At 37.5% G+C, this 57,296-nt stretch carries 63 protein-coding genes and 3 other annotated features (2 of these 66 cut by a window edge); of the genes, 46 read left to right on the top strand and 17 right to left on the bottom strand.

Annotation, left to right across the window (positions count from 1 at the left end):
• The 9 genes from lepB to LZP85_RS10900 form a co-directional block, all read left to right on the top strand.
• Positions 1-390: the 3' portion of a signal peptidase I gene (lepB, locus tag LZP85_RS10940; RefSeq protein ID WP_119544004.1), read on the top strand. It extends 165 nt beyond the left edge of the window; only the last 390 of its 555 coding nucleotides appear in the window; the start codon falls outside the window, past its left edge; its stop codon occupies positions 388-390.
• Between the two features lie 82 nt (positions 391-472).
• Positions 473-1,576 carry an oxidoreductase gene (locus LZP85_RS10935; RefSeq protein WP_119544005.1) on the top strand — a complete coding sequence of 368 codons (1,104 nt, stop codon included), beginning with the start codon at positions 473-475 and terminating at the stop codon, positions 1,574-1,576.
• Between the two features lie 243 nt (positions 1,577-1,819).
• Positions 1,820-2,722: a sulfite exporter TauE/SafE family protein gene (locus tag LZP85_RS10930; RefSeq protein WP_100348180.1), complete on the top strand. Its 903-nt coding sequence runs from the start codon at positions 1,820-1,822 to the stop codon at positions 2,720-2,722.
• Between the two features lie 357 nt (positions 2,723-3,079).
• Positions 3,080-4,297 (top strand): threonine synthase, encoded by a 1,218-nt coding sequence (locus LZP85_RS10925; protein WP_206782725.1) that lies wholly within the window; start codon positions 3,080-3,082, stop codon positions 4,295-4,297.
• 96 nt (positions 4,298-4,393) lie between these two features.
• Positions 4,394-4,861, top strand: a complete 468-nt coding sequence (locus LZP85_RS10920; protein ID WP_025911306.1) for a hypothetical protein — start codon at positions 4,394-4,396, stop codon at positions 4,859-4,861.
• A 587-nt stretch (positions 4,862-5,448) separates the two neighbouring features.
• Entirely contained in the window at positions 5,449-5,895 is a 447-nt protein-coding gene (locus LZP85_RS10915) for a hypothetical protein (RefSeq protein ID WP_035321291.1), read from the top strand.
• 12 nt (positions 5,896-5,907) lie between these two features.
• Entirely contained in the window at positions 5,908-6,204 is a 297-nt protein-coding gene (locus LZP85_RS10910) for a hypothetical protein (protein WP_025911357.1), read from the top strand.
• A 2-nt stretch (positions 6,205-6,206) separates the two neighbouring features.
• Positions 6,207-7,499 carry a glutathionylspermidine synthase family protein gene (locus LZP85_RS10905; RefSeq protein WP_119543897.1) on the top strand — a complete coding sequence of 431 codons (1,293 nt, stop codon included), beginning with the start codon at positions 6,207-6,209 and terminating at the stop codon, positions 7,497-7,499.
• Positions 7,492-7,908, top strand: a complete 417-nt coding sequence (locus LZP85_RS10900) for a DUF350 domain-containing protein (protein ID WP_206782740.1) — start codon at positions 7,492-7,494, stop codon at positions 7,906-7,908. Before LZP85_RS10905 ends, LZP85_RS10900 begins: the two co-directional genes overlap by 8 nt.
• Before the next feature lie 51 nt (positions 7,909-7,959).
• On the opposite strand, the gene LZP85_RS10895 is transcribed toward LZP85_RS10900, so the two are convergent.
• Positions 7,960-8,100: a hypothetical protein gene (locus tag LZP85_RS10895; RefSeq protein ID WP_167556126.1), complete on the bottom strand. Its 141-nt coding sequence runs from the start codon at positions 8,098-8,100 to the stop codon at positions 7,960-7,962.
• 178 nt (positions 8,101-8,278) lie between these two features.
• Between LZP85_RS10895 and LZP85_RS10890 the strand changes: the two genes are divergently transcribed.
• Positions 8,279-8,704, top strand: coding sequence for a DUF6843 domain-containing protein (locus tag LZP85_RS10890; protein WP_061786392.1), 426 nt, complete (start codon positions 8,279-8,281; stop codon positions 8,702-8,704).
• Positions 8,705-8,729: 25 nt separating this feature from the next.
• Here the strand turns inward: LZP85_RS10890 and LZP85_RS10885 are convergent, their stop codons facing one another.
• The gene (locus tag LZP85_RS10885; RefSeq protein ID WP_142925390.1) at positions 8,730-9,185 is read right to left on the bottom strand and encodes a hypothetical protein; all 456 of its coding nucleotides are present in this window, start codon (positions 9,183-9,185) and stop codon (positions 8,730-8,732) included.
• Positions 9,186-9,364: 179 nt separating this feature from the next.
• On the opposite strand from LZP85_RS10885, the gene LZP85_RS10880 reads away from it, so the two are divergent.
• Both LZP85_RS10880 and LZP85_RS10875 read left to right on the top strand, forming a co-directional pair.
• Positions 9,365-10,702, top strand: a complete 1,338-nt coding sequence (locus tag LZP85_RS10880; protein ID WP_025911316.1) for a sodium-dependent transporter — start codon at positions 9,365-9,367, stop codon at positions 10,700-10,702.
• Between the two features lie 306 nt (positions 10,703-11,008).
• Entirely contained in the window at positions 11,009-11,407 is a 399-nt protein-coding gene (locus LZP85_RS10875) for a hypothetical protein (protein ID WP_224840395.1), read from the top strand.
• Positions 11,408-11,467: 60 nt separating this feature from the next.
• Here the strand turns inward: LZP85_RS10875 and LZP85_RS10870 are convergent, their stop codons facing one another.
• Entirely contained in the window at positions 11,468-13,165 is a 1,698-nt protein-coding gene (locus tag LZP85_RS10870) for a catalase (protein WP_061786390.1), read from the bottom strand.
• 423 nt (positions 13,166-13,588) lie between these two features.
• On the opposite strand from LZP85_RS10870, the gene LZP85_RS10865 reads away from it, so the two are divergent.
• Together LZP85_RS10865 and LZP85_RS10860 are read left to right on the top strand one after the other, a co-directional pair.
• Positions 13,589-14,758 (top strand): C40 family peptidase, encoded by a 1,170-nt coding sequence (locus LZP85_RS10865; protein WP_061786389.1) that lies wholly within the window; start codon positions 13,589-13,591, stop codon positions 14,756-14,758.
• Positions 14,759-14,867: 109 nt separating this feature from the next.
• The gene (locus LZP85_RS10860) at positions 14,868-15,179 is read left to right on the top strand and encodes an MTH1187 family thiamine-binding protein (protein ID WP_025911324.1); all 312 of its coding nucleotides are present in this window, start codon (positions 14,868-14,870) and stop codon (positions 15,177-15,179) included.
• A gap of 590 nt (positions 15,180-15,769) precedes the next feature.
• Here LZP85_RS10860 and LZP85_RS10855 read toward each other — a convergent pair.
• On the bottom strand, positions 15,770-17,371 hold the full coding sequence (locus tag LZP85_RS10855) for a PucR family transcriptional regulator (protein ID WP_076512416.1): 1,602 nt from the start codon (positions 17,369-17,371) through the stop codon (positions 15,770-15,772).
• A gap of 190 nt (positions 17,372-17,561) precedes the next feature.
• Here LZP85_RS10855 and LZP85_RS10850 point away from each other — a divergent pair, with 190 nt between their 5' ends.
• From LZP85_RS10850 to LZP85_RS10800, 11 genes are all read left to right on the top strand, one after another.
• Positions 17,562-18,950, top strand: coding sequence for a YfcC family protein (locus tag LZP85_RS10850; RefSeq protein WP_061786226.1), 1,389 nt, complete (start codon positions 17,562-17,564; stop codon positions 18,948-18,950).
• A gap of 93 nt (positions 18,951-19,043) precedes the next feature.
• Positions 19,044-20,294 (top strand): allantoate deiminase, encoded by a 1,251-nt coding sequence (gene allC, locus LZP85_RS10845; RefSeq protein ID WP_226638933.1) that lies wholly within the window; start codon positions 19,044-19,046, stop codon positions 20,292-20,294.
• Positions 20,295-20,306: 12 nt separating this feature from the next.
• Positions 20,307-21,548 (top strand): pyridoxal-phosphate-dependent aminotransferase family protein, encoded by a 1,242-nt coding sequence (locus LZP85_RS10840; protein ID WP_119543397.1) that lies wholly within the window; start codon positions 20,307-20,309, stop codon positions 21,546-21,548.
• 28 nt (positions 21,549-21,576) lie between these two features.
• Positions 21,577-23,190: a gamma-glutamyltransferase family protein gene (locus tag LZP85_RS10835; RefSeq protein ID WP_119543396.1), complete on the top strand. Its 1,614-nt coding sequence runs from the start codon at positions 21,577-21,579 to the stop codon at positions 23,188-23,190.
• A gap of 33 nt (positions 23,191-23,223) precedes the next feature.
• Positions 23,224-23,802, top strand: coding sequence for a chromate transporter (locus LZP85_RS10830; protein ID WP_025911334.1), 579 nt, complete (start codon positions 23,224-23,226; stop codon positions 23,800-23,802).
• Complete coding sequence (locus LZP85_RS10825; RefSeq protein WP_119543395.1) at positions 23,799-24,329, top strand: chromate transporter; 531 nt, start codon at positions 23,799-23,801, stop codon at positions 24,327-24,329. Before LZP85_RS10830 ends, LZP85_RS10825 begins: the two co-directional genes overlap by 4 nt.
• A 266-nt stretch (positions 24,330-24,595) precedes the next feature.
• Positions 24,596-24,800: a binding site (T-box leader), on the top strand.
• Between the two features lie 69 nt (positions 24,801-24,869).
• Positions 24,870-25,074 (top strand) — a binding site (T-box leader).
• 92 nt (positions 25,075-25,166) lie between these two features.
• Positions 25,167-26,240, top strand: coding sequence for a bifunctional 3-deoxy-7-phosphoheptulonate synthase/chorismate mutase (locus tag LZP85_RS10820; RefSeq protein ID WP_025911338.1), 1,074 nt, complete (start codon positions 25,167-25,169; stop codon positions 26,238-26,240).
• Between the two features lie 6 nt (positions 26,241-26,246).
• Positions 26,247-26,451 (top strand) — a binding site (T-box leader).
• Positions 26,452-26,519: 68 nt separating this feature from the next.
• Complete coding sequence (gene aroC, locus LZP85_RS10815; protein ID WP_061786230.1) at positions 26,520-27,686, top strand: chorismate synthase; 1,167 nt, start codon at positions 26,520-26,522, stop codon at positions 27,684-27,686.
• A gap of 20 nt (positions 27,687-27,706) precedes the next feature.
• On the top strand, positions 27,707-28,564 hold the full coding sequence (locus LZP85_RS10810) for a prephenate dehydrogenase (RefSeq protein WP_119543394.1): 858 nt from the start codon (positions 27,707-27,709) through the stop codon (positions 28,562-28,564).
• Between the two features lie 22 nt (positions 28,565-28,586).
• On the top strand, positions 28,587-29,864 hold the full coding sequence (gene aroA / locus LZP85_RS10805) for a 3-phosphoshikimate 1-carboxyvinyltransferase (RefSeq protein WP_119543393.1): 1,278 nt from the start codon (positions 28,587-28,589) through the stop codon (positions 29,862-29,864).
• A gap of 118 nt (positions 29,865-29,982) precedes the next feature.
• Positions 29,983-30,219, top strand: a complete 237-nt coding sequence (locus tag LZP85_RS10800) for a hypothetical protein (protein WP_035321301.1) — start codon at positions 29,983-29,985, stop codon at positions 30,217-30,219.
• A gap of 12 nt (positions 30,220-30,231) precedes the next feature.
• On the opposite strand, the gene LZP85_RS10795 is transcribed toward LZP85_RS10800, so the two are convergent.
• From LZP85_RS10795 to LZP85_RS10785, 3 genes are all read right to left on the bottom strand, one after another.
• A complete protein-coding gene (locus LZP85_RS10795; RefSeq protein WP_206782739.1) occupies positions 30,232-31,740 on the bottom strand; it encodes an FAD-dependent oxidoreductase in 1,509 nt (502 codons plus the stop codon).
• Between the two features lie 245 nt (positions 31,741-31,985).
• Positions 31,986-32,285 carry a glycosyltransferase family protein gene (locus tag LZP85_RS10790; protein WP_206782722.1) on the bottom strand — a complete coding sequence of 100 codons (300 nt, stop codon included), beginning with the start codon at positions 32,283-32,285 and terminating at the stop codon, positions 31,986-31,988.
• Between the two features lie 35 nt (positions 32,286-32,320).
• On the bottom strand, positions 32,321-32,476 hold the full coding sequence (locus LZP85_RS10785; RefSeq protein WP_206782741.1) for a glycosyltransferase: 156 nt from the start codon (positions 32,474-32,476) through the stop codon (positions 32,321-32,323).
• On the opposite strand from LZP85_RS10785, the gene LZP85_RS10780 reads away from it, so the two are divergent.
• The 3 genes from LZP85_RS10780 (at position 32,418) to LZP85_RS10770 (ending at position 35,153) form a co-directional block, all read left to right on the top strand.
• Positions 32,418-32,657: a BclA C-terminal domain-containing protein gene (locus LZP85_RS10780; RefSeq protein ID WP_206782721.1), complete on the top strand. Its 240-nt coding sequence runs from the start codon at positions 32,418-32,420 to the stop codon at positions 32,655-32,657. The two genes, LZP85_RS10785 and LZP85_RS10780, sit on opposite strands and share 59 nt — an antisense overlap.
• Before the next feature lie 227 nt (positions 32,658-32,884).
• Positions 32,885-33,877: an extracellular catalytic domain type 1 short-chain-length polyhydroxyalkanoate depolymerase gene (locus LZP85_RS10775; protein WP_119543390.1), complete on the top strand. Its 993-nt coding sequence runs from the start codon at positions 32,885-32,887 to the stop codon at positions 33,875-33,877.
• 125 nt (positions 33,878-34,002) lie between these two features.
• Positions 34,003-35,153, top strand: a protein-coding gene (locus LZP85_RS10770; RefSeq protein ID WP_234561726.1) for an IS3 family transposase whose coding sequence is annotated in 2 segments (ribosomal slippage) — positions 34,003-34,276 and positions 34,276-35,153 — 1,152 coding nt in all. Because the reading frame shifts where the segments join, the coding sequence is not laid out codon by codon here.
• A 179-nt stretch (positions 35,154-35,332) separates the two neighbouring features.
• On the opposite strand, the gene LZP85_RS10765 is transcribed toward LZP85_RS10770, so the two are convergent.
• Entirely contained in the window at positions 35,333-35,437 is a 105-nt protein-coding gene (locus LZP85_RS10765) for a YjcZ family sporulation protein (RefSeq protein ID WP_076512409.1), read from the bottom strand.
• A gap of 282 nt (positions 35,438-35,719) precedes the next feature.
• Between LZP85_RS10765 and LZP85_RS10760 the strand changes: the two genes are divergently transcribed.
• From LZP85_RS10760 to LZP85_RS10735, 6 genes are all read left to right on the top strand, one after another.
• On the top strand, positions 35,720-36,136 hold the full coding sequence (locus LZP85_RS10760; RefSeq protein WP_206782720.1) for a CBS domain-containing protein: 417 nt from the start codon (positions 35,720-35,722) through the stop codon (positions 36,134-36,136).
• A 164-nt stretch (positions 36,137-36,300) separates the two neighbouring features.
• Positions 36,301-36,642 carry a hypothetical protein gene (locus LZP85_RS10755; protein ID WP_206782719.1) on the top strand — a complete coding sequence of 114 codons (342 nt, stop codon included), beginning with the start codon at positions 36,301-36,303 and terminating at the stop codon, positions 36,640-36,642.
• Between the two features lie 149 nt (positions 36,643-36,791).
• A complete protein-coding gene (locus LZP85_RS10750; RefSeq protein WP_025911351.1) occupies positions 36,792-37,106 on the top strand; it encodes a PadR family transcriptional regulator in 315 nt (104 codons plus the stop codon).
• Positions 37,103-38,287: a chromate efflux transporter gene (chrA, locus tag LZP85_RS10745; RefSeq protein ID WP_206782718.1), complete on the top strand. Its 1,185-nt coding sequence runs from the start codon at positions 37,103-37,105 to the stop codon at positions 38,285-38,287. The genes LZP85_RS10750 and chrA overlap by 4 nt, the downstream gene beginning before the upstream one ends.
• A gap of 78 nt (positions 38,288-38,365) precedes the next feature.
• The gene (locus LZP85_RS10740) at positions 38,366-38,524 is read left to right on the top strand and encodes a hypothetical protein (protein WP_234561724.1); all 159 of its coding nucleotides are present in this window, start codon (positions 38,366-38,368) and stop codon (positions 38,522-38,524) included.
• A gap of 97 nt (positions 38,525-38,621) precedes the next feature.
• Entirely contained in the window at positions 38,622-39,572 is a 951-nt protein-coding gene (locus LZP85_RS10735; RefSeq protein WP_206833760.1) for a sporulation protein, read from the top strand.
• 31 nt (positions 39,573-39,603) lie between these two features.
• Here the strand turns inward: LZP85_RS10735 and LZP85_RS10730 are convergent, their stop codons facing one another.
• Positions 39,604-40,947: a hemolysin family protein gene (locus LZP85_RS10730; protein ID WP_119543386.1), complete on the bottom strand. Its 1,344-nt coding sequence runs from the start codon at positions 40,945-40,947 to the stop codon at positions 39,604-39,606.
• A gap of 151 nt (positions 40,948-41,098) precedes the next feature.
• Between LZP85_RS10730 and LZP85_RS10725 the strand changes: the two genes are divergently transcribed.
• Positions 41,099-41,842 (top strand): YwqG family protein, encoded by a 744-nt coding sequence (locus LZP85_RS10725; RefSeq protein WP_061786372.1) that lies wholly within the window; start codon positions 41,099-41,101, stop codon positions 41,840-41,842.
• A 37-nt stretch (positions 41,843-41,879) separates the two neighbouring features.
• Here the strand turns inward: LZP85_RS10725 and LZP85_RS10720 are convergent, their stop codons facing one another.
• Positions 41,880-42,512 carry a spore coat protein gene (locus LZP85_RS10720; RefSeq protein WP_035321250.1) on the bottom strand — a complete coding sequence of 211 codons (633 nt, stop codon included), beginning with the start codon at positions 42,510-42,512 and terminating at the stop codon, positions 41,880-41,882.
• A gap of 176 nt (positions 42,513-42,688) precedes the next feature.
• On the opposite strand from LZP85_RS10720, the gene LZP85_RS10715 reads away from it, so the two are divergent.
• Positions 42,689-43,240, top strand: coding sequence for a hypothetical protein (locus tag LZP85_RS10715; protein WP_025911234.1), 552 nt, complete (start codon positions 42,689-42,691; stop codon positions 43,238-43,240).
• An 18-nt stretch (positions 43,241-43,258) separates the two neighbouring features.
• Here the strand turns inward: LZP85_RS10715 and LZP85_RS10710 are convergent, their stop codons facing one another.
• Entirely contained in the window at positions 43,259-43,705 is a 447-nt protein-coding gene (locus LZP85_RS10710; protein WP_061786371.1) for a Dps family protein, read from the bottom strand.
• A 172-nt stretch (positions 43,706-43,877) separates the two neighbouring features.
• Here LZP85_RS10710 and LZP85_RS10705 point away from each other — a divergent pair, with 172 nt between their 5' ends.
• From LZP85_RS10705 to LZP85_RS10680, 6 genes are all read left to right on the top strand, one after another.
• Complete coding sequence (locus tag LZP85_RS10705) at positions 43,878-44,156, top strand: Fe-S cluster assembly protein HesB (protein ID WP_119543384.1); 279 nt, start codon at positions 43,878-43,880, stop codon at positions 44,154-44,156.
• Between the two features lie 119 nt (positions 44,157-44,275).
• Positions 44,276-44,452 (top strand): hypothetical protein, encoded by a 177-nt coding sequence (locus tag LZP85_RS10700; protein ID WP_167556128.1) that lies wholly within the window; start codon positions 44,276-44,278, stop codon positions 44,450-44,452.
• 588 nt (positions 44,453-45,040) lie between these two features.
• Positions 45,041-45,265, top strand: coding sequence for a hypothetical protein (locus tag LZP85_RS10695; RefSeq protein ID WP_119543383.1), 225 nt, complete (start codon positions 45,041-45,043; stop codon positions 45,263-45,265).
• Positions 45,266-45,297: 32 nt separating this feature from the next.
• The gene (locus LZP85_RS10690) at positions 45,298-46,395 is read left to right on the top strand and encodes a GerAB/ArcD/ProY family transporter (RefSeq protein WP_234561723.1); all 1,098 of its coding nucleotides are present in this window, start codon (positions 45,298-45,300) and stop codon (positions 46,393-46,395) included.
• A 126-nt stretch (positions 46,396-46,521) separates the two neighbouring features.
• Complete coding sequence (locus tag LZP85_RS10685) at positions 46,522-47,067, top strand: copper resistance CopC family protein (RefSeq protein WP_025911242.1); 546 nt, start codon at positions 46,522-46,524, stop codon at positions 47,065-47,067.
• A 4-nt stretch (positions 47,068-47,071) separates the two neighbouring features.
• The gene (locus tag LZP85_RS10680; RefSeq protein ID WP_234561721.1) at positions 47,072-48,133 is read left to right on the top strand and encodes a copper resistance D family protein; all 1,062 of its coding nucleotides are present in this window, start codon (positions 47,072-47,074) and stop codon (positions 48,131-48,133) included.
• A 12-nt stretch (positions 48,134-48,145) separates the two neighbouring features.
• Here LZP85_RS10680 and LZP85_RS10675 read toward each other — a convergent pair whose 3' ends face one another.
• Complete coding sequence (locus tag LZP85_RS10675) at positions 48,146-48,343, bottom strand: spore germination protein (RefSeq protein ID WP_025911246.1); 198 nt, start codon at positions 48,341-48,343, stop codon at positions 48,146-48,148.
• A 159-nt stretch (positions 48,344-48,502) separates the two neighbouring features.
• Here LZP85_RS10675 and LZP85_RS10670 point away from each other — a divergent pair, with 159 nt between their 5' ends.
• Both LZP85_RS10670 and LZP85_RS10665 read left to right on the top strand, forming a co-directional pair.
• Positions 48,503-50,236 (top strand): ABC transporter ATP-binding protein, encoded by a 1,734-nt coding sequence (locus tag LZP85_RS10670; RefSeq protein WP_061786367.1) that lies wholly within the window; start codon positions 48,503-48,505, stop codon positions 50,234-50,236.
• Positions 50,237-50,381: 145 nt separating this feature from the next.
• On the top strand, positions 50,382-50,531 hold the full coding sequence (locus tag LZP85_RS10665; protein ID WP_153301153.1) for a hypothetical protein: 150 nt from the start codon (positions 50,382-50,384) through the stop codon (positions 50,529-50,531).
• Positions 50,532-50,606: 75 nt separating this feature from the next.
• On the opposite strand, the gene LZP85_RS10660 is transcribed toward LZP85_RS10665, so the two are convergent.
• Both LZP85_RS10660 and LZP85_RS10655 read right to left on the bottom strand, forming a co-directional pair.
• On the bottom strand, positions 50,607-51,272 hold the full coding sequence (locus tag LZP85_RS10660; protein WP_206782714.1) for a type 1 glutamine amidotransferase domain-containing protein: 666 nt from the start codon (positions 51,270-51,272) through the stop codon (positions 50,607-50,609).
• Positions 51,273-51,529: 257 nt separating this feature from the next.
• Positions 51,530-52,192, bottom strand: a complete 663-nt coding sequence (locus tag LZP85_RS10655; RefSeq protein ID WP_206782713.1) for a hypothetical protein — start codon at positions 52,190-52,192, stop codon at positions 51,530-51,532.
• 162 nt (positions 52,193-52,354) lie between these two features.
• Between LZP85_RS10655 and LZP85_RS10650 the strand changes: the two genes are divergently transcribed.
• The gene (locus LZP85_RS10650; RefSeq protein ID WP_035320781.1) at positions 52,355-52,744 is read left to right on the top strand and encodes a FixH family protein; all 390 of its coding nucleotides are present in this window, start codon (positions 52,355-52,357) and stop codon (positions 52,742-52,744) included.
• A 26-nt stretch (positions 52,745-52,770) separates the two neighbouring features.
• Here the strand turns inward: LZP85_RS10650 and LZP85_RS10645 are convergent, their stop codons facing one another.
• The 3 genes from LZP85_RS10645 to folE2 all read right to left on the bottom strand — a co-directional run bounded on the left by LZP85_RS10645 (position 52,771) and on the right by folE2 (position 56,085).
• Entirely contained in the window at positions 52,771-54,180 is a 1,410-nt protein-coding gene (locus tag LZP85_RS10645; RefSeq protein ID WP_061786635.1) for a sensor histidine kinase, read from the bottom strand.
• A complete protein-coding gene (locus LZP85_RS10640; RefSeq protein ID WP_174521204.1) occupies positions 54,177-54,857 on the bottom strand; it encodes a response regulator transcription factor in 681 nt (226 codons plus the stop codon). Before LZP85_RS10640 ends, LZP85_RS10645 begins: the two co-directional genes overlap by 4 nt.
• Positions 54,858-55,173: 316 nt before the next feature.
• Positions 55,174-56,085 carry a GTP cyclohydrolase FolE2 gene (gene folE2, locus LZP85_RS10635; RefSeq protein WP_226638931.1) on the bottom strand — a complete coding sequence of 304 codons (912 nt, stop codon included), beginning with the start codon at positions 56,083-56,085 and terminating at the stop codon, positions 55,174-55,176.
• 262 nt (positions 56,086-56,347) lie between these two features.
• Here folE2 and LZP85_RS10630 point away from each other — a divergent pair, with 262 nt between their 5' ends.
• Positions 56,348-57,296: the 5' portion of a polysaccharide biosynthesis protein gene (locus LZP85_RS10630; RefSeq protein WP_061786638.1), read on the top strand. It continues 383 nt past the right edge of the window; the window shows 949 of its 1,332 coding nt (coding positions 1-949); the start codon lies at positions 56,348-56,350; its stop codon lies off the right edge, out of view.

The following is a 57,296-nucleotide window of genomic DNA, read 5'->3' as shown; positions in this document are numbered from 1 at the left end:
AACAAATTGTCTTACGCTATCCATGATTTGCAACGTGGAGATATTATCATTGTTGATGGAAGTGGAGAAGCTAAGCATTATGTAAAACGAGTAGTTGGGTTACCTGGAGAGAAAATTGAAATGAAAGATGATGAATTATATATTAATGATAAGAAAGTAAAAGAACCGTATTTAGAGCGTAATTTACAAGCGGCTCGATACTTACAAATGCAGTTAACCGGAGATTTTGGCCCAATTAAGGTCCCTTCAGACTCAATATTTGTAATGGGTGATAATCGATTATATAGCAAAGATAGTCGAAATGGATTAGGGAATGTTAACATCAATGATGTAGTAGGAAAGGCAGAATTTGTTTTCTACCCCATTCAGGACGTAAGGAACGTTTACTAAATAACGTTCCTTTTTTATGTGATAAATCGTCATAAAGGATTGAAATAAAAGCCAAGCTAAAAGAAAAAAGGGTGTGAAACCTTTGAACGCCTCATATGAAAAATTATTTAAACATTTTAAATTTGTCCACGGAATGGAAATGAAAAATCGCCTTGTTATGGGGCCTTTATTTACGCAGAGTTCTCATGAAAATGGAGAGTTGTCTGATAAAGATATGGCTTTTTATCGAGAGCGAATCAAGGATGTTAGCATGGTGATAGTAGGCCCCGCTTATATAGAAGAAGGCGGAAAGACAATGGATGGTCAATTAGGGATTCATAGAGATTATGTAGCAAGAAAACTCCATGAATTTACAGCCATGGCAAAAAGAATGAAGGTTAAAACGATTTTGCGCATCTCTCATGGTGGAGCTTTGTCAGCTGAGTATTTAAAAGTTGGGGACGAAGCAGTTGCTCCTAGCAGGGTGGCGGTCCGTAGAAAAGGAAAAAAACCAAAAGAACTGAATGAACCTCAAATAGATCATACGTTACACGCATTTGCTCGTGCAACCGAGCGTGCTATTCAAGCTGGCTTTGATGGGGTTGAAATTGAAGGAGGAAGCGGGCATCTTTTACAGCAGTTTACTTCAAAGCAAGCAAATCATCGTAAAGATACTTTTGGAGGAACAGCTGAAAATCGCCTATCTTTTTCAATTCAAGTCATTCGCACGGTCTCCAAAGTTATTAAAAATACTACTAATAGACCCTTTTTACTTGGTTATGCGATGACTCCGGAGGAAAAGGGATATGGAGGCAATAAGGTAGATGATACCATGGTATGGATTGATCAGTTAATTGAAGAAAAAGTTGACTATGTTCATTTAGAAGTCAAATCTTTTCATGCTAAAACAACGCATCATAAAGAGGGTGAGGCTGAGGTTGTGCCAGCGATTATTAAACATGTAAATCAGCGCATTCCCATTATTAGCGGAGGAAATTTATTTACACCTTTACAAGTGGAGGAGGCAATTAGAGGAAAGTTATCAATGGTAACGATTCAACAAGCTTTAAATCTAGATCCTTACTGGGTGGAAAAAGTAAGAAGAAGCGAAGAGCCATTCTATGGAAAGGTTCCTGAATTAGAAGAAGTTGAAGCTTATCAAAAAGTAGATAGTAATGAGGTTGAAGATTTATTGGAGGAACTTTAAAAAAGAGAAATCATTATTTATGATTTTCAAAAAAACATAGTTGACTTCTAGGAATAGTTTGAATTAAAATGAAACCATCTCATAAAAGCTGAATATACTGTAGCTAGCAATGAGTGGGCTGATCGGAAAAACCGAAGGCTTCTAACAATAGGTTAGGAGTCTTTTTTTGTTACCCAAATACAAAAAGGACTTTAACTATAAAAGAAAACAATTTATCATCATGAAAGGGTAAGGAAATAAAAAATGAAAAAACTACTTACGTTTGCAATTATCGGATTTTTCGCTCAATTAATTGATGGATCGTTAGGAATGGCTTACGGAGTTACATCAACCACGCTATTACTCACCTTTGGAATTGCACCTGCTGTTGCATCTGCATCCGTTCATTTAGCGGAGGTCGTAACGACTGCTGCATCAGGAGCTTCCCATATTAGATTTGGAAATGTTGATAAGACAACCGTATTACGCTTAGTAATTCCAGGGTCAATTGGAGCGTTTGTTGGAGCGTGTTTTTTAAGTAACATACCAGGTGATATGGTAAAGCCTTATATCTCTACATTTTTACTGCTATTAGGGGTTTACGTTTTAATTCGGTTTTTATTTATTTTTAAAGTGAGTGAGGAAAGGGAAGCAAAGCCATTATCTGCAAAACAATCAATTCCTTTGGGGTTAATAGCGGGATTCGCTGATGCTACGGGGGGAGGAGGATGGGGACCAATTGCTACCCCAGTTTTATTAACAAAACGTGGATTGAGTGCTCGTAAAGTTATTGGTACAGTAGACACGAGTGAGTTTGCTATTGCGGTTTCAGCTACTTTAGGATTCTTAATTTCGCTTGGTTGGGAACAAGTGAACTGGATGTGGGTAGCTGCTTTAATGATTGGTGGAATTATTGCAGCGCCAATCGCAGCTTGGCTTGTACGAATTATTCCAGCACATTTATTAGGGGCGTTGGTAGGTGGCTTTATTATTTTGACTAATGCACGAACTCTTTTAATGTCTAGCTCTGTTTCTACTCCTATGCAAACAGCTATCTATGCGTTTATTTTAATTGTTTGGGCTGCTTCCATCACGTTAGCGTTAAGAAGAGGTCAAAAAGAAAAAAAAGAAGCAGGAAACCTTGCAAATAAAGTGGTAAATAATTAAAGAGTGAGGCTGGGACATAAGTAATTCAGCCAATGATAAACCTAAACGGTTGAGGGCTCCTCACTTTTAATCGTTCAGGTTTTTTGTTGATTGTGAAAACGATTTTGGAAACAGGGTGGAATGGAGCGTAAGACACTTAACTCCTGCGGGAAAGAGAGGGAAAACTGAGATCCCGCAGCGCAGCGAGGAAGCTCAGGTTCCTCCCCGCGGAAAGCAAGTGGCCGTAGCGCAATCGAACAAACGTATTCTGACAATGTAAAGAGATGAGAAAAGGAGTTGTTCTTCTTTTTGAAAATTTGTTTTGTTATGTCCCACCCTCATGTATATATTGCCTTATAAAAGAAAGGAGCTATTGATATGCCGTTTAGCTATGTAGAATCGTTATCTTGTCCAAAATGTCAAAAGAAATATGATGCATCGAAAGTGCAGCAGCTTTGCACATGCGGCTCACCACTTTTAGTTTCATATGATTTACAAAGAGTAAAAAATCGTGTAACCAAAGAAGAGATTGAAAAGCGTCCGCCAACCTTATGGCGCTATCACGAAGTTTTGCCGGTTCAGAATGAATGTAATGTTGTATCTTTAGGCGAAGGCATGACGCCTTTAATTGAAATGCAAAAGCTTGGCAGGCGTCTAGGAGTAGAAAAGCTACATATGAAGGATGAAGGACTTGTACCAACAGGTTCATTTAAAGCTAGAGGGGCAGCTGTTGGCGTCTCAAAAGCGAAAGAGCTTGGCATTAAAGAACTAGCAATGCCTACAAATGGAAATGCTGGAGCAGCGTGGTCGTTATACGCTACAAGAGCATCAATTAAGTCACATATCGTTATGCCGGTTGACGCACCGTTAATCACAAGAAAAGAGTGCGCAATTGCAGGAGCCAACCTTTATTTAGTTGACGGTTTAATTAGCGACGCAGGTAAAATTATTAGTCAGCTAGTAAATGAAGCGGGGGTTTATGATGTTTCAACGCTCAAAGAGCCGTATCGCATTGAAGGAAAGAAAACGATGGGGTATGAAATTGCCGAACAGTTGGAATGGAAGCTACCTGATGTTATTCTATACCCCACAGGTGGAGGCGTAGGTCTAATTGGTATCTACAAAGCCATTTGTGAAATGCAGGCTTTAGGTTGGGTAGAAGGGCAAATGCCAAAGCTCGTTGCGGTACAAGCATCAGGGTGTGCACCAATTGTATCAGCTTGGGAAAATGGTGAAAAAGAGTCGGTGTTTTGGGAGAATTCAACAACAAAAGCATTTGGAATTAACGTACCTAAAGCTATTGGAGACTTCTTAGTTTTAGACGCACTGTATCAGTCAAGGGGCTGTGCCGTTGCTGTAACGGATGAAGAAATTACAAAAGAACAGTCCTTGATAGCTGAACTAGAAGGGGCTTTCGTCTGTCCGGAAGGGGCAGCGACCTTTGCTGCGGTGAGACAACTAAAAGCGAGTGGGTGGCTAAAAGGAACGGAGCACATAGTTTGCTTAAATACAGGACAAGGAATTAAATACCCAGAGAGCGTAGAAGAACATGTAGAAGTTTTACAACCTAGTGATCGAATTTCATTTATCAGATAATGCTTAATTTAGTAGTGCTATGGTACAATAAGAATAAAAATGACCGAATGAAGATTATATAATCTGCATTGGAATATAAAGGTGTGAAAGAAGTTTGTGGTTTATTTTATTCTAGTTCTTGTAGCAGCAATCGAAATTATTGTTTTAGGAATTAATCGATCCGTATTTGCCAATATTCCATTGGTAGAATTTTATATTGTCCCGCTTATAGCTGTAATAGCAGCTGCTATTTTATTATCAAAGCGACCGAACCGAATGATGCGAGTAGCTCGACAAGGGTTCTTTACAGCAGCCATTATTGTGTTAGTATTTGTCCCAGTTATTTATACAAACAACCTTCCATTATATAGTTACGAAGAGGCAAAAGATATACTCGCCCAGCGAGAACAGCTTCTTCTATCTCAATTTATGGAAGGTGATAAAGTATATGAAGCAAATGGTCCTCAGAATTCTCAAAAGAGACAATATTTACTTACAGTTGCGCGTGGAGAGCAAGTGTTAAAGTATGCTTTTGACCCTTTTAGCGGAGGTTTTGAACTAATATCGAGAGGTAGCAAAGAGTAAAAGGGGCTGGGGCATAAGTGTTTCAGTCAATGATTTATCCGAAAGATTGAGAGTTAACTCTCAATCTTTCGGATTTTTTGTTGATTTGAAAAACAAGTTTTAAAAAAAGTGGAATGGAGCGTAAGACACTCGACTTCCCGCAGAAAGTGAGTGTCTGCAGCGCAATGGAACGAACTTGTTTTTACAACTTAACGATGTTAGAACAGTCATGATTCGTCTGTGAAAAGGAACCATGTAGTTACGTCCGAGTTTCTTTTTTGTAAGTTACATGTACTAGTTTGACAAAATTCTTAACGAGATTTTGTATAGATTGAGAGAGGGCTTCTTATCGCAATAGTAAGTTTTGTACTTTTTTCTATTACAGAATTTGTTATTATTAGGTAGGTGCTGTAGGTTATTAAGTTATTACATTATTAGTACAAGGCTCATATGAAATGATCATATTAAAATCAATGATATCTAGTCGATTCAGACAGCTGAATCGATTTTTTTGAGAAAATGTTGTTAAAAATTTGAAACTTTCATGTTTGCGTCGCGTATATAATGGTGTAATGTCACACAATCGTCACAAACGGAGGTGAAAAAAGATGGAGAGTTTGTTGGAATACCGTCTATTGAAATTAAATGAAACATATACTTCTATTTATCATTATGAGTCTATTGAACTAGAACAAGTGCTTGCTCGGAGGGAATGTGAATTTTTCGTAAAAGAAGGTGTTACCTATAAGCAGCGTTCGTCTGCTTTTGAAGATGATATTCATGTAATCTACGTTGATGAATATGAGCATGCTCCTAAAGAGGAGAAGGAAAGTGATAGCGAATATTTAACGCTTGAAATTCGAGAACTGAATTCGTATCGTAATCACCCGTTGCTTACAATCAAGTCCCTCTCCAATCACCTTGAAGTGCTCTCATATTTAGGCACTGTTTATAGTTATTTCAACGGTCGAGAATGGGAGCGGGACTCAGCAGAAATTGATGAAGACCGAAAAGTATATGTACTATATGTCACCGAAACAGGAGTTAAGTATTGAGGAGGAAGAAAGATGTCAAAAACAAAAAAAATGATGGCTGGCGTTTTAACCACTGTAATGGTTACTTCACTCGTTGGCTGCGGGTCGAATCGCCCTCCTGAACCGGATGATGACAGCTGTAGAGACTGGGATTGGGATGAAGATACTCAAACATATTATTGTGATAGCTCATCAAGTACAACTGGTGGAGGGCACTACTATCATAATGGAAAAACATATAGCTCTAAAAAATCCTTAACAAGTGACTCATCCTATAAATCTTATAAATCTGGAATTGGATCAGGGACTAAAGGTGGTTTTGGGGGATAAACATGACCGATATACGCAAACAATTCTATAAAAATATCGACTCGTTTTGGCATGATTTATACGATGAAGAGTACGCTTTATACGATATAAAAGTCGAAAAGGCAGAAAAAATTAAGCAGGTTAAAACCGCTGCAGATCGAGTGGGGCATGTATTTTTTAAAACAGCTCATCTTTTGCGAGCGCTTGACGACGAAACGTTGCAATCATTAGGATTTCCAAAAGAAGTTTTACCTTATATTCGGCTTCAGACCATGGAGGTAGAAACTGTGATTTCTCGAATTGATTTCATCGTTAACGAATCTGGTATCAAAGTGATGGAGTTAAATGCGGACACTCCTACCTTCATTAAAGAATTATTCCACGTGAATCGTCGTGTTTGCAAGCAGTTTGGTTTACATGATCCTAATCAAAAAGAAGAAGAACATTTATCTCGTGTATTAAAAGAAGCCATTTTCAAAGCTTATGAAAAGCTTGGGAAGACGACGTATCCGCATATTGTTTTTTCATCCCATGGTGACCATGAAGAAGACAAATGGACAACAACGTATTTAATGGAACAAGCCAATGTAAAAGCAAGGTATGAACCGTTAGATAAGCTTAGAATTGTAGATAAGCCAATATATGAACAAGGAGAGCTTGTTTTAGAGCCAGGACTATATGATACGACCGGGCAGAAAATTGACGTTCTTTATCGACAAACGTATCCCATTGAGCACTTAGTGAACGATAGAGATCCAGTTACAGATGAAGGCGTTGGTGAGATGCTTTTAAAGCTTGTCAAAGATAAACAACTCGCAATTATCAATCCGCCATCTGCTTTTTTATTGCAATCAAAAGCAATTCAAGTTGTGATTTGGGGCCTGTATGAGCAGAAGCATCCGTTTTTTACAAAAGAAGAGCATGAATGGATTTATACTTATTTCTTACCTACATATTTAGAAGAAGATGTTTTTATAAAAAGTCAAAAGCCTTATGTAAAAAAGCCTTCGTTTGGTCGAGAAGGTGATACGGTTGAAATATATGAAGGTTCAGGTAAAAAAGTGGCTGAGGACGCACAAAAAACGTATGAAGATGAAGTGCCTGTTTATCAACAATTCTTAGAACTTGACATAGCAGAAATTGTCACAGAGAAAGGAAAACAAACAGCCCATATTATGTATGGTTGCTTTTTACTAAATGGAAGGCCGAGTGCAGTTGGTATTCGAGCGGGAAATCAAATTACTGATAATGCATCTTATTATTTGCCAATTGGATTAAAAAATGAAAGTGAGGATGAAAAAAATGGCGTTGACTGAATGGATTGAATGGGGAAGTATTGGTAGCTTTCTAGCTCACGTAGTTGTAGGTTTATTTTTGTTATTTCTTGGAATTATCGTATTTGAATTAACAACAAAGTTTAATGACCGTGAACTTATTCGAAAAGGAAACCTTGCCGTTGCACTTAAGTTATGGGGAAAAGGAATTGGTCTTGCAATTGTTATTTACACGGTTTGGAGCAATAGCTTTAACTTAGTTGATGCAGCTGTTTGGGGCATAGTGGGAATTGTAACACAGGTGATTGCTTATTGGATTATTGAATACGTTATGACACCTAAAACAAACTTGGCAAAGAAAGTTGAAGAAGGTAATATTGCCGTTGGTTTTACGCTGTTTGCTGCTGCGATTGCTGTTGGCTTTATTGTTGCGGGAAGCTTAACTTATTAACGTTAGCTGAAATGTTAAAGAATGAACGATAGACAAAAGGCGATTCCTTGATTAAGGGGAATCGCTTTTTGGTACTTTGGATTGCTCAGCATCAAGAAGCTCTTTTGTATGAGCTCGATCGGCTTGAACAATTCGTTGCTGCATATAAAAAGGAATCACAAACAGCAAAATAAATAAAAACAAATAGCCCATGTGCTTTCCTCCACAATTAAAAGTCTTACTTTTATTATGTGAAAAAATAATAAAAATAATTCTCTGTAGAAATTATCATTCAGCATATATTTTTCTCGTGTTCGTTCGCATAGTTTTATATTCAAAACAAACACTAAATACAGCCTTTTATACTGAATAAATTAAAGAGGGTGAATGAATGAAAAAGAGATTTTTGTTGTTAAGCTTTACAATGATGCTATTAATAAGTTGCAGTCGTTCAAATGAAACAGCTAGGCCAAGCCTCTATTTAATTCCCGATGGATATAGAGGTTGGGTGGCGGTTGAATATGATAAAGATAACGGGCAACCTACGGAAATGGAAGGGGAATATACAGTTTTTCATATTGACCAAAACGGCAGAAGTCGAACAAAAACGTTACTGACGCATGAAGGATGGGCTACGAATAAATATTACTATGTAAGCGACGGTGGCGATAGAAAAGAGTTAAAACCAGGAAAAATGATTCATGGCGCAACGGAAGGGACAGAAAATACCAATCATACAATTGAGTTTTTCTTTGTAGGAAGCGCAGATGAATTTGACAAAGCAGGTGATTACAGAAGGGAATATAAATCAAACTAAAAAAGTAGTCAGCTATGAGTGCTGGCTACTTTTCGGAATGAAAAACACTAAATTTGAGCTGTTCAATTTTAGCTAGCGCTTCTTTTTGATCTTCGCTGCTTGTAACCCAGCTAGGAACGTAAACATGGAACAAATCGGGCTCGGGAATATGCCTTGGGTGGCCGACTTTAACATAGGATTCAATGTATTGTAAGTGTTCTAAATTATATGCCCATAGCAAATGATTTGGACAAGATGTTTTTAAATACAAAGGCAAGTTGAAAAAGGGATCGAATCCTTCTTTAAATTCAAAAGAAATTTCCATTTTATGTGAAGCACTATCATCATAACCGCAGTTTGAGCATTCACACTGATGTAACCCATTGATATGGCTAACTGAAGTTATACGAGCACAAAGTTGACAGCTTGGACATTGAACTAAAATAAAATCATGAAACTTATATAAGCATTCTTTTTTGTTTTCTTGTTGATTTGTCATCATTTGTACCTCAAATTGTAAAGCTTTTAGAAAAAGTAAAGAGTATTTTTACTTTAAACGTTTACTCTCTGTATTATTCATACCATAGCTTTTACAGGAAAACAATAAAAAACCTTTTCGGAACCAAAGTTGTGTGATATAGTATGACAAATCAGAAAAAATATAGAGAATGGTGAGATGAGATGAGTCAACAGGAACAATGGACATCAAAAATTGGCTTTATTTTAGCTTCGGCTGGTTCCGCTATCGGAATTGGAGCTATTTGGAAGCTTCCTTATGTAGCAGGTACAAGTGGGGGAGGAGCGTTCTTTCTTCTATTTATTCTGTTTACAGCTATTATCGGTCTTCCTTTACTACTAGCAGAGTTCGTATTAGGACGTAATACGCAAAAAGAAGCAATTCGTGCTTATGACGCTGTAGCGCCCAAATCCATCTGGAAAGGAATTGGCTACCTAGGCGTAATTACGTGCTTTATTTTGTTATCATTTTATAGTGTAGTTGGCGGCTGGATTTTACAATACTTATTTGCCAGCGTGACAGGTGGACTCAGTGGAGTGAAAGACTATAGTACATTGTTTGGTAACACAATTGCTAATCCAACAAGCGCTGTAATTGCACAGTTTGTATTTTTACTCCTGACAATTATCGTAGTATCTCGAGGGATTCAAAACGGAATTGAAAAAGCAAACAATATTTTAATGCCTGCATTATTTGTACTTTTTATTGCTATTATTATTCGATCTTTAACATTAGATGGCGCAATGGAAGGCGTCAAGTTTTTTCTTTATCCAGATTTTACAAACTTAACGTCTGAAGCTATTTTATTTGCGATGGGTCAGGCATTCTTTTCATTAAGTGTGGGTGTTTCCGTAATGGTAACGTATAGCTCATATTTAACGAAGCAACAGAACTTGCCGAAATCTGCAGTGTCTATTGCTGGTTTAAACATTGTCATATCTCTATTAGCTGGCCTTGCAATTTTTCCAGCAGTTTTTTCAATGGGAGGAGAGCCTGCAGAAGGACCTGGGCTGTTATTTGTAGTTTTACCTACAATTTTTGAACAACTTCCTTTTGGACTAGTATTCCAAACATTGTTTTTAGCGCTATTTTTATTTGCAACATTGACATCTGCTTTTTCTATGCTTGAGATTATTGTGGCGTCATTAGCAAAAGGGAAATCTGGTAAACGTATTAAGTTGTCATGGATATCTGGAGTATTAATTTTTATTGTTGGTATTCCTTCAGCACTATCGTTTGGACCGCTAGCAGACGTAATGATTTTTGGTAAGTCAATTTTTGATGCTGCTGATTTTTTAGTAAGTAATATTTTAATGCCGTTAGGTTGTTTGCTCTTAGCTTTATTTGTACCATGGAAAATGAAAAAAGCTGTCTTAATTGAAGAGTTTCAACAAGGTTCTAACAATGTGAAAAAGTGGTTTGCGCTTTGGTTACTAGTCATTCGCTATGTAGCTCCCGTATTAATCATCATTGTATTTGTAAATATGTTAGGCTTTCTTTGATAAGTCGCGAGAGAACGCTGTTTTGACGGCGTTCTTTTTGCTATGAGTAAAAGGGGGGACACGCAGGTGGTTAATTTCTTATATGAGATGTTTGTTGGTGTCGGAGTATTTGTTTTGCTGTTTGTTTTATTAATAATTGCTAGAGTTGCGGGGAGTAGAAAGAAGTAGATGGTAACAAATTCTATTTGAATTTCAAAAAAAATAGTACACGTTATTAAAAAATGTGGTAGTATAATATCCTATGAGCATAATTAGACAATGTTCGCATGTGTTGTGATGAAGCGTTTTTTAGAAAGAGGGATCGTCTTGAGTGAGGAAGTTCTGGTCAAGATTCTATCTCAAGCGTATGAACAAAATAAGACGTTACCAATTGTCTCATTAGCGTCTTTCTTTGACGAAAATAGTTTGCATTTTCGAGTGAAAGCTACGCTGCCAATCGGTCTTACGTATCGTACGCTTATGTCAATTCAGAATAAAACGTGTGTCCAAGATGTGTTAGTGGAAGTACTACAAGTCGATCATGTTAACAATGATGGACCAGTTTCTGAATGTGTTTATATTTTAACAAATGGCACAGCGAAAGAGGTTGAACAGTGGGTTGAACCACTACAGCCGACAATGGTGTGCGAAGGATATTTATATGGCGAACCGTACAATGCGCCACAGCTAAAACATGACTACCGCGTGTTTGCTGTAAAATGGTAATCCCGTTTCGAACAAAAACAGCCCCCCTGCTAGTAGGGGGCTGTTTTTGTTGAAATATGTTTAATAAGGGTGGGCATCGTGTCCTTTTTGTTCAGCTTCTTGTACAGCATCAGAAGCCTTATTACTTCCTAAAGGAGAACCCCCTTCAATTGGGAAGTGCCCAAATGATGGGGTGATTTCGGATCCAGCTTCCATATCATAAGTGCCATCATCATTCATCGTAAAGCCAATGCCAGCTGCCACTTGTCGACCATAATCTTCGTCGCACTTTGTTAAAAGCTCGATCATACGCTGTTGGATCTGTTGGTGACAAGGCTTAAGCCCGTCCACAAGGTTTTGAATCAAATCTTTACGCTCCCATTCTTCTAGTAAACGATAGCGCTCACCAGCTTGCTTGAAATCATTTGTACGTTCAATTTTTTCTTTTTTAAGATGGCCTTCTACTTTGGGTTGATGAGGCTTAGGTCTATCTGTTGCTTCTTTAAGGCCACCTAAAAGCGAAGGTTCATAGTTAACATGAGGGTTTTGGGTCGGTGCCTCATCCACATGGTAAGCCATTTGGCCATCTCGTTGATTTGTTGCTACATGCTTTTTTGGTGCATTGATCGGCAGCTGCAAGTAATTTGCACCAACGCGATGACGCTGAGTATCTGAGTAAGAAAACGTTCTACCTTGAAGCATTTTGTCATCAGAGAAGTCAAGACCATCTACTAACACGCCAGTTCCAAACGATATTTGCTCGGTTTCAGCAAATACATTATTCGGGTTTTTATTAAGGACCATTTTCCCAACTGGTAGAAACGGAAATTGATCTTCAGGCCAAATCTTTGTATCATCTAAAGGGTCAAAATCCAGTTCAGGGTGTTCGCCATCCTCCATAATTTGCATGCAAAGCTCCCATTCTGGATAATCTCCTTTTTCAATTGCCTCATATAAATCTTGCGTAGCGTGACTAATGTTCTTTGCCTGAATAGCTTCAGCTTCGCTCTGAGTAAGATTTTTAATACCTTGTTTTGGCTCCCAGTGGTATTTAACTAAAAAAGCATCCCCATTTTTATTTACCCACTTATATGTATTAACTCCTGAGCCCTGCATTTGACGGTAGTTAGCTGGAATCCCCCATGGAGAAAATAAAAAGGTAATCATGTGCATTGATTCAGGCGTTTGGCAAATGAAATCGAAAATTCGTTCCGTATCTTGTCTGTTTGTAACAGGATCTGGTTTAAATGAGTGGATAAGGTCAGGGAATTTAATTGCATCCCGAATAAAAAAGATTTTTAAGTTATTTCCCACCAAGTCCCAATTTCCATCCTCTGTGTAAAATTTAACTGCAAATCCTCGAGGGTCACGCATCGTTTCTGGAGAATCTTTTCCATGAGTAACAGTGGAAAAACGTACAAACACAGGAGTTTGCTTACCTGCTCCTGAAAAAACTTTTGCACGCGTATAATTCTCTACAGGTTCGTCACCTAGTTTTCCATATGTTTCAAAGTATCCGTGAGCACCGGTTCCTCTAGCGTGAACTACGCGTTCTGGTATACGTTCCCTATCGAAATGGGCAAGTTTTTCAATTAGTTGATAGTTCTCTAAAGTAGCAGGGCCGCGATTTCCAATTGTGCGACTGTTTTGGTTATCACGAATGGGGTGTCCTTGACGAGTTGTTAATGTTTGTTCATCTTCACCTTCAGTAAATCGCTTATCTTCAGAATCACCGGCGCCATTTACGTTCGTACCGTGAATTCCGTCTTTGTTAGACATTTACGTATTCCTCCAATCAGCTTAAGTTATTACAGTAAACTATTTTTTCCATGTTTTATCATTTTATGCATCTATTTCATTTGAAAAGGTGCATAAACGAAAAAAACACAAAAAAGTTTCAGCTTTTGGTAAAAATACGACGAACTATACAAAAAAATAATTGAAATATAAACATAATGTTAACGGTGATTTTAGAACCAATCTTACCCTCCGAAAAGGAATTTAAATGTAAAATAAAGTTAATTAAATAATCTTATATACTTATAAAGTACTGAAAATGTCATTCTGTAGGCATAGAAATGGAAGAAAAATGTCGGTTCTTGTAACAAAAATGTAATATTGGTGATGTTATTTTGTAATACAGTGTTGTTACAATGTAAACGTCTTAGATTAGTAGATTATGACAATGGAGGAACCTTTTCTATGAAAAAGTTAATATATTCTTTAGCATTATGTGGATCTTTAACAGTAGTACCAACAATTAGTGAAGCGGCATTAGGTGATACAACTTTACGTCCAGGAATGAGTAATTCAGATGTAAAACAATTACAACAACAATTAAAAAACAAGGGTTATTTTACATACGGTACAACTACAAATTATTATGGAACAATTACAAAGAGCGCAGTTATGAACTTTCAGCGTGCGAACGGATTAGCTGCAGATGGAATTGCCGGTAAAAATACATTTAGTAAACTGTTAGGAAGTAGTTCTAATTCTTCTAGCACATCTAGCACTTTATTACGTGTTGGTTCTAGAGGTGCAAATGTTCAATCTCTACAACAGCAGCTGAAAAACAAAGGTTATTTCAAGGGAAATACTACTCAATATTTTGGGTCAATTACGAAAAATGCAGTTATGGCTTTTCAACGTGCGAATGGTCTGTCAGTAGATGGAATTGCAGGGCCAGCTACGCTTAATAAACTGAAAAATGGTGGAACTAGCGCTGGTTCAGGCTCTACTTCAACGGGTACATCATCTATATTACGTCCGGGCATGTCTGGTTCATCAGTAAGTAGCTTGCAACAAAAATTAAAAAATAAAGGTTATTTCTCTGCTAACGTAACGGGATACTACGGTTCAATTACAACAAGTGCAGTTCGCTCGTTCCAACGCGCAAACGGCTTGTCAGCAGATGGAATTGCAGGGCCAGCTACGATGAACAAATTAAATTCTAGCTCAAGTTCAAACAACACTACGTCTAAGCCAAGCGTTAGTACGCCATCAAGCTCTAGTGCTTCAAAAGTAACTTCATATGGGAAACGTTTCGTGGGAACACCATACGTATGGGGAGGGACTTCTCCAAGTGGATTTGACTGCAGTGGATTCTTAAACTATGTATATCGTAACGCTGCAGGAGTTAGCTTACCGCGTACAGTTGCGGGTATCTACAGCACAGGAACTCGTGTTAGCACACCGAGCCCAGGAGATATTGTATTCTTTGAAACATATCAGCCGGGTGCAAGTCATGCAGGAATTTACTTAGGTGGAGGTCAGTTCCTTCATGCATCATCATCTAAAGGTGTTATGATTAGCTCTATGAGTAACTCATACTGGCAGCCTCGTTATTTAGGTGCGAAACGTTATCTATAAGTTTTAAAAGGGGATAATATACTATCCTCTTTTTTGTCATTGAAACAAGACAAGTATGACTTTTGTTTCTTTTTGGTATGATAAACATGAAAAAGGAGGAAGAAGTAATATGGCGATTGTAGATTTAACGATTATACCGGTAGGGACTAAAACGCCCAGCGTTAGCCAATACGTAGCGGATATTCAGAAAGTGTTAGAGAAATACAAAGAGGAGGTAGAGTATCAGTTAACTCCCATGAATACGCTTATTGAAGGTGAGCTTGGTCTTTTGTTGAAAATTGTTCAAGAGCTACATGAAGTTCCGTTTGAAAATGGAATCGAGCGAGTGTGTACTAACTTGCGTATCGATGATCGACGAGATAAAAAGCATACAATGGCTGGTAAATTAAAGGCTGTTGAATTAAAAATGAATCAAAACTAGCAGCTACCATCAGCTGCTAGTTTTTTTTGTTACTTGTTTACCAAGAAGATGGTAACAAGGAGTATGTATGCATTTCATCATGGTACAGAAATTTTGTTAGTTGCGAGCCGTTAAACGTAAAGGAGTATGCTGGTTCTGTTTTTTCTCCTTTGGGAAATAAAATAGAGGTTTTAGTGCCGCTTGAAGTAGTTGGAAATGTAAAAAATCTAAGTTAGTTAAATTGGTATAATCTAGAAGGGAATCTTTTGAATAAATTAATAAAGACTGTGAAGAGTTTGGGACATAACAAAATGATTGCTTCTAAAAGACGAACACTAGCTGTTCCCATCTCTTTGATTTGTCTCAACAAGTTCATTCCATTGCGCTACGGCCACTCGCTTTCCGCGGGGAGGAACCTGAGCTTCCTCGCTGCGCTGCGGGATCTCCGTTTTCCCTCTCTTTCCCGCAGGAGTCGAGTGTCCTACGCTCCATTCCACCCTGTTTCCAACATTGTTTTCACAATCAACCAAAAAATCTGAACGATTAAAAGTTATGAACTCTCAATCGTTCAGGTATAGTAGAGGCTGAACTACTTATGTCTCAGTCTCTTTTTAAATAAAGTTAGAGTGTAAATGAGTGTGGATTTGAAACGCAATTCGTAGTCGAAGCGTTTCTTCCGGTGTATGAACCGACCTCCCTAATATTTCTTCACACTTTTCAATTCGATAAATAACGGTGTTTCTATGAATAAATAACTGTTTGGCTGTTTCTGATATTTGACAATTTAAGTTTAGGTAAGTAGATAACGTGTCTAATAAAATAGGTTGGTCTTTTCGATCGTAGTGAAGAAGTCCTTCCAGCGCTTTTTCGTGATATTCTTCCAAGTCTGCAGAGGGAATAAGTCTTAAAAGTTCTCGAAATTGTTTTGGTTGATAAAATTGAATAGGTGCTGCTTGGTCGGTCATTTGAATGTTTTCAAGTGCTTCGATGGCTTCTTTGTACGAATCTATCACGGTTAATAGCGTCTGGCTTTGGTTTCCTATTCCGAAGCATACGTTTTGTTTATAATGTCTTTTTACAACCTTTTGAATAAGGATGAGCTGGTTTGCGATAAACTGATGCTTATCGTAACTATCAGGGAAAAATAAAATGACGTAGCGATTATCCTGTGTGAATAATAAGCTTGGAATAGGCTGTTTTGACAATTCGTACTCGATGAGCTCATAAATCATTTCGCTATCTGTGTATGTATAATGCTGTAATGGGATTTTCCCAACAGCACAAATGTACTTTTTGTCAGGAGAAAGTCCAATCTGCTTTCCGTGATAAGTGGCTTCATCTATATTTTTGAAGTAATCATGAGTTAGTTGATGGAAATATTCATTTTTCTTTCGGCGCTCTGCTTCTTTTAAAGCATGTTGACGCATCATTTCAAAGGAAAGTACATTCGCTGCTTGTTCAATTGTTAATAAGGATGACTCGTTTGGCAACATGCTGCGATAAATAACTAAAAAGTTGCTCTTGTGTGTATGTGTAGGAATTAAAAATAAGCTGAGTTCTTGTTTTGTTTTTGTGATAGAAAACGTAGCATAGCTGGCTTTAAGGTGAAAATAATTATTTATCTGAACGGCGATCTTTTCTAAAGAAGCTGATGCTTTTTCTTCTTTTTTCTCTGTGTGAAACAATAAATTTCCGTGAAGGTCGAATAGCCCAACTGGAGCGTCGCATAACGTTTGAAGTGAATGTAATATTTTTTCAACACCGTTTCCTTGTAGAATATAGGAGGAAAAGAGTTGATGAGTCATCATCGCTTGTTGAAGATCGCTTGTTTTTTTATCTAAAATAAAGCTTAAAGATTCGTTGATAATGGAACCAAGTGCTTCGTCTGTTTGTAAGTCGATGATAGGAAAGTTTAGCTTCTCTGCGAGTTCGCAAATAGATGAAGGTACTTGTTCGAAGAATCGCTTCGTTTTTATTGCTAGACCTGCGCACTGTTTTTTTGCCATGCCCTCAACCAATTGTAATAGGTTCTCTTCTTTTTCTTTAAAGTGATAGCCGGTTGTGACGAGCAGCTCCCCTTCTTTTAGAAACGTTAAAATATCTGGAGCGTCCATCATGTTAATATTTTGGACGGTTCTTGTTAACCCATTTTTTCCGGCCACAACAGATGCGCTAGCATAAGGCCGACTGCTTAATAATGTTTGTAACTCCATGCTCCCACCCCTTGTTATAAAAAGTTACATTAAATATTGCTATATTCCTATTTTAAAACATAAATTGGTTAAAATAAATAAAAAATTCAGAAAAAAATGTATAAAAAGTAGATGAATCGAGATAAAATCTTTTGTAAGATATATTATATAACATAATATGTAATAAAATATAACAATACGGAGGGGTTGGATGTCGCAGCCAGTTTTAAAAGAACATTCATTAAAAGAAGTAAAGAAAAAAAGAGAATTTCCTCATATTTACTTCATGTTAGCCATTATCATTGGTGTAATGACTATCGCTACATATCTAGTTCCAGCAGGAGCGTATGATCGAGTTCAAGGAGAAGATGGGAGGGAAATGATTGACCCTACTTCGTATGCAGAATTGGAGTCAAGTCCTGTCAGTTTGCTAGGGATGCTAAAAGCTGTTCCCCAAGGCATGGTTGAAGCAGCTCCTGTGATTTTCTTTACATTTGTCATTGGAGGAGTATTTGTAACGCTTCGGTCAGCAGGTGTAATCGAACTTGGGGTTGGAAAAATAGCAAAAAGTTTTTCTCATAAGCCGAAGCTACTAATTCCGGTATTTATGTTTACTTTTGCACTAATAGCATGCTTTATTGGAACGCCTGAATTAGCAATTGTATATGTCCCAGTGATTATGCCACTTATGCTTTCGTTGGGGTATGACCGGGTTACAGCTGCAGCGATTGCGTTATGTGGGACCATTGCTGGTTTTACAGCAGCTCTTACAAATCCCTTTACAGTAGGAACAGCACAAATGGTTGCCGGACTTCCTTTGTATTCAGGAATGATATATCGAATGGTTTGTTTTCTTATTATTATTAGCATTGGAATGGCTTATGTAATGAGGTATGCGGAAAAGAATCGCACTAAGCCAAAGGAGGTTATAAAACCACATGCGTTAAAGAGTAGTGCTACAAATAGACAGAAGGTTGCTGGTATTGTAACGGGTTTATTTTTTATTGGGATGATTGCAGGAGTTATTTTGTATCGTTGGGATATGGTGACATTAGGAGGCTATTTTATTGCGATGGGAATTATTCCGGCTTTAATCGTAGGAATGAACTCTAAAGAAATTGCTGAATCATTCAATGAAGGATTTCGGGACGTTTTAGTTGGTGCGATGGTTTGTGGAATTGCGAGAGGTGTAGCTGTTGTAATGAACGAAGGTCAAATCATGGATACAATTGTATATGGAATTTCTACTGTTATTTCACACCTTCCCGAAAGTGTTACTGTAATAGGGATGCTAATTACGCAAAGCGTATTTAATTTCTTTGTACCAAGCGGAAGTGGGCAAGCTCTTATCATGATGCCGATTATGGCACCATTAGCAGACTTAGTAGGTATTACGAGACAAACAGCTATTCTAGCTTTTCAGTTTGGAGATGGTTTTTCTAATATTTTGTTCCCTACATCAGGATACTTTATGGCTACGCTAGCGATTGCTGGAGTAGGGTGGAACCGCTGGGTAAAGTTTATTCTTCCTCTTTTCCTGCTGTGGATGACCGCGGGGGCTATACTGTTAGTCGTGGCAAACCTAATCGGTTGGTCTTAGTTATATTATCCAAAAAAACACCTTTTTTTTGGAGGATTTGTCAATGAAAACAACTTTTAGATTTCGTAAAATGAAAAGAAAGAGGTGGAAAAGATGGTTGCTGAAATGAAGGGGAAATCCAAGCTCTGCTTACAGGTTGAAAAAGACCTTCAGTGGCTTTCTCAATTTGGAGCGGATACTAGAAAAGGTGTTACACGTTTACTATATTCAACAGAATGGTACGCTGCTCAAGAAGCATTAAAAGAGAAGATGACAGAAAATCAACTAACTGCTTACTATGATGATGTGGGGAATCTTTATGGAAGACTTGAGGGGATAGAACAGAATCAAAAAACCATTCTAGTCGGATCACATGTGGATACAGTTGTGTATGGAGGCAAATATGACGGAGCGTTTGGAATTATCGCAGGTCTTATAGCAGTAGAGCACTTACGAAAAACGTACGGAATGCCAAAGCGGTCGATTGAAGTAGTGTCTCTCTGTGAGGAAGAAGGAAGTCGATTTCCTTTAACTTATTGGGGGTCTGGTCACATTGTTGGATTATACAACTATGAAAATATGAGTCAAGAAATAAAAGATCGAGAAAATATTACGTTAAAGAAAGCAATGGAGCAATACCAATTTGGAAAAGGTCACTATAAAAAGCCGTTTAGACAAGATATTTCACATTTTATTGAGCTACATATTGAGCAAGGTGAGCAGCTTGAAAAAAAACAGCTTGATATCGGACTTGTATCAAGTATTGCAGGACAAAAAAGGTTTACAGTAACCGTGCAAGGAGAGAGCAATCATGCTGGAACAACACCGATGACTCACCGTAAAGACGCTTTAGCAGCAAGCTGTCGTTTCATTACGTCTCTCTTGGATATGAGCAAAAAATACGAAGAGAAGCTGTATATGACGGTAGGAAAGTTAGATGTTTCACCTAACGTACCAAATGTTATACCTGGAAAAGTCAGCTTTAGTATTGATATAAGACACGGTGAAGATGGTGTCTTGGATAAAGTTGAACATGAGATAAAAGTGATGCTACGAGAAATTGCTATAAATGCAGGTGTAACAACAGAAATTAATCGGTGGATGAATGGAAAACCAGTACAAATGGATAAAAATTTATCTGAAATTTCTAAAAATATTTCCAAGGAAAAGAACATTTCATATATGAGCATGGTGAGCGGGGCTGGTCACGATTCACAGGTGTTTGGACCAAAATTACCTACTTGCTTACTGTTTGTACCAAGTAAAAATGGAATTAGTCACTCACCTAAAGAATACACAAGCGCTGAGCAGCTTGAGAAAGGAATTCAGGTATTAATTGAGTTACTTTACAAATTAGCCTATTAGGAGGATGTTAAGATGCTAAATAAAAAAATACTAAATGCTCCACCGAGAACAATCATGACACCTGGACCTGTAGAAGCAGACCCTAGGGTGCTAAGAGTGCTTGGAACGCCAATTCTTGGTCAGTTCGACCCTGCATTTACAACGATTATGAATGAAACGATGGAGATGCTAAGAGAACTGTTTCAAACCAAAAATAAATGGGCATTCCCAATCGATGGAACTTCAAGAGCTGGGCTTGAAGCAGTGTTAGCAAGCATTATTGAACCAGGAGATACGGTATTTGTACCTATATTTGGACGGTTTGGTCACCTGTTAACAGAGATTTCTGAGCGATACGGAGCAGTTGTCCACAATATTGAATGTGAATGGGGAAGCGTGTTTGAACCAGAACAAGTTATTCGTGAGATCAAGAGAACCAATCCAAAAATAGTAGCTATGGTTCATGGTGAAACATCTACAGGTAGAGTTCAGTCCTTAAAAGAAATAGGGAAAGCTTGCCGAGAAAACGATGCTTTATTTATTGTTGATGCCGTCGCAACAATTGGGGGTATAGATGTTAAAGTGGATGATTGGTATATTGATGCACTTATTGCTGGAACACAAAAGTGTATATCTGTACCTTCAGGGATGGCACCAATTACTTATAATGAACGAGTGGAGCATCATATTACTCAACGAAAAAAAGTGGAGAAAGGAATTGCTACAGAAGCAGATAACAATGTTCGAACACGACCGAATATTATTAGTAATTATTTTGATTTAAGTCAATTACAAGATTACTGGAGTGATCGTCGCCTTAATCATCATACGGAAGCAACATCAATGTTATATGCTCTTCATGAAGGAGTTCGGATCTTACTTGAAGAAGGTTTAGATATACGGTTTGCTCGTCATCAATTACATGAAAAAGCACTTGTTGCAGGTATTAAAGCGATGGGGCTATCGCTGTTTGGAGATGAGATTTCAAAGCTAACACCCGTGACCTGCGTTATGATTCCAAATGGTATTAATGGAGAAGATGTTCGCAGTACATTATTAGATCAGTTTGGAATTGAAATAGCAAGCTCATTCGGACCTCTTCATGGTAAGATTTGGAGAATAGGTACAATGGGATATAGTTGTCGACAAGATAACGTTCTATATACACTTGCGGGTCTTGAAGCAATCTTGCTTAGAAAAGGAGCTTTAATCACTGCAGGGAAAGCCTTACAAGCTGCTTTAGATGTTTATGAGAGTGAATTGGTCAATGTGTAAAAATAGATCATTTTAAGGAGTGGGAGAAATGAATGAAAATTTTTTAACACATCCATACGCTTCACAAAGAATGTGTACATTTGGAAAAAATGGAATGGTTGCAACAAGTCAACCTTTAGCAGCGCAGGCAGGTTTAGATATGCTAAAAAAAGGAGGTAACGCAGTTGATGCGGCAATTGCAACAGCAGCGTGCTTAACAGTAGTCGAGCCGACGTCAAATGGAATTGGGGGAGATGCGTTTGCTCTTGTATGGATTAATGACGAATTACATGGGTTAAATGCTAGCGGTCATGCTCCTCAAACACTTTCGATGGAAGCCTTAAAAGAAAGAGGTATTACAGGTGAAATGCCTGAATATGGTTTAACTCCCGTAACGGTACCTGGTGCTCCTAGCGCTTGGGCTGCTCTGTCAAAACGATTTGGAAAGCTTCCTTTAACAGAAGTACTGCAACCTGCAATCACATATGCACAAGAAGGGTTCCCTATCTCTCCGATTTTAGGTTACAATTGGAATGTTGCATACGAGAAGTTTAAAGACGAATTAAAAGGGGAAGAGTTTGCTGGCTGGTTTGAAACATTTGGAGTAAATGGGAAATCGCCAAAAATTGGTGAAGTGTGGTCATCAAGTGATCATGCAGATACGCTTATTGAGATTGCGGAAACAGAAGCTGAATCATTTTATCGAGGAAGAATTGCTGAAAAAATTGATGCGTTTTCTAAAGCTCATGGAGGCTTTATTCGAAAAGAAGATTTGGCAGCTTTTCAACCTGAATGGGTTAAGCCAATTTCGGTGTCTTATAGAGGCTATGATGTTTGGGAGATTCCGCCTAACGGTCAAGGCTTAATTGCTCTTTTAGCACTAAATACCTTAAAAGGTTATGAGTTTAAAACTAAAGATTCAGTGGATACGTACCATAAGCAAATTGAAGCGATGAAACTAGCTTTTGCAGATGGAAAAAAATTTATTACTGATTCTAAGCATATGAAGGTGGCTATAGAAGATCTGTTACACGATGAATATGCTGATGCACGTCGAGCTTTAATCGGTGACGATGCAAGGCTACCAGAAGCTGGTCAACCACTTCACAGTGGAACCGTTTATTTAGCAACGGCTGATGATGAAGGGAATATGGTTTCTTTTATTCAAAGCAACTATAAAGGCTTTGGATCAGGAGTAGTTGTTCCAGGAACAGGCATTGCTCTTCAAAACCGCGGACACAATTTTTCACTCGATGAGAATCACGATAATCGACTAGAGCCAGGTAAAAGAACATATCATACTATTATCCCAGGCTTTTTAACAAAAGGTAATCAAGCGGTTGGACCATTTGGTGTAATGGGAGCGTTCATGCAGCCTCAAGGTCATGTTCAAGTCATTATGAATATGGTTGATTTTGATTTAAATCCTCAAGCGGCACTAGATGCACCAAGGTGGCAATGGATTAATGATAAAACAGTTCTTGTAGAAAAAGATATGCCAAGTTATATTGTGGAAGCGTTAGAGAGAAAAGGTCATGATGTTCAAGTGGCAACAAGTCGTCATTCGTTTGGTCGTGGACAAATTATTCGCAGAGATCCTCAAACAGGGGTATTGTTTGGAGGAACAGAGCCTCGAACAGATGGGGCTGTTCTAACGTATTAAGGAGAGATTACAACAAAGAAAGGAGCGTATAAAATGCAGCAATTACATATTTTTATCGCGTTTTTTCGCTCAGGTATGCTTGGTTACGGAGGTGGGCCGTCCGCTATACCACTTGTTAAAAAAGAGGTTGTTGATACATACAAGTGGATGGATAGCGATGAGTTTGGTGACGTATTAGCAATTGCTAATACGCTACCAGGTCCTATTGCAACAAAGCTAGCCGGATATATTGGGTATCGGGTTGGCGGAGTGATAGGGATGATTAACGCATTAATTGCGGCAGTAGCACCAACTGTCTTGCTTATGGTTCTCCTTTTGACAACACTTACGCAGTTTAAAGACCAGGCATGGGTAATCGGAATGACTAAAGCTGTTGTACCTGTAGTTGGGGTTATGTTAGCTGTTATGACGTGGGATTTCTTGAAAAAATCTACTGGTGGATTAGGTTGGACAAAAGCTATTTTACTGGCATTTGTAAGTTTGGTACTGATGGAGTTTATTCATATTCATCCAGCAATTATTATTATTTTACTAATGGTTGCAGCGTGGATTCCCGTTAAAAGAAAGCAAAAAGAAAAAGAAGTTCAGGAACAAAAGAGGGAAACTGTATGATTTATTGGCAATTGTTTATGGCTTTTTTTGTATCAAATATTTTAGGTTATGGAGGGGGACCAGCCTCAATTCCATTAATTCAAAAAGAAGTAGTTGACCGCTACGGGTGGTTATCGGTTAATGAGTTTAGTGAAATGTTGGCAATTGGTAATGCGCTACCGGGTCCAATCGCAACAAAAATGGCAGGTTTTATTGGCTATCAAGAAGCAGGTATCCTGGGGGCGTTTGTTTCATTACTAGCTACAATTGCTCCTTCTGTCATACTTCTAGTTGTCTTATTACGGATCTTATATAAGTATAAAGATTCACCAAACGTGAAGAAAATGACAAACTTTATTCGCCCTGTTATTGCTGTTCTACTTGGAGTTATGGCTTATGATTTTTTTGCAAGCTCTTATGTGGATTCAGGGGTATGGCAGACGTTATTTTTAATTATTACGAGCTTTGTACTGATGGAGAAATTACGTGTTCATCCAGCGATTGTTATTGTAGGTGCTCTTGCTTACGGTGCTATTTTTCTTGCTTAAAAAAGACCTCGAGTATGAGGCCTTTTTTTATGTGAAAATAATAAAAATCAGTATTATTTATAAAAAAAATGAAGTTAATTGAAAACGTTTTATATGCTTATAATTCAACGTTTTAAGGAAGTCTATGGAAAAAGTTTGTAAAAGATTATAAAAAAAAACCTAAAAAAGTATTGACGATTTAGGTAAAACCATTCATAATACAAATCAACATCACACAACATCATCTAAACGTTAAAACAAACGTTTAAACACACATACATAGTCAATATTGAGCGTTGATAGGAGCAATAGTAGAAAAGGTTTCCCTGTTTCAGAGAGCTGACGGTCGGTGCGAGTCAGAACAAAAACCCTTCGAAGTACATTCCTTGAGCATCTTTTCTGAGTAGGAAAAGACGGCATAGCCGTTATCGTAATGAAGAGGCAAGCAAATGCTTGCAACTAGGGTGGTACCGCGATTAATTCGTCCCTACTGACCTTACCTTAAGGGTGAGATCAGTAGGGACTTTTTGTATTTACCGCCCTATAGAAAATTAAATAATTAAACAAGCGATGAAAAGAGCATAGTAGCAACGTGTTTCCCTGTTTCAGAGAGCTGACGGTCGGTGCGAGTCAGAACACAAACTAGTTGTGAATTACATTCTTGGAGCTTACTTTTGCATAGCAAAAGCGGCATAGCCGTTATCGTAATGAAGAGGCAAGCATCTGCTTGCAATTAGGGTGGTACCGCGATCAATTCGTCCCTACTGACACAATCAGTAGGGACTTTTTGTATATTCCGCACTCAGCGGACATGTAAGATACTATAAAAAACATACAAAATCTAGGAGGATCTTAACAATGACAAAAACTTTAGAGCAATTACGTGGACAAATCGATCAATTAAATTTAGAAATTTTAGAATTATTAAATAAACGTGGTGAGATTGCAAAAGAAATTGGTGAACTAAAAGGTACACAAGGTGTAAAACGTTTTGATCCAGTTCGTGAGCGTGAATCATTAAATCACATTTTAGCAAACCATAACGGACCATTTGAAGCATCAACAGTTCAACATATTTTCAAAGAAATTTTCAAGGCAAGCTTAGAGCTTCAAGAAGATGATCATAGAAAAGCGCTTCTTGTATCTCGTAAAAAGAAATCTGACGATACAGTAGTCGATGTAAACGGAACGAAAGTTGGAGATGGAAACTTACAGTTCGTTATGGGACCATGTGCAGTAGAAAGCTACGAGCAAGTAAAACAAGTTGGCTTAGCTCTAAAAGAACAAGGCATTACGCTAATGCGTGGAGGAGCATTTAAGCCTCGTACATCACCATACGATTTCCAAGGTTTAGGTGTAGAAGGTTTGCAAATCTTACGTAAAGTTGGAGATGAGTTAGGTCTTCAAATTATCAGTGAAATTGTTTCACCACAAGATATTGAAACAGCATTAGAGTACGTAGATGTAATTCAAATTGGTGCACGTAACATGCAAAACTTTGAATTATTAAAAGCAGCAGGTTCAGTTGATAAACCGATCCTACTAAAACGCGGATTAGCTGCAACAATTGAAGAGTTCATTAACGCTGCTGAGTACATTATGTCTCGTGGAAATGGTAACATCATCCTTTGTGAGCGTGGTATCCGCACATACGAGCGTGCAACTCGTAACACATTAGATATCTCAGCAGTACCAATCTTAAAACAAGAAACGCATTTACCAGTTGTTGTAGATGTAACGCATTCAACTGGACGTAAAGACTTATTATTACCTTGTGCAAAAGCTGCAATTGCGATTGGTGCAGATGCAGTTATGGCTGAAGTTCATCCAGATCCAGCTGTGGCATTATCAGATTCAGCACAACAAATGAACATTCCTGAATTCCATGACTTCATGGCAGAATTAAAAGGTGCGGCAGTTAAGTTATCATAATTATATAGCGATGCAATGAGAGGACTCTAGTAGCAAGCATCTCCCTGTTATAGAGAGCTGATGGACGGTGTAAATCAGTACAAAGATGTGAGCAAAATACACTCCTTGAGCACTCTGTAAAGAGCGGTCGACTGATCGTTAAACAATGAAGGTGGTAAGTACGAATAGCTTGCAACTAGGGTGGTATCGCGAGAATAAGCTCGTCCCTATCTTAAAAGAGGGGCGAGCTTATTTTATTAGGTGAAAAGATTGAATTTTACAAATTGGAGGATGGAAACGATGAGATATTTAACAGCAGGAGAGTCACATGGTCCACAATTAACAGCAATTGTTGAAGGGGTACCAGCGGGGCTTGAATTAACGGCAGAACATATTAATGAAGATTTAGCTAGAAGACAAAAAGGTCATGGTCGTGGTCGTCGCATGCAAATTGAAACAGACCGTGTACAAATTGTAGGTGGAGTAAGACATGGGGCTACTTTAGGTTCACCAGTGGCACTCGTAGTAGAAAACAAAGATTTTACGCATTGGAGAAATATCATGGGAGCTGACCCTGTGGATGAAGATGCAGAAGTGAAGCGTCAAATTACAAAGCCAAGACCAGGTCATGCAGATTTAAACGGTGCAATTAAATACGGACATCGTGACATGAGAAACGTTTTAGAACGTTCATCTGCTCGTGAAACAACAGTTCGTGTTGCAACGGGAGCTGTTGCAAAGCAAATTTTAAAAGCTGTTGGTGTCAATATTGCATGTCATGTTCTAGAAATTGGCGGTGTCAAAGCAGAGCAGACATCATACCAATCCTTAGCGGAACTTCAAGAAAAAACGGAAGCATCTCCCGTGCGTTGCTTGGATGAAGAAGCTGGACAAAAGATGATGAAAGCAATTGATGAAGCCAAAGAAAACGGTGATAGCATTGGCGGTGTAGTAGAAGTAGTCGTAGAAGGGATGCCAACAGCGGTTGGAAGCTATGTACACTACGATCGCAAGCTAGATTCAAAGCTTGCAGCGGCGATTATGAGCATAAATGCTTTTAAGGGTGTAGAGATTGGTGTTGGATTCGAAGCAGCACGTAAGCCAGGAAGTGAAGTGCACGATGAAATTTTATGGAGTGAAGAGCAAGGTTACACGCGTAAAACAAACAATGCAGGCGGATTAGAAGGTGGTATGACTACTGGAATGCCAATCGTTGTGCGAGGCGTAATGAAGCCAATCCCAACGTTATATAAACCGCTTCAAAGCGTAGATATTGATACAAAAGAACCGTTTGCAGCTAGTATTGAACGCTCTGATAGCTGTGCAGTTCCAGCAGCAGCTGTTGTAGCTGAATCAGTTATTGCATGGGAATTAGCTTCGGCTATTGTTGAACAATTTGGTTCAGACCGCATTGATTTGCTGCAACAAAACATTAATGAGCATCGAAAGCATGCAGCGCAATTTTAACATATAAAGGAGAATGAAAGGTGAAAAAACGTGTATTACTGATTGGTGTTGGTCTTATCGGAGGTTCACTGGCACTTTCTATTAAAAAAAATGAAAACGTGCATATTGTGGGAGCAGATATTAATATAGAAGAAATGCGTGTGGCAATGGCACACTCAATCATTGACGAACAAGCAGATGATGTAAAAAAAGCAGCTGAAATGGCAGATTATATTATTTTAGCAACGCCGGTAGAAGAGACAGCTAATTGGATACACGTTCTTTCAAAGTGGACATTGCAACAAAATGTTGTTATAACAGATGTTGGAAGTACTAAAGCAGCAGTAATGGAAACGGCATTTTTGTTAAAAGAAAAAGGAGTAACGTTCATTGGCGGACACCCAATGGCTGGTTCTCACCAAAGTGGTGCAAGTAATGCACGAGCAGATCTATTTTATGAAGCTCGCTATATGTTAACCCCTTTTGAAGACGAAAATCCACAAAAGATAGATGCGCTTATGCATTTACTTGCGCCGACACAAGCTCACTTTGTCTTTATAGATGCGATTACACATGACCAAGTAACAGGGGTTATCAGTCATTTGCCTCATGTAATTGCCACCAGTCTTGTTCGTCAAGTGAAAGGATACTCAGCAAAGAATACGCTTATTACTGAGATGGCAGCAGGTGGCTTTCGAGACCTTACTCGGATCGCATCAAGTAGCCCGCATATGTGGAGAGATATTCTAAAACAAAATCGCTACACGCTGTTAGCACTTTTAGATGATTGGATGAAAGAAATGGAGCAAGTGAAGAACTTGCTCGAAAAGGGAGATAGTCATGAATTGTTTCATTACTTTTCAGATGCTAAACAATTCAGAGATTCCCTGCACGTATAAATTATTATAAAGGAGAATGAATATGACACTTCAAGGATTAAACGGGATAATTCAAGTTCCAGGTGATAAATCGATTTCGCACCGATCGGTAATGTTTGGATCAATTGCAGAAGGAACAACAACCATCTCAGGATTCCTACCAGGTGATGATTGCCTTAGCACTATTTCTTGCTTTCGTAAATTAGGCGTAGAAATTGAAGTTGTGAATGAAGAAACAGTTATTGTAAAAGGTCGTGGCATTCAAGGGCTACAAGAGCCGACTGAAGTATTGGACGTTGGAAATTCAGGAACAACAATTCGTTTAATAATGGGGATTTTATCAAATACGGCACATCATCATACGCTGATAGGAGATGAGTCTATTGCAAAGCGTCCCATGAAGCGAGTGACAGACCCTTTACGTAGCATGGGGGCTCAATTAGATGGACGTGCAGAAGGCAACTTTACTCCTCTTTCTTTAAGAGGTGGAAATGTAAAAGGAATTACATATAAATCTCCGGTAGCTAGTGCGCAGGTAAAGTCAGCGATTTTATTAGCTGGGCTACAAGCCGAAGGCGTTACAACGGTTATTGAGCCAGAAAAGTCGCGAGATCATACTGAGCGAATGCTAGAAGCTTTTGGTGTTCAAGTGAAAGAAGAGGGATTATCTGTTTCAATTGAAGGTGGACAAACGTTAACGGGTACACATATTGAAGTGCCCGGAGATATTTCATCGGCTGCGTTTTTCTTAGTAGCAGGGTCTATTATTTCAAACAGTCAAATTGAATTAAAAAAGGTTGGTATGAACCCAACTCGCACAGGGATTTTAGATGTATTACTTAATATGGGTGCATCTATTGAAGAAAAGAATTTAAAGACAGATGTAGCAGAACCTTTTGCAGATTTAGTTGTAAAGTCAGCACCTTTAAAAGGCACTGAAGTAGGAGGCGATCTCATTCCTCGTTTAATTGATGAAATTCCAATTATCGCGCTGGCTGCAACTCAGGCTCAAGGAACGACAGTTATTAAAGATGCAGCTGAATTAAAAGTAAAAGAAACAAATCGAATTGACACGGTCGTTAATGAGCTAAATAAAATGGGTGCTAATATTGAAGCAACAGAAGATGGAATGATTATTCATGGAGGAACGCCGCTTCATGGTGCAAGCGTAAATAGTCATGGAGATCACCGTATTGGCATGATGCTAGCAGTTGCTTCTTGTATTGCAGAAGGTGAAACAATCATTAAAAACCGCGAAGCTGTATCGGTATCATACCCATCATTCTTTGCTCATCTAGATAAACTTAAAGGAAGTAAATAACCGATTAAAAACTAGGTGAAAAGATTGGTGTTTCATATTTAACTTGAATATACCTAGGTTTTCTTTTAACTATCTTATATAATGGAAGAAAGTACGAAAGAGAATTTGGTGAATTACAATGTTTTTAATGTTTGTCTATATCGGAGGGATTTTATTCTTTCTAAAAGTTTTAAAGGATAGAGATTTTATTTGGCTATTGTTTTTGTTGCCATTTAGCTTTTTTGTTTTGTTTTATGAAACAAGCTATTTTAATCATATCCCAGTTTGGGGAAAGCTTGTTTTTTTTACCTCTTCCTTTTTAATGATGTACGCAATGATTTTAGTCTATAATCGATTCTTTCGAAAAGAAGCATAAAGAAAGCACACATTATTGTGTGCTTTCTTCGTCGTTTAGATTAATCGTTTTTAGCGGCGTTTTAGCTGGACCCTCTAAGACCGTACCATCATAAGAAAAGCGGGATCCATGACATGGACAGTCCCATGTGCTATCTCCAGCATTCCAGTTCACTTCACAGCCTAAATGTGTACAAGTAGTGTCAACACAATGGATTTTTCCACCTTCATCTTTGTAGGCTCCTGCTCGTTTACTGTTTACATAAATGATATTTCCTTCTCCTTTTTCTAGCTGTTCAACTGACTTTTTAGGCAAATCAAGCTTTCCACGAATAAAATGATCTGCGACATCTAAATTTTGACGTAAGAAGTAGCGGATACTTGGATCAGCATGAAAACGAGAAGGCTTATATACTTCTTCATACGGATTCTTCCGTTGCATAATAAGGTCTGTAATAAGCTGTGCGGCTACCGTTCCGTGCGTCATTCCCCATTTTTTAAATCCTGTTGCAATAAAGATGTTTTCTTTGCTTTCTTTCAATTTACCAATATAAGGGATCTTGTCAATGGTAATAAGATCTTGAGCTGACCATCGATAGGGATAGGAAAGAACGTTAAAGTTTTCTTCTGCAAATCGCTGTAACGATTGATAGTGATATTCTGTATTGATTCCTTGTCCTACTTTATGACCTTCACCACCAATTAACACTACTTCCTCCCCATTTAAAGTAGCTGAGCGCAGCGAGTGTGTTGGTTGGTCTGCTCCTAAGTACATACCTCCCGGAAATTTTTGTTTTGTTTTTGCCGCTAATATGTAAGAGCGCTTGGCGTACATTCGAGTATAAAAAAATCCTGCTCCATCATAAAAAGGAAAATGTGTACAAATCGCAACATGCTGACAGGATATTCGGTGGCCATCCCTCGTAATGACAGTAGGGGATGTACCTTCTTCAATATCATTTGCTACGGTATTTTCAAAAATCACTCCGCCCTTTTCCAAAAACTGTTTGGCAAGGTGAGTTAAATATTGGAGAGGATGAAATTGAGCTTGATTTTTCATAATAGCTGCAGCGCGAATATCAAACTGAAACGGAAGCGATGTTTTAAAATCGCATGGAATGTTAAGTTTTTCATACGCACGAAATTCTTTATGTATCCGATGATCAAATTCTAGTGTAGCACCATACAAGTAAGCGTCTTGCGTTGAGAATTGGCAATCAATGTTTTCTTTTTCGATTAGATCTTTCATAAAGTGTAGAGCTTTATCATTTGCTTCATAATAAAGCTTTGCTTGCTCAACGCCAATATGTCCAATTAGTTCATCATAAATAACGTCATGCTGAGCAGTAATTTTGGCTGTTGTATGACCAGTTGTCCCATTTAAAATTTCATTAGCTTCTAGAAGTGCCACGTTTAGCCCTTCGTTCTGCAACAAATAAGCCGTTGTAATTCCAGTAATCCCACCACCAACTACTACCACATCTACTTTGCGATTTTCCTGTAATGTACTGCCTTTTGGGAGTTTAACTTCTTCTCTCCACATCGGTTGTGCCTTTTTGGGAATATCCAACACTATCTCCACCTTTTTCGTTGTATATGCATAATGTTTCCAAATAAGGTCGTGAATATGTCTATAAATTCATTAAAGAGCTTAGCGTTGTCTTCTAAGCCCAGTCTATATCAAAGATTTTCGTTGCTTAAAATAGTGTTCATTATATAAAGTGCTAGCGTGTGTAGGGATTAAATCCGTACATTTTAGGTGATGAGCGTAAGCTTTTTCAAGATGATTTAGCCTTTTCCATGTGTGATTGCTACATTACTATTAATTATATTTCCATATATTTCTAAGTGCTCGTGTACGGCACCAATCCATTTAAACTGGCGAGCTCGTTTAAACAGCCTGTTGCGCTTTAAGCTATACGTTGGTTTATTGTTTTCATCAAATGTTAAATGATAATTCATCGTGACACTATCTACTGAATCATTGAGCGGATCTTTTAATTGTTGAAATTCAGTTTGATTCCTTTTTGTTAGATAATCATCCGCATCGATCCATAAGATATAGTCTTTTGTTGCTTTGGAAAACAAAAAATTGCGAGCGTATGAAAAATTATCTTTCCATTCTAGAAAAAAATATTAGACGTATATTTTTCAGCAATTTTGACTGTATCATCAACAGAACCCGTATCGATAATAATAATTTCATCAACTAGTTGATGAATGCTTAACAAACAGCAGTCTAATGCAGGCTTATTAGCGACAGCACGGATTGTAACCAATGGTGTAGCAGTCCCATCCATAGTTGTAGGAGGTTTGGTTAGTTTACCAAACTATAAGGGAGAAAGTATCGTCACTTTAGCAGCAGGCTCGACAATTTCACTACAGTTATTTGGTTTACTTGGTGCAGCCGTATTGACTACTGGAGCCGGTGTTACGTTAACCATTGTTTGTTTATCATAATAAAAATGATATTTGTCAAAAAACGTTCATAGAATAGAAGTATATGAACATTAATGTGTTCAAGACTAGCTAACGGGGTATAGAATAAGTACACTGACGACGTTCTTATTCGTTTAATTATAACTGGGCAAACGATTTGTTTGTCCTTTTATCATCTTCTAGTGACAATTTTCACATATAGGTGTAAACGGAAAAATGAAAACGTTGACAAAAAGAGGTGGAATGTTATGACAGGCTCACTACCTTTTGTTATTATGGCTTTGTTACTTCTCTCTTTAGATCAAGATCAGGAATTCGCAACACAATCTGGTGGTACGTTTAAAACATATACTTATCAAGGAAAGAAATTTAAAGTTTATTTGCCTAAAAATTATTATTTCTTGAAAACGTATCCTCTTATGGTTATGCTGCACGGTTGTACACAGAGCGCAGACGATTTCGCAAAAGGAACAAACATGAACACACTTGCAGATGAAAAAGGATTTATCGTTATCTATCCTCAGCAATCAAGTAATGCAAATTTAAAGAAGTGCTGGAACTGGTTTGAGCCTCTTCATCAACTGAGAGGTTTGGGAGAGCCTGCTATTATTGCTGGGATGGTTAAAAAAGTAAAGCGTATGCACTTTATTCAACACGACAAAGTGTTTATTGCAGGGCTATCTGCTGGCGGAGCAATGAGCATCGTTATGGGCGTTACGTATCCTGAATTATTTTCTGGAATCGGCGTGGCGGCTGGACTTGAGTATCAGGCAGCATTAAATGTATTTAATGCGTACGCAGCAATGGCGAATCAAGGTCCTCCACCTGTGAGACAAGGTAGAGTTGCACATCAGGTAATGGGTAAGCGAGCTAAGCCGATGCCGGTGATTGTGTTTCATGGAAATGCGGACTCTACGGTAAATGTTTTAAATGCAGATCAAGTCGTAGAACAGTGGATTACTACGAATAATTTAGCGTTTGATGGAAAGGTTGAAGGGTGGATTGACCATAAGCCTAAAAAGGTTAGAGAAGAAAAAAGGCAGTTTGGAAGAGATTTTACTTATGCTCAATATGCAAGCCCCAAAGGAGAAATTTCAATCGATCAATACACTGTAAATGGTATGGGACACGCGTGGTCTGGCGGAAACGCAGAAGGAAGCTATACGGATGAAAAAGGCCCTGATTCAAGTAGGATTATGTGGGAGTTTTTTATGAAAAACGGAAATGCCTTTCGTGTATAAACTAATAAATAAAAAGCTCAGTCCGGTTCATGGGACTGACCCCATAAAGTGAGACAAATAAAAAACACCTTTAAGTTGAAAACTGGGTATGTAGTACCTAACAATCACTTGGAGGTGTTTTTTCTATGGGAACAAGAGTCAGTTATCCAGTCGAAATAAAGTTAAAAGCGATTGAAATGAGGTTAGCCGGTGTACCTGTAAAAGAAGTATTATCACAACTAAACATTCGGAACCCTACCCAATTAAAAACATGGATGAAGTGGTATCAAAATGGGGATGTACACCGGTTGGAACAGCCAGTAGGCAAGCAATATGCCTATGGAAAAGGTCCTGATTTTGAAAACGAGACAGCTAAGTTAAAGACTGAGAACCGACAATTAAAGCAACAAATCGAGATTTTAAAAAAGTACAAGGAATTGGAAAGGAAGTGGTACCAGAAATCGCAGTGAACCTAGTGGAAGAGTTAAAAGAACAAATCCCTATTTATCAAATCTGTTTCCATCTTGGTATTCCTCGGTCCACTTACTACCGTTGGAAGCAGCATAGTCAACAGGATACACGAAAGAAATGGATGGAACAGCAAGTGGGTGAACAATGTCGTGCACACAAGTTTCGATATGGCTATCGGAAAATCACAGCTGTACTCAAGCGAACCATGAAGATTAACCACAAGTTTGTGCAGCGTACCATGCAGAAATACGGTTGGCAATGTCGCGTTAAACGGAAGAAACGGCAGCGAACAGGGCAACCTTATCAGGTTGCAGAGAATGTATTAAAACGTGACTTTCGAGCTGAACGCCCTCTTCAAAAGCTCGTGACTGATATTACGTACTTGCCTTTTGGGCCGAAACCATTGTATCTTTCAAGTATTCAAGATTTATTTAACGGAGAGATTATTGCGTATTCCATAGGTGATTGTCAAAATGTCGCGTTTGTTTTAGACACGCTTAACCAACTCCCTTCTCTACTGGAAGGGTGCACGTTGCATAGTGATCAAGGCTCTGTGTACACATCGTATGCTTATCAACAAACAATTAAAGAGAAAGGCATTATCATGAGTATGTCCCGAAAAGGGACGCCTGCAGATAATGCCTCAATTGAATCGTTTCATTCCTCACTAAAGTCTGAAACGTTCTACCTTGACGAGTTGACATACACTACGACTACCATCATAGAGCAAACCGTCAAAAGCTATATTACGTATTATAACCATGCCCGTATTCAAACAAAATTAAACAACCAGTCTCCTGTACAATACAGAAAACGGGTTGTTTAAAAGGTGTTTTGATTCCTGTCTCAAAAACAGGGGTCAGTCCCCATATACTGAGCTTTCTACTATGATATCAAGACATTTACTTATGATAAATAGCCTTGTATAGCAGGAATATTCAGGTGTGTAAAGAATATGTAATATAAAGGAAAGAAGAGCTGACGAGTCAGCTCTTCACTTATTCATTAGTATCCCCAGCCACCATAGCAACTGCAACCTACGATAACTAAAAGAATGAATAGTACGACTAAAAATGCAAAACCACCATTGTAACCGCCATAAGAACCCATTCGTAACGCCTCCTTCCTTATATTACACTTTTATTGTACGCAAGACGCTTGAAAAGGTGACGATAATGGGCGGGAATACTAAATGTGCGAACTTATGTAATTTCTCGATTAGAGTGAATAAAATGTGTAAAATAAGATTGATGATATGCTTGTTAGGGAATAGTAACGAAGAAAACGTGTAAACATGTATATACTAATTATAATTTGTTACTGTTCGAAATAAATAACAAGAAAAGTAAACAGATAAGAAGGACGTTTAGTGGGAAAAAAGGAGAGTAAAAAATGAATTTGGCATTTTTTTTGATTCCAAAACAAGAAGTAGTAACCCTTAATATTCAATCAACCTTAAGGCAGGCGCTTGAGAAGATGGAGCACCATCGCTATTCTACGGTACCTTTGGTAGATGATGAAGGTAAATACGTTGGTGTTTTAACCGAAGGGGACTTGCTTTGGAAGTTAAAAAGTCTAGGCGATTATAGCTTTCAAGATATGGAAAATATTAAGGTAACAGAGGTTGATCGTTATCAAGATTATCAACCAATTCCAATTTATGGAGAAATTGATGGGATTATTACAAAGGCAATCGAGCAAAATTTTGTACCTGTTGTTGATGACCAAGGAGTCTTTATCGGTATTATTCGTAGAAGAGAAATATTAGAGTTTTATTCAGATAATATAATTAAACGTATGATTAAGTGAAAAAAGCCTTTACATCCAAACGATGTAAAGGCTTTTTTTTAGAAGAAATATAAAAATCACTAAAAAAAGGCGCAGTTACTTAATTGCAACAATGCACGTACTTATAGGATTGTACATAGTTTATTACTATAAATAAAATATTCTATGTTGAAAGGTGAATTTATATGACAGAAAAACATCGTAAAGAAGCAGAAAAAAAGTTTCATCAATCAAATCAATACTACTTTAAAGCAGAAGCTAAATGTAAGAAAAGAAGATGCAAACGCAAAGAAGAAGATTATGTCAAAGCGGAATGTCGTGTAGAAAAAGGGAACTGTAAAAAGAAGGAAGAGCGAGTAGAAAGAGAAAAAGGGCACTGCAAAAAGAAGGAAGAACGTGCAGAAAGACATCGCCTTCGTGATGAGCGTAGAGCGGAAAGACAGGATCGAAAAGAAAAAAACCAGCATGATGAAAAAAGTACGCATCATAAGAAAAAGGGAGATAACTGGAATCGCCTACTATATTAAGAGTGTAAAACCTTACCTCCATCGGGTAAGGTTTTTTTATTTTAATAAAAAAAATAAAGTTTACAAACACTTAACATTATGATTAACTTTATCATGTTATGATATCAATATCCGATATCAAAATATGATATTGGATAAGGGGGATCCTTATGTTACGCGAATTCTTTCTGGGAAGTATTAAAATCCACATTTTGTACCATGCCAGCGTCGAGCCAATTTACGGGTCGTATATGATTGAAGAACTTCATTCACATGGTTACGATATTAGCCCTGGAACCATTTATCCTACGCTTCATCATTTGGAGAAAGATGGGCTTTTAATAAAAGAAGAGCGAATTGTAAAAGGGAAAATTCGCAAGTATTATACGATTACTGAAAAAGGGCAAGAGGTGCTTCAAGGTGCAAAAGAGCAAATTCGTGAATTAGCTAGAGAAGTATTAAAAGAAGGAGAGGATACAACATGAATCAATCAGTGTTTCGAAGGTGGATTGAAATTTTACTGATTTCAACTAAGCTTGGGTTAACCTCTTTTGGTGGGCCTATTGCGCATTTAGGATATTTCAGAGAAGAATATGTAAAAAAGAGAAAGTGGCTTGATGAAAAAAGTTATGCGGATTTGATTGCATTGTGTCAATTTTTACCGGGACCAGCTAGCAGTCAAGTGGGAATTTCGATTGGGATGCTGCGCGGTGGGATTTTTGGAGGCGTGTTGTCATGGATAGGTTTTACAATGCCTTCAGTTATTGTGCTTATCGTGTTTGCATATTTAGTGCAAGGATTTGACGCATCAAGTGCAGGCTGGATTAATGGTCTGAAAATTGTTGCTGTTGCAGTAGTTGCCCAAGCGGTTCTTGGCATGGGGAAAAACTTAGCGCCAGATCGAACCCGTATTACGATGGCTATACTCGCAGCGCTAATTACTTTGTTTTTTCCAAGCGCTATTGGACAAATTGGCACTATTATAGCTGCTGGCATAATAGGATATGTTCTATATAAAGAAATGAAAATGGATGATGTGCAGGACATGCCTATTACAATCAGCCGAAAAGTTGGCGTGCTGGCATGGATTGTATTTATCGCATTATTAGTAGGATTACCACTTTTACGTACTGCATTTCCTACTGTTTGGATGGGCATAATTGATATTTACTATCGAGTTGGTTCGATTGTTTTTGGAGGCGGCCATGTTGTTCTCCCGATGCTAGAACGTGAAGTTGTACCAATTGGCATGGTAACAGAATCTGAATTTTTAGCTGGATACGGTGCAACGCAAGCAGTCCCAGGTCCTTTATTTACGTTTGCCAGTTATCTTGGAACGGTAACGGCTGGTTGGTCTGGTGCTTTAGTTGCAACTGCGGCAATGTTTCTACCGTCATTCTTGCTTGTTCTCGGCACCTTACCATTTTGGAACGTTCTTCGTAGAAAACCAAGCGTACGAGCAGCTTTAATGGGCGTAAATGCAGCTGTTGTAGGAATCTTACTTGCAGCGTTATATGATCCAGTTTTTACTAGTGCAATCAAAACAACGCCAGACTTTGCATTAGCGCTTGTCGCTTTTGGTTTATTAATGTACTGGAAAGTAGCTCCCTGGATTGTTGTACTTGCAACTGCACTGGGTGGGTATCTACTATCAATTTTTTTCTAGTACCAATGAATATTCACTTCTAACTGGGCGGATGCATAGAATAGAGAACTATAAGCTATATCTGAGGGGGAAATGCCCATGAAGTGGTTTGAGGAATTACTACTTGATGAGGAAATCATGGCTCAATTAATTAGAACGATTGGTGTTAGCATTATTGTCATTGGCTACATTGTTTTGTTTATTGGTGAAGTAAGTGACCTTAACGTTTTACAAAAAATGAGAGAGATAGCAGTGTGAAAAAGTTCTCAGAGTGAGAACTTTTTTTGTTGAAACTTATATAAAAAGTGTTCGTATATAGTAAAGTAAGTGTAAGGAATTCAAAAGGGGGATTATCATGTTAAAGAAAATATTTGCAAAGATGGGTGTCGGCGCTGCAAAAGTCGACCTCATTTTGAACGAAAGTACATATACATTAGGTGAGCACGTAGAAGGAAAAATCAAGGTCCAAGGTGGTAAAGTTGAGCAGCACATTAACCTTATAAATGTAGAACTATGGCTGGAGGTGCGCGGCCGTAACGGGGAGTTTCATACTCATAAAGTGACCAGTATCCCAATCGTTTCTTCTTTCCTTATTAGAGAAGGAGAAGAGAAAGAATGGGGTTTTAAATATGATTTACCAATGGATATTCCTATTTCAGCAAGCAATTGTAGCTATTTCTTTCAAACACATTTAGATATTGAAGGAGGAGCAGATGCCAAAGATCGAGATGACATCCGTATTAAAGCTCCTGAGGCACTTTATCAATTTGTAGAAGCACTTGAAAGTTTAGGGTTTAGAGAGAAACATCATTCTGGCCAATTTAACGGTTATAAACAAGAGTTTGAGTTTTTCCCAACCTCTCAATTTCAACGCCGTATTCGAGAGCTAGAATTTGAGGTAGCTGTAGAAGATAAAGGTCTTCGTATTTTGCTTGAACTGGATTTACCAAGCTTTGGTCGAGAGCGTGAAATAAAGCGAGAAATCTCTTTTTCAACTGAAGAACTCAGTAATAATAAGAAGCTTCAGCAATCACTTCATCAAATTATTGAAGAAATGATTGACAATCCAGCTAGTTATGAACACTTTCAGCCTTCTCATTACCAAAGAGGCGAGTATAAAAGAGGTATGAGCGGTCTTGGAGGCGCTATGGGAGGGTTTGCAGCAGGTATGATAGGTGGTATGCTTTTAGGAGAAGTGATGGATGACATGTTTGAAGATGTGGCATTTGATGACATACAAGAAGACTTAGAAGGAGCCGATGATCTCTTTGATGGTGACTTTTTTAGCGGAGACGATGAGTGGTAATAAGAAACAAAGGATGAAACCTTTAATGGTATCATCCTTCTTTTTTTATTTCATCTTCATTACTACTTGAAGAATTTTCTTTTCGTTTCTTTACTTCCACGTATTTAATATGAAAGTCTTCAATGACTAACACTTTAAAATAAAAATCATTATATTGTACTATATCATTTTTAACAACATCGAATCGTTCAGTTAGTACCCAACCGGCAATCGTATCTACTTCGTCGTCGCTAATATCTGTACCAAGCAAATCATTTACTTCGCTAATTAACATTTTGCCATCTAAAATATAATGATTTTCTTTAATTTTTTGTACATAGGGAATTTCGTCTGCATCAAACTCATCACGAATTTCACCAACAATTTCTTCAACGATGTCTTCAATTGTGACTAAACCAGCTGTACCGCCATACTCATCAAATAAAATCGCCATTTGGACACGATCTTTTTGCATTTTTACTAATAAATCATGAATCGGGACGGTTTCAATTACTTTTAAAATTGGCTTGACATAGGATTCTAAAGTGTTTGTACCATCCTTTTGGTTAAACACAATGTCATTATAAATTTCTTTGATATTTACAAGCCCAACTATTTTATCTTTGTCACCATCTTCAATAATTGGATAGCGAGTATATTTTTCCACATTGGCCACTTGTAGAAAAACTTCTACAATATCATCTTTTGATGCAGTTACAATCTCAGTGCGAGGTACCATCACTTCTTTTGCTAAGCGGTCATCAAAATCAAAAATCTTATTCATATACTTATATTCAGATTGGTTAATTTCTCCGCCTTTTAAGCTTTCAGAAAGTAAAATTCGAATTTCTTCTTCGCTATGAGCTACCTCATGCTCAGAAGCAGGCTGTAACCCAAACATACGAGTTAGGAGCTGAGCGGATCCGTTTAGTGTTTTAATAAATGGATACATAATTTTATAAAACCAAATAATTGGCTTAGAAAATAATAAAGTAATTCGTTCTGCCATTTGAATAGCGAACGTTTTCGGTGCTAGTTCACCTACCACAACATGTAAAAATGTAATAATGACAAATGCAATCGCAAATGACAGAATGCCTGCTAAACGTTCATTCATATTGATATCGTCAAAAAGAGGATGTAGGATGCGTTCAAGTGTTGGTTCACCAAGCCAACCAAGACCTAGAGCTGTAATGGTAATTCCAAGCTGACAAGCAGATAGATATTCGTCTAGATGCGTGATAACATGCTTAGCCGCTATCGCTTTTTTATTTCCTTCATCAACAAGCTGGTTAATGCGTGAGCTTCTCACTTTTACAATTGCGAACTCAGTTGCTACGAAAAAGGCAGTTAAGCCAATTAAAAGAGCAACGAGGAAAAGATTTAAAATCGTCAAACGTTTCACCACCTATTTAGTACGTGTATATAGTAAGTGTTATCTAAACGAAGGAAGAACATGTATTGAAACAATCCCCAGCGCTATTTAAAAAGAGAAAGAAGCGTTCTCATTAATGGGTTTGTGCTATACTAGCCTAGAGGTGAAAATAGTGAATATATTGGATAATTTAATTTTGAAACATGGACTTCAAACACTAAAGGAAGATATATATAGCTCTTTGTATACATGTGTTATGGTACACCCAACACGTGCTGACGAACTGGAAGTGGGTACATCAAAATTAGGAGGATACCCAGATTTACCGGAAGATTTTTACTGGCCTAAACAGGATGGGGAATATCTACAGTTTATTGGTCAAATCAATCTATCTCAGTTAGAAGGTGCGTGGAAGCAAGATTTACTTCTTCCTGACACGGGTTATCTGTACTTCTTTTATGATGGTGAAGCATATGGTGAAGCGGATCAACAAAATGGTTGGCGCGTACTTTTTTATGAAGGGACAGCAGATGATTTAACTGCAACAAAAGTAGACGTTTCAAGCATATACCTACAGTGTGGGGTAGAGTTTAGCTATGATATCCGACTTGGAGATACATATATAGAAGACGATCAGCTGTATGATCAATTTGATGCTCTTATGTTAGAAATCAATGGTAACATTCCATTTCACCAAATTGGGGGAACAGCGTGGGATATCCAAGGGGACGTTTTGGAAGAATGTCAAGAGTTCTCTGGTAAGAAAGGCGACTGGCAGTTATTATTTCAAATTGACTCTGATGATCAGCTTAATATGATGTGGGGCGACGTTGGAATCTTATATTATTGTATTGAAAGACAAGCTCTTGAAAAAAAACAATTCGAAAACACATGGTTAATCATGCAATGTTCATAAGAAAAACACCTGCTTTCACACAAAGCAGGTGCTTTTTTTAATGTAACGTTTTATTGTTTGGAAGCTCGGGAGGCTGTGTAGATTTTGCGAAACTTTGCGTCATTTGCTGTACATCTTGAGCGGCTAGCTGCGGTACTTGGTAATCATGACGCTTGTTTTGATAGTGGGCTACTTCATATGCCATTTCAATCCAATTAGGAACGCTATCAGCGAATAAACGGCGTACAATAGGATTTGTAATTTCAAGTGAGGTCATGGTAACGAGTGAAGCATGACCTTTTAATAAGCCTAACATGTGCCCAGAAATTCCTTTATCGCTAATGTCATTAATGGATTGATTTGGTTTTTTAGGCTGACTTGCTTTTAATCCGTATACAAAATCGTTTGATTCTGCCATGTTATAGGTTTGCGTTGGACTAGAAGGGTCTTGGCCTGTTGAAAAAGATTCTACAATACGGTTGTAGTCTTCCAAAATAAAACTATATTGACGATCTAACATTTGCTTTAACTCTTCATCTTGAATGTATTGTCGAAACATCATGAACTGATCTAAAACATTGATCATGCCAGCTAGCGTTTCATGAACGTCAAATAGTTCATGTCCTCCGTGATTCATAACTTGAGGAACCTTACCAGTATGCATATTCATATGTGTTTGTTCGTTATTCATATCCATCCTCCTAGTGTAATAAATAAATACGTTGTTTAGTGTAAAGAATCCAAGCATCTTTATACGTACAAAAAGAAAAATATTGAAAGGTTTTAGATTTTATTGATGATATCAAAGGAATTTTACAACACATATCGAATATGAACTTTAACTTTAAGGATTGGAGATATAGCTTAATGAATGAGTTAATGGTATGGTCGGAGCAGCTACAAGCAGAAGCAACAAGCTTATTGGAAGAATATCAGCTTTTACATTTATGCAAACAATATGGCAACCCTCTCATTGCAGGCAGCTTTGATTTAAATGTCATGGTACTTCGTCATCTCGATGTTTACATTGGAAGCGATAAGGTTATTGAAGATTTATTTTTTGCACTTGGTAAAGACTTAGCATTGAGAATGAAGCCCGTTAAAATGATCTTTATTGGTAATAAAGAAAAGGAAGAAGAAATGACTTGGGCTGTATACACAGACATCGAAGGACATGAATGGAAAATTAATGTGAATGTTGTGTCTGAAGCAACCATACAGCAGATGCTACAAAAACAGCAAAAGTTAAAAGCAAAAATGACAGAGAAGAAAAGAGAGCAGATTTTATTTTTTAAACAGCAAAATGGGTATAATCGCTATTATAAAAGTGCACATGTGTATGAAGCAGTTTTGGTTGAAGGTGTTCAAGATGATATGACTTTTTTTAAATGGCTACAACATAAAAAACGAGCCAAGTAAAGTAGGCTCGTCTTTTATTTACACTAATTCTTTTACTGGTAAAAACGCATTAAGCATCCAGATATGCTTTTCAAAACGACCAACTGTGCCGATGAATAAGTCAGCAGTAACGTGATCATTTGCTTCTTCAGCAATCTTAATCCCCATTTTGAGCTGTTGAACGAGAATTAGGTAATCATTAACAACAGATTCAATCATTTCGTGAGCAGTTTGTTCATTTCCCTCTTCACTTAAAGTAGCTAGGCTTAAAAAACCTTTTAACGTAGCTACAGGCTGTCCACCAATTGCTAGTAAACGCTCTGCATATTCATCGATATCCGCAGCCGTTTCTGTATATAGTTCTTCAAATTTCTCATGAAGAGTAAAGAACTGAGGTCCTTTTACATACCAATGAAAGCGGTGGAGCTTCGTGTAAAATACGTTTAAGTTAGCAATTTGCTGATTTAAGAATTGTTCTAAATTCATGTGTCATTCCTCCTGGTTTAACTGATATATATAGATTATAACATATATTAGATTATAATCAATACTTATTTATAATTATTATAATCTAATAACGAACCTTTTTTCTTTAATGAGAAGAGTTAGGAGGTTATGTTAAGATAGCTAAGAGAATATAGTAAAGGGAAGAGATTGAATGATTATTACAAATGAAGCAAAAGCATTGATTGAAGAGATTTTATCAGAACAAGAAATTGAAGGTATTCGTCTTTACTTTAAAGGAATTAGCTGTGAAATTCCAAATATCGGATTGTCATTTGAAGAAGCCCAAGAAAATGATGAACTGCAGGTCATTAACGGTATATCAGTAGCAATCCAAGAGGCGATTCTACCTTATACAAAAGAACTTTTACTAGATGTTCATCTAACACCATACGGACCTGGGCTAGCTTTAGTAGGTGCCAAAGATCAATAAGTAAAGGTTTTGAAAAAAGTCGATAAATAATTTGTTAGAATGTCTGACAAATCTGTTGGAATAATGGAAAAATATTGTTTTACTTAATTTAAGCGTTAATGAAAACGAGGGGGGATTACATGCTTCTTTCTCATCATGTAACGGTTGAACAACGTAAAAAAATTAAACATTTTAAACAGTTAATTCGAGACTCGCGTTCAGCCAAAGAACGTTTGATGTATCAGCAGCAGTTAAATCAATTTGTTGAGCGACTGTTTATCGAGAATCGTCTTCAGCGTCATGGAGAGCACAAGTGAGTAACAAGGCTGGGACATACGTATTTCAGTCAAGGATCTATCCGAACTGTCGAGAGTTAACTCCTTTTGATAGTTCGGATATTTTTTGTTGGTTTGAAAACAATTTAAAAAAGCGAGTGTTTGCAGCGCAATGAAACAAACTTGTTCTTACAACCTGACTATTTTAGAAACATCACCACTCGTCTTTGGGAAAGAATCATTTCGTTATGTGCTAGACTCTTTATTAGGTATTATTTCACTATCTTTTGAAAGCGTTTTCTGTTAAAGTTAAACTATAATTAGTTCCAATATAACATATGTAAAATGCGTTCTAAAAAGCAAGAAGGAGTTGGTTTGCATGAGTGAAAATGGAAACTTCTTACTGGGCTTACTATGGGGAACGTCTTTAAGTATTCCGCTTTGGCTTTCTTTCTTTGGATGGATAAAGTTATTATTAAAGATTAGTTTATAACACATAACGGACAAGCTAATAAGTTGCTAGATTACCGGCTAGATACAAATCAGTATCTAGTCTTTTTATTTTGATAAATATTTTTTGGGGTTAGAGAAATGCTATTACTAACTAGGATGAAGAAGGAGGGAAGGAAGATGAAGTTACTAATTGGTGTTTTACTTTTAAGCGGTATCATTACGGCGATTGAGCTTCCTTCTTTATTAAAAAAAGAGCAGAAAAAAGAACTCTATTTATTTTCTTTCTTTTTACTCTTTAGCATGACTCTAAATATTTTACATAGCATGCACTTTTCGCTCCCTAATCCGTTAGATTGGCTGAGTGCAATTTTTAAGCCTATTAACCATCTAATTGTAAACTAGAGATGAGGTGACGTGCTATTACAAAGGTCGATATGCATCAGGAAGCAGTAATCATTAGCCCCAAACAGTTTTTTATTATTTCAATTATGTTTCTTGTAGGAGACGGGATATTATATGTTCCTACAATCGTGGCTACTTCAGCAAAGGAAGATAGCTGGATAGTTGGTATTATTAGTATTGTAGAAACAATTTTTATTGTATGGGGATATGCGAAGTTAGCTAATGGAATGAAAAATCAGTCGTTACCAGATTATTTGGAAAAAGAGCTTGGAAAATGGGGCGCAAAATTACTTCTATTACTTTTTATCGCGTACATACTCGTTGATATTGGGTTGATGGTATATGAAATTGGCTCATTCCTTATTACAATTATTTTACCAGAAACACCTATCGAAAGTATTTCTTTGGCACTTCTTATTGTTATTTCTTTTGGCGTAAAGCTGGGGATAGAAACGATGTCTAGGACATCAGAAATTTTATTTCCATGGTTTTTTGGTTTGTTTATTCTGTTAATTGTATTCAACATCCCTAATGTTCAACTGGAAAACTTTCAGCCGTTTTTACAGAGAGGCTCTGCTCCAATCTTCGAAGCCAATATGCAGCTTCTTCCTTATGTATTTAAAATGATTATCTTAATTGCTATCTTTCCATTTGTAAGAAACCAAAAAGCAGCTACAAAAGCATATGTACTAGGTAGTACGGGCGGAATATTAATGCTATCGATTGTGATTGTAATTGCTTTGTTAGTATTTGGTGTTCAAACAATGACGTCTGAAGTATTCCCAAGCTATTTATTAGGGCAAGAAATCAGTATTGGAGGGTTTTTTCAGCGCATTGAGGTCATCATGGCGATTATTTGGTTTATTAGCGTCTTTTTTAAAGTAGCTTTTTGTTTTTTAATCTTTAACTTCATACTAGCATCGGTTGTGGGAATAGAAGATCATCGCTTATTGACATTGCCGCTTGCTTTCACTTTAATACCACTTTGCTTAGCGTTTTTTCCAAATACTGTTTATCTCGTTGAGTTTATTGTAACGACGTGGCTATCATATTCCATTACATTTGGTGTGTTGTTACCGTTTCTTGTCGGAGGGTTTATCATTCTAAAAAAACAGCTGCACAAACAATGATGGAACTTCATTTGTGAATTTTTTGTAGCAAAATTGTGTTGTTTATTGAGAAGACACAAAGAAAAACGTACACTTGGTAATGGATAGAAACAAATACATAGAAAATTTAAATGAAGGTGAAAATTAATGAGAAAAATCATGATGTTTTTAATGGTAATGTTACTCGCTCTTCCAACGGTGAGCTTTGCCCATACGCATGTTCAAACAACCGTACCTGAAAACGGGGCTACGGTTACGTCTCAGCTAACTGAAATAAAACTTAGCTTTGAGACACATATTGAAAAAGTAAGTACACTGACCGTGACAAAAGATGGTCAAGAACTTTCAATTGATTCACAGGAAGTATCAGGTCATGATTTAATAGGTACATTTGAAGAGCCGCTTCCAAATGGAGAATATGAAGTGAAGTGGAACATTGTAGGAGAAGATGGTCACGTTATGGAAGATGCAATTTCATTTACCGTGAATGCAGATCAAGAAGAAGTAACATCTGAAAATAAAGATACACAAAAAGAGTCTGCTACAGAAGAAGCTGAAAAAAGCAGCTCTCCAGATGAGCAAACAGAAGCTGAATCAACAAGCGAAAACTCATCTTTCTTCGTTATTATGATTGTAGCAGTGGTTATCGTAGCAACAGCACTCATCTTTGTGTTTAGAAAAAAGAAAGGCTGATTCAATGTCAGTAGTTTTACCGCTATTTGAATGGGTTACGTATATTGGTTTAGCGTTCTTACTCGGTACAGCAGTTTTACAGTATGTCTCTGAAGAGAACAAGCCTGCTTTAAGTATATCGAGTAAGTGGCTAATTGGCAGTGCTTCTGCAGTAGGGATTTTTTCTATAGGCCCAGTTTTAGAAATTGTGCTTGCATTTTCAAAAATTAGAGGTTTCTCAGATACAATTCAGGCAGTACTATTTGGAAGTAAAACAGGTCATGCATGGTTGATTGTTGTACTTTCCTCGATGTTATTGATTCTTACGATTGTCGTAAAAAGTCATCCCCATATCTATACAATACTAACTATTGGTCTAGTGCTTGGGATCTCTTATGCTGGCCACGCCGCCTCGATTTCGCCGCTTAACGGCATGCTTTCGCATTTTCTTCACGTGCTGTTTGTCGGTCTTTGGAGCGGAGTTGTTTTAACCGTTTCCTTTTTTATACAAAAAGCTGTGAATTGGAAACCTTTTTTAACATGGTTTACTCCCTTTGCAGTAGGGTGTTTTATTCTACTTTCACTAAGCGGAGTAATTGCCATGCTTATTATAGTAGGACTCCCTAACTACATAAATTCATGGTCTACAAACTATGGACAAGGTTTGTTACTTAAACAAATAAGTATTATTTTATTAATCGTTTTTGCAGTAATCAATGGTATTTTGCTTCGTAAAGTGAAACGCTCACATACTTTTCGCCCAACTAGATGGCTAAGAGTTGAAGCGGTGACCTTACTAATTATTTTCTTTGTAACAGGCGTTATGGTTAATCAATCACCGCCTACAAATCTACAGTATGCAGAAGCAAATTCTCTGCTTCCATTTATTTATGGTCAGCCAATCACCTTACCAATTACGTTTCACTTTACAATCGTAGGTGCAATCTTCTCATTTTTGGCAATCTTCTTTCTTACATATATCTTTATTATTTTTTATAAAAAAATAAATGCCTGGTTTAGTTTGCTAAGTGGAGCATTGTTTGTATTTTCTTTATACATTGCTATGATTACAAGCATTTCTTTTTAATAAAAAAGGCTTTCAACGTTGTTTGAAAGTCTTTTTTCGTTGCCGTAATTTTTTACCTGATTTGCTATCATTAGCTGGTTCATCACCTGTTGTGGGCGATACGCTATTTTCTTTTGAGTTAGTGAAAGGAGAAATGTAGCATACGTCACCAAAATTAACAATTCCACCGGTGATTTTTCCAATGTAAACGGATTTAATCCAAACGGGCATAATCATCATCCTTTTTTTGAGCACTCTTTATATATTATGACAAGCCATTTTATCATGTATAGACGAGTGTAAAGGGAAAGTAAATATTTCTATATTTGTTTTCATTTCGTGTACAATAGAAATGGAAAACGTAGAATTTAGAAAGATAGAAGGTAAATTATGAACAAATCTAAAGAAGCTAAAACAAACTTTTCATTTAAAAAGCTCTGGAGACTAACCAATCCATCAAAAGGAAAGCTTAGTGTTTCTTTGGTATTTGCATTAGCAAATACAGGGGCTTCTCTTGTTATTCCTTTACTAATTAAAGAGCTGATGGATACAATTAACAGTGGTTTATCAAAACAAATGATTGCAGTTTTAATTGGACTATTTATTATTCAAATGATTACCAGCGCTTTATCTCTATATCTTTTGGCGCAAGTGGGACAAGGCGTGGTTGAGAAGCTGCGCACAACGATTTGGGATAAGCTTGTTAAGCTGCCGGTATCATTTTACGACCGCAATCGCTCTGGCGAAATGGTGAGTAGAATCACAAATGACACAACCATTGTGATGAACTTACTATCAACAGAAATGATAGAGTTTGTCAAAAATATTTTATCAATCAGTATATCAATTGTTATTTTGTTTACGCTAGATATTCCAATGACGCTCATTTTATTAGCGGTTATTCCAGTAATGTTCTTATTGGTTATGCCACTTGCCAGAAAGATTCATAAGATATCTCGTGAACAGCAGGATAAAATGTCAAAGCTCACGGCGTTTTTAGCTCAAATGCTTAGTGAGATACGCTTAATTAAAGTATCAAGTTCTGAAAGGAAAGAAATTGAAGAGGGGAAAAGCTCATTTCACTCACTTTTTTTATTTGGGATACGCCGTGCAAAGATTGAAGCGATTATAACGCCAATTATTAGTACCGTGATGACAAGCGTTATGATTGCAATTGTAGGATTTGGTGCATACCGCGTTAGTCAGGAGTTTATTAGCGCAGGAGAGCTAGTAGCATTTGTTCTTTATCTCTTTCAAATTATGGTACCTGTTGGTTCACTTACTCGCTTTATTACAAGCTTTCAACAAACGAAAGGTGCATCAGAGCGTATTTTTGCTATCTTGGATGAAGAAGAAGAGTCTTTTCATCATGGAGAACAAGTTAAGCGAATTGGTGATTTAACGTTTCAACGTGTTGCGTTTAAATACGAGGAAAAATTGGTGTTGAAAAATATTTCATTTTCTGCTCGAAAAGGAGAAGTAACGGCGTTAGTTGGTCCAAGCGGTGCAGGGAAATCAACCGTTTTTTCACTGCTTGAGCGCTTCTATGCCCCATCTTCTGGTCAAATCTTATTAGAGGGTAAAGATAGTCAGGTTATTAATCTAAGAGAGTGGCGTCAGTTGTTTAGCTATGTGCAGCAGGACTCGCCAATTTTAGCAGGAACGATTCGTGAAAATTTAACGTATGGGCTAGAGCGTACAATTTCAGACGCTGAAATAATTGAAGCAACAAAGCAGGCAAATGCTCATGAGTTCATTATTAATTTTGACGATGGATACGATACAATGCTTGGTGAAAGAGGAGTAAACTTATCTGGAGGTCAGCGTCAACGAATTGCAATTGCAAGAGCGCTGCTTCGCAATCCTCAATTTTTACTTCTTGATGAAGCGACAGCAAGTCTTGATTCGGAGTCTGAAAAGCTTGTGCAAGAGTCGCTTGAACGAGTTATGAAAGGGCGAACTTCCCTTGTCATTGCACACCGCTTATCAACGGTTATAAGTGCTGATCAAATCGTAGTAATTGAAGATGGAGAAGTGACGGGGAATGGAACACATGAAGAGCTTCTAAGCACGCACACCTTTTATCGCCGCTTGGTTCAACAGCAGTTCCAAACAGAATCTTGATAATGTAAAAAGAGCGTACTAGAGTGGTTCTAGTGCGCTTTTTTTAGTGGAAAATCACTATCTTTGTCGAAGGTCTTGTGAGACATCCTAGAACTATGATAAAGTGAACGTTAAAACCATTTACTGAAAAAAAGGGGGCTAGATAATGAAAGTAGGAGATAACGTTTTTTATAACAGTAAATCATATAAGCTTATTCATGTATATCGTAATGGAACATTAGAGCTTTTGTCGACCCAACAACCGGACTTTGGAAAGACCATTATTGTTGATGCTGCTAAAGTTAAAAATAACTGAGAGTGAGAAGTAAAATGATTGAATTATAAAACCCCCTTTACCTTCAGCAAGGTGAAAGTAAAGGGGGGGAATCAGTTAAGCTTTTAGCTTTTTCACAAGTTCATCGCCCATCAGTTCTGAAGAGAACGGATCACGGCTTGTAACGATTTGGTCGTTAGCCCAAACAGCATACTCTTTCTTGTCCATTTCAGGTATATAATTAGCAATTTTGCTAAGTTCTTGCTCTAGGCTGTAAGGCAGAAATGGAAGTACTTCTTCAGGTTCAATCGCATCAGGATAGCCAGTAACGTCAAGACCTTCAATTAACCGTTTTCCGTTTTTGTCTTTTAAGAAAGCAAATACGGACGGGCCGTGACATTCTGCTGCTAAGATGCCACCTTTGTCATAAACATCGTTCATTAATTGATGAAGATGAACATTTTTCGCAAGATCAAACATCGCACCATGCCCACCAACAACTAAAATAACATCATAGTTTGATGCGTTAACTTCTTCTAGATTCATTGTTTGATCCGCTCGTCCAGTTTCAACAAGCTCTTTGTACGTACCATTTGGATCAAAGTCCTTTGAAATACTGCGTTCATCTAATGTTGGCTTTCCTCCTAAAGGTGATGCTAGGTCAATCGTATGTCCTGCTTCTTCTAGCTTTAATAAAGGAGCAAATAGTTCTTCTGCCCACCATCCAGTCTTATACTCTTTTTCTTCATATCCGCTTGATAATACGGCTAATATACGTGCCATGAAAAAACCTCCTAGTAAATTGTTCCATTGTTAATATGAAACGATTATGAGTATCTTATTCATCCACAATTTTTTTACCCGTTTTAATAAATCGTTAAACAGAAAGAAGAGTTATAGAGAAAACGAGAACAAAGGAGATAATAAAAAGTACAAGAGTATGTATCAGCATTGTTTTGGTAAATCCTTTTAAATGCTCAGACTGATCAATTTTGCGACTATGCATAAAGAGAGAAATATTAATGAAAAAACCTATGCAGCTATTGCATAGGTAAGGATTGATCTTCTAGATATGTAATAGAAGTATGAAGTTGTTTAGGTATCTGTTGTGTTATAAACAAGATAGGAATGTTCAAGCTCTGTTTGAGTTTATGAAGCACTTCGTAAAATGAATGACTGTACTTATATGCAAGGCTATTTACAACTAGCAGAGAAGGAGAGACGAGTAAACAACTTGTCATCAGCAGCTTCTCTTTGTCTACCTGTGATAAAGAGTGCAAGGGCTGATTTAATAAAGTTAGAGGAAATGAGCATTGCGAAGTAACATTCGAGATTAGATTATTTCTATTCGTAGATTGAATACTATCAGGAATATTTTGAATAACTTTTTCAAGAAACTCTAGGCATGTTTCCCGAGGATGAGCTTTCATTTTTTGATGTGGGTTTAGCTCTTGAATTTTCACTTTTAGCTTTCTGCGCTCTTTTGCTTTAATGCGAAGCAAAGAGCTATGGTTTAGCAAAATGTCGCCTATATCAGGGTCGCTTGAAAGAGATAAGAGTTCGAGTAATGCAGTTAACTTTTTATAGTCAGCGGATATAATTGTTGTAATAGTACCTGCGCTTGCTGTAAAAGATAGGTTACGAAGAACAGCTGTGTTTCCGTGCGTTTTTGAAACGCCTTGGACTTCTAGCAGAGCAGACATAAAAACACCTTCTTCTTTAAAATAAATCGCAATCATTATTATTTATAATAATAGACAGCTTATGTTTTGTAAAGAATGAAATTTTGCAAAAACTTCATGATTTTCTCACATTTACAGTTTATAGTAAATAATGAGGGGATTATATGGAAGGGAGCGGTCAAATTGAACGCAAAGAAAATTGTATGTCTAGTAAGTATATGTGGTTTTCTAATGGGGTGTGGGGTAGATCAAGAGCAAGAAGCGAGTGCTGAACCTAAAATGCTAGATGTGAAGCTGAATGGTCCATCTGAAGTATCTAAAGATGAAACCGTTATCTTTAAAGCGGTTGTTACATATGGTGATGAGAAAGTTGAAAACGCAGATGACGTACAATTTGAAATTGAGAAAGAAAATGCAGAGGGACAAGGGGAAATGATTGAAGCAAAACATCGCAAGGACGGCATATACGAAGTGGAAACGGACTTTCAAGAGCCTGGAATTTATACAGTTCAATCGCACGTAACGGCAAAAGACTCTCATAATATGCCTAAAATACGTGTGGAAGTAAAATGAAAAAAGCCTCTAGAAAGAGGCTTTTTCTATTGGAAAGATTCGTAAGGAAACGTAATTGTAACGGTAGTTCCTTGACCAAGATTACTTTTAAAGTTTAAGGTTCCATCGTGATAATGAATAATTTCCTTAGATATCGCTAATCCAAGGCCCGTACCACCTTTGTCGCGAGTCCGAGCTTTATCCGCTCTGAAAAAACGTTCTCCTAAGCGACTTAAATCTGCTTTTGATATGCCGATTCCCGTATCAGTTACGTTGATGTCAACTTTGTTTTCATCATGGGAAAGTGAGATGTCAATGTGTCCTTCCGCATTCGTGTAACGAATTGCATTATGAATCAGATTATAGAATACCTGTTTTAAACGGAGCTCATTTGCATTCATGATAATATCTTCATCTAAGTTGGCTGAAACTGTTAACCGCTTTTTAGCAATGCTAATGGCTAAAACGTCAAGCGTTTCATTAATAAGCTGAGCCAAAACAAGAGGCGACTTTGTCATGGTGAGCGTTTCGGATTGAAGCTGAGATAAGTCTAAAAGATCATGAACAAGTGCATTCATTCTTGTCGTTTCTCGTTGTATTACGTGCAAATAATCGTTTCGTTCTTGTTGGCTCATAGTTGAATCTTGTAAAAGTTCACTGTAGCCCTTTATATAGCTAAGCGGTGTGCGTAGTTCATGAGCGACGTTTGCAAGAAACTCACGCTTTTGTTCATCACTTTTTTTTAAGGAAGATGCCATGGAGTTAAACGCTTCAGCAAGGTGACCAACTTCGTCATTGCTGGTAGAAGGTATACGTATAGAAAAGTTTCCTTTTGCAATTTCATTTGAAAAAGTTTTCATTCGCTGTAATGGATTCACAATTGCTTTTGTAATCCGATTACCAATTAAATATAGAAAAATAAACGTAATAACTGCGACAATCGCTAAGATGTTTGCTGCTTTTGTAAAAACTTCATTCAATGAAGCTAAAGGGACATATAGATAAACGATTCCTGCTAGCTCATTTGTTTTTTGATCAATTAGCGGTACAATAGCACCAATAAGATTGCGTTCAAATTTTTCTTCGTAGCCTTTTTTAACAATGTATTCGCCTTTTAAGAGTTTTTTTCGTTCTGCTTTTGAAATAATAGGCTTATCTTCTTTAGAAAATGGAGAGTATCCACTCAGCTCTTCGGGATTATTAAAAATTAAAATTTCCGCTTCTGAGACTGTATTATGCCAGTTCACGTTTCCAATTAAAAAATCGGAAATTTTACCTGTGTGATAGTGAGCAGCAATTTGTTGGCCTTCTGCTACAAGTGAGCTTTCTGTTTTGTCTACATAGAGTGATTCGTAAAGAAACTGAATAAATAAAAATGAAAATACGATAGAAAAACATAGAAGGCCGCTTATTAATAAGCGGAGCTTGGTTGTTAGAGAAAGTGAAAGCTTTTTCATACTTCTGCTTTATAACCGATTCCCCATACGGTTTGAATCAAGTCACCTTCCGCTTTTAACTTTAAGCGCAGCGTTTTGATATGAGTATCAACGGTACGCTCACTTCCTAGGTAATCTAGTCCCCAAATTTGACGTAGCAGCTGTTCACGTGTGAAGGCTCGTCCAATGTGGTTGCATAAATAGACGAGTAGTTCATACTCCTTTAACGTCAGCGGTATCGCTTCATCATTTACATATACAGTTCGACCAAGCTTGTTGATTTTAACGTTTCCAAATCGCTGATAGACTTCAACTGAACGTGGAAGTGCAGTTGTACGGCGGAGGACAGCCTCAATACGTGCTATTAGTTCTCCGCTGCTAAACGGCTTAACAATGTAGTCGTCCCCTCCAATCTTTAATCCATGTATACGATCAAATTCATCTCCGCGTGCAGTCAAAAAGATGATTGGAATAGATGGGTGAACGCTTCTTATTCGTTCAGCTAATGTAAACCCATCCATGATTGGCATCATCACGTCGATGAGAATAAGGGAAGGGAGCATATGAGCTAATTCATCTAATGCTTCTTCTCCATTTGAAGCTTCGATGCACATATAGCCTTCTCGCTGAAGAGATAGCTTGATTAAATGTCGCATTTGTTGTTCATCATCGACAATTAATATAGTTGGCTTTTGCATTTTCATCATGCCCTTTCTCAGTATAAAGTTCTTCTTTTAGTATATCGGAAATATGTGAGAAATCAGTGAACTTTTGCAATCGTTTGCTTTATTGTAGCTTGTGAAGAGATTGTAATATAACGAAACAATTCTCTCTCAAAAACAAACCATGCCGTTTCTAAATAGTATAAGTTGTGAGAACACGTCCGTTCGATGGAGCTAGTTTTTTAAATTGTGTTCCGAAGCAGCAAAAAAATATCCGAACTACCAAAAGTATTTAACTTTCTATAGTTCGGACCTAGCATTAACTGAAATATCTATGTCTCACTCTTATTAGTTAGCAGGGCTGTTTGTCAAATGTAATCGTTGCAACAGCATCGTGTAAGTGAATAGACTCTTCATTACGACATGATACAGTAAAGGCTTCTACAAATGGATACTCGTATAAGTCAGCAGCTACTAAGCGGACCATATCTTCAACAAATCGTGGATTTTCATATGCTTGTTCAGTGACCATTTTTTCATCTGGACGTTTAAGAATCGGGTGGATTTTAGCACTTGCGTTTGATTCGATGGCCTCTAATAAAGCATGTTTCCAGTCAATAGCATCATTGATTGAATCAGCTAACCGAACATCTACCGATACGTAGCCACGCTGGTTATGAGCGCTATATTCACTGATTTCTTTTGAACAAGGACAGAGTGTTTTTACAACAGCTGTTAATCCAACTTCAAACGTCACACCAGCTTCTTTTGTGTAAGAAACTTTCAAACGAGCTTCAGAATGGTTAAGGCCTGATAATCCTGAAGAAGGTGCTACTTGGTCATAAAACCATGGAAATGAAATCTCTACTTTAGCATCAGGGATACGTAGGCGATCAGAGAGTTCCGTTACAAATGAAGTAAGGGCAGCAAACGTTAAGTTCAACTCACCGCGCTTGCGATACTCTTCTAAAAGTTCCGTAAAGCGACTCATGTTTGTTCCTTTTGAATCCTTTGGAATAGAAGAAGTGAGAGTGAAAGTAGCAATTGTAGGCGTAGCTCCACTTCGTGCAAATATGGTTACAGGTATTTTAACGTTGGAAACACCAACCGCTTGAATATCAAATAAAAAATCTTTCTTTTTATTTTGTAGATCAGCCATTTCTTCTTTTTTAGTGGGCTTTGTTTTTGGGCCAGGATCTACTGAACCGAATAGTTTATGGCGTTCTTGCTTTGAAGGTAAGTTTATTGTTGTCATCGTTGTCATGGCTCTTTCTCCTTTCACCTAAGAGAAGGTGGTCGCTAAAAATATGAATCTGGAAAAATTTTAACCTACTTTGTTCTTTTCTTGCAATGATTAATTTAGGAAAATGGAGTGCTCTGTGCCAAACAGGCATAAAGTTGCTCTATTTCTCATAAGGTGAACATAACATGAAAGTAGGACAAAGTATAGAAGGGTTATCTAAAGAAATTGATAATTAGATTGTTGTCATACATGTAGGTAGGACAAGAATTGAGGAGATTAGTAGATGAATACTTTTCTAAAAGGAACATTTATCTTAGCAGGAGCTGCTTTTGCAGGGGAGCTCATTGAATTTTTAGTGAATATGGTATTAGCACGAGAGCTTGGCAAAGAGGGAATGGGGATGTATATGACGGTTCTCCCTATTATTTTTCTCGTTGCCACAGTAGCAAATTTAGAGCTGCCGATTTCTATTTCAAAGTTTATTGCAGAACATAATCGACATGAGCATCGCAATATGATGAAGCATGCCACCACGTTTGCAACGGTATTAAGCCTCGTTATTTTTTTCGTCACGTTTGGTGTTGTTTCTTTTTTTCCTTTCTTTACACATTACCATCCCTACTTAAAGTGGGCCGTATTAATCTTTATTCCAATTGTCTCTTTCTCGGCCGTATTGAGGGGATATTTTACCGGAAAAAACAGTATGTCAACCATTGCGGTTTCAAACTTTATCCGAAAAGCCTTTCAATTAACAATCTTATTTGTTATTTTTCAAATGTTTCAGTTTACAGATGTGAAAACTTCTCTGTTCATTGCTATCTGTACCCTAATTGGAACAGAAGCTGTTATCTTACTTTATTTTTTTATCACGTATGTGACTCAATTGAACGTCATTACAAGAGGGCATAGAGCACAATTAACCCCTCAAGATGTTCGAAAGAAGCTACTGAGCGTTTCGTTGCCAACAACTGGTTTGCGCTTGTTTAATGCGATTTGTAATGCTATCCAGCCATTTTTGATTAAGCATGCTCTTATTTTGTCAGGGATGACGCTTAGCGGTGCAACGCAGCACTTTGGGATGCTCACAGGAGTAGCGATGAGCATTGGGTTTTTTCCAGCATTTTTTGCTCATTCTCTTTTAGTAGCTCTTATTCCTGCGGTATCTGAAGCACACGCAAAGGATCAAGAAAAGCAATTGCAAAAGCTTCTTCTTCAAAGTATGCAGCTTACGT

The sequence above is a fragment of the Priestia flexa genome (assembly GCF_021441905.1).
GTDB lineage: Bacteria > Bacillota > Bacilli > Bacillales > Bacillaceae_H > Priestia > Priestia flexa.
Note: the sequence above shows the minus strand (reverse complement) of the source record. Positions and strands in the feature narration are given on the sequence as shown.

Coding starts and splice junctions, on each gene's coding strand:
- LZP85_RS10880 (WP_025911316.1), top strand. CDS start 9,365: ATGAGTCAACAGGAACAATGGACATCAAAAATTGGCTTTATTTTAGCT.
- LZP85_RS10760 (WP_206782720.1), top strand. CDS start 35,720: ATGAATTTGGCATTTTTTTTGATTCCAAAACAAGAAGTAGTAACCCTT.
- LZP85_RS10645 (WP_061786635.1), bottom strand. CDS start 54,180: ATGAAAAAGCTTTCACTTTCTCTAACAACCAAGCTCCGCTTATTAATA.
- LZP85_RS10835 (WP_119543396.1), top strand. CDS start 21,577: ATGAATGAAAATTTTTTAACACATCCATACGCTTCACAAAGAATGTGT.
- LZP85_RS10870 (WP_061786390.1), bottom strand. CDS start 13,165: ATGTCTAACAAAGACGGAATTCACGGTACGAACGTAAATGGCGCCGGT.
- aroA (WP_119543393.1), top strand. CDS start 28,587: ATGACACTTCAAGGATTAAACGGGATAATTCAAGTTCCAGGTGATAAA.
- LZP85_RS10640 (WP_174521204.1), bottom strand. CDS start 54,857: ATGCAAAAGCCAACTATATTAATTGTCGATGATGAACAACAAATGCGA.
- LZP85_RS10780 (WP_206782721.1), top strand. CDS start 32,418: ATGCTTAACAAACAGCAGTCTAATGCAGGCTTATTAGCGACAGCACGG.
- LZP85_RS10690 (WP_234561723.1), top strand. CDS start 45,298: ATGCATCAGGAAGCAGTAATCATTAGCCCCAAACAGTTTTTTATTATT.
- LZP85_RS10740 (WP_234561724.1), top strand. CDS start 38,366: ATGAAGTGGTTTGAGGAATTACTACTTGATGAGGAAATCATGGCTCAA.
- LZP85_RS10680 (WP_234561721.1), top strand. CDS start 47,072: ATGTCAGTAGTTTTACCGCTATTTGAATGGGTTACGTATATTGGTTTA.
- LZP85_RS10775 (WP_119543390.1), top strand. CDS start 32,885: ATGACAGGCTCACTACCTTTTGTTATTATGGCTTTGTTACTTCTCTCT.
- LZP85_RS10895 (WP_167556126.1), bottom strand. CDS start 8,100: ATGGGCTATTTGTTTTTATTTATTTTGCTGTTTGTGATTCCTTTTTAT.
- LZP85_RS10695 (WP_119543383.1), top strand. CDS start 45,041: ATGAAGTTACTAATTGGTGTTTTACTTTTAAGCGGTATCATTACGGCG.
- LZP85_RS10910 (WP_025911357.1), top strand. CDS start 5,908: ATGTCAAAAACAAAAAAAATGATGGCTGGCGTTTTAACCACTGTAATG.
- LZP85_RS10930 (WP_100348180.1), top strand. CDS start 1,820: ATGAAAAAACTACTTACGTTTGCAATTATCGGATTTTTCGCTCAATTA.
- aroC (WP_061786230.1), top strand. CDS start 26,520: ATGAGATATTTAACAGCAGGAGAGTCACATGGTCCACAATTAACAGCA.
- LZP85_RS10655 (WP_206782713.1), bottom strand. CDS start 52,192: ATGTCTGCTCTGCTAGAAGTCCAAGGCGTTTCAAAAACGCACGGAAAC.
- LZP85_RS10735 (WP_206833760.1), top strand. CDS start 38,622: ATGTTAAAGAAAATATTTGCAAAGATGGGTGTCGGCGCTGCAAAAGTC.
- LZP85_RS10925 (WP_206782725.1), top strand. CDS start 3,080: ATGCCGTTTAGCTATGTAGAATCGTTATCTTGTCCAAAATGTCAAAAG.
- LZP85_RS10825 (WP_119543395.1), top strand. CDS start 23,799: ATGATTTATTGGCAATTGTTTATGGCTTTTTTTGTATCAAATATTTTA.
- LZP85_RS10865 (WP_061786389.1), top strand. CDS start 13,589: ATGAAAAAGTTAATATATTCTTTAGCATTATGTGGATCTTTAACAGTA.
- LZP85_RS10890 (WP_061786392.1), top strand. CDS start 8,279: ATGAAAAAGAGATTTTTGTTGTTAAGCTTTACAATGATGCTATTAATA.
- LZP85_RS10820 (WP_025911338.1), top strand. CDS start 25,167: ATGACAAAAACTTTAGAGCAATTACGTGGACAAATCGATCAATTAAAT.
- LZP85_RS10685 (WP_025911242.1), top strand. CDS start 46,522: ATGAGAAAAATCATGATGTTTTTAATGGTAATGTTACTCGCTCTTCCA.
- LZP85_RS10905 (WP_119543897.1), top strand. CDS start 6,207: ATGACCGATATACGCAAACAATTCTATAAAAATATCGACTCGTTTTGG.
- LZP85_RS10795 (WP_206782739.1), bottom strand. CDS start 31,740: ATGTGGAGAGAAGAAGTTAAACTCCCAAAAGGCAGTACATTACAGGAA.
- LZP85_RS10715 (WP_025911234.1), top strand. CDS start 42,689: ATGAATGAGTTAATGGTATGGTCGGAGCAGCTACAAGCAGAAGCAACA.
- LZP85_RS10840 (WP_119543397.1), top strand. CDS start 20,307: ATGCTAAATAAAAAAATACTAAATGCTCCACCGAGAACAATCATGACA.
- LZP85_RS10755 (WP_206782719.1), top strand. CDS start 36,301: ATGACAGAAAAACATCGTAAAGAAGCAGAAAAAAAGTTTCATCAATCA.
- LZP85_RS10700 (WP_167556128.1), top strand. CDS start 44,276: ATGCTTCTTTCTCATCATGTAACGGTTGAACAACGTAAAAAAATTAAA.
- LZP85_RS10675 (WP_025911246.1), bottom strand. CDS start 48,343: ATGCCCGTTTGGATTAAATCCGTTTACATTGGAAAAATCACCGGTGGA.
- LZP85_RS10670 (WP_061786367.1), top strand. CDS start 48,503: ATGAACAAATCTAAAGAAGCTAAAACAAACTTTTCATTTAAAAAGCTC.
- LZP85_RS10720 (WP_035321250.1), bottom strand. CDS start 42,512: ATGAATAACGAACAAACACATATGAATATGCATACTGGTAAGGTTCCT.
- LZP85_RS10765 (WP_076512409.1), bottom strand. CDS start 35,437: ATGGGTTCTTATGGCGGTTACAATGGTGGTTTTGCATTTTTAGTCGTA.
- allC (WP_226638933.1), top strand. CDS start 19,044: ATGGTTGCTGAAATGAAGGGGAAATCCAAGCTCTGCTTACAGGTTGAA.
- folE2 (WP_226638931.1), bottom strand. CDS start 56,085: ATGACAACGATGACAACAATAAACTTACCTTCAAAGCAAGAACGCCAT.
- chrA (WP_206782718.1), top strand. CDS start 37,103: ATGAATCAATCAGTGTTTCGAAGGTGGATTGAAATTTTACTGATTTCA.
- LZP85_RS10660 (WP_206782714.1), bottom strand. CDS start 51,272: ATGGCACGTATATTAGCCGTATTATCAAGCGGATATGAAGAAAAAGAG.
- LZP85_RS10665 (WP_153301153.1), top strand. CDS start 50,382: ATGAAAGTAGGAGATAACGTTTTTTATAACAGTAAATCATATAAGCTT.
- LZP85_RS10705 (WP_119543384.1), top strand. CDS start 43,878: ATGATTATTACAAATGAAGCAAAAGCATTGATTGAAGAGATTTTATCA.
- LZP85_RS10800 (WP_035321301.1), top strand. CDS start 29,983: ATGTTTTTAATGTTTGTCTATATCGGAGGGATTTTATTCTTTCTAAAA.
- LZP85_RS10850 (WP_061786226.1), top strand. CDS start 17,562: ATGTCGCAGCCAGTTTTAAAAGAACATTCATTAAAAGAAGTAAAGAAA.
- LZP85_RS10860 (WP_025911324.1), top strand. CDS start 14,868: ATGGCGATTGTAGATTTAACGATTATACCGGTAGGGACTAAAACGCCC.
- LZP85_RS10750 (WP_025911351.1), top strand. CDS start 36,792: ATGTTACGCGAATTCTTTCTGGGAAGTATTAAAATCCACATTTTGTAC.
- LZP85_RS10885 (WP_142925390.1), bottom strand. CDS start 9,185: ATGATGACAAATCAACAAGAAAACAAAAAAGAATGCTTATATAAGTTT.
- LZP85_RS10855 (WP_076512416.1), bottom strand. CDS start 17,371: ATGGAGTTACAAACATTATTAAGCAGTCGGCCTTATGCTAGCGCATCT.
- LZP85_RS10830 (WP_025911334.1), top strand. CDS start 23,224: ATGCAGCAATTACATATTTTTATCGCGTTTTTTCGCTCAGGTATGCTT.
- LZP85_RS10710 (WP_061786371.1), bottom strand. CDS start 43,705: ATGAATTTAGAACAATTCTTAAATCAGCAAATTGCTAACTTAAACGTA.
- LZP85_RS10915 (WP_035321291.1), top strand. CDS start 5,449: ATGGAGAGTTTGTTGGAATACCGTCTATTGAAATTAAATGAAACATAT.